Raw genomic sequence first — 57,671 nt, forward strand, 5'->3', positions numbered from 1 at the left:
TTATCAGTGTTGACACATAAAAAGAGGTTCAGACACATAAACAGGCTGTGGAGAAGACTTTCTCCACAGCCTGAAAAGAGAAGCCTTTTTAGGCTTCTCTTTTTATTTTGAAATGGATACAATGTCCAAATGGATCCTCGACTTGTAATATTCCATCTTTGTACGTAGCAATTTTGCCAATATTTTTTAAGCTTTCACATACTTGCTCTTTTTGTTTTTCATCCGCTAGTACAATTGTGAAATATTTCAAACCAACAGAACCTGGCATTTGCGGTGGTACCCCTTCACCTTGCCACGTATTTAAACCGATATGATGATGATAACCACCTGCTGATACGAACAACGCTCCATTACGAGCTGGGATCGTTATTTCAAAACCAAGACCATCAACATAGAAACGTTTCGCTTCCTCTAAATCAGCTACATGGAAATGAATATGCCCCATCACAGTACCAGCTGGAAATCCATTCCATGTACTTCCTTGCTGTAATAATTCTTCACCAGCTAACGGGTTACTAACAAATGGGAGTTCTCCATTCTCATCACGCCAAACTTCTTTTTGTCGATCATGATAAATTTCAATCCCGTTTCCATCTGGATCAGCTAAATAAAGAGCTTCACTAAAGTAATGATCGGCTCCACCATGTAGTGGATATACCATCTCTACAAGATGACGAAGAACATTCGCTAAATCCTGCCTACTTGGTAATAAAATTGCGTAATGATATAACCCTGTTCTTGCTCTTTGCTTCGGAAAAGCTTCTTTCTTTTCTTCAATGATAAGAAGTGGTTCATCATTTTCATTCCCAAATGTAACGACTGCTTCTTCTTCTTTTAGCACCTTCATACTTAGTACTTCCGTATAAAACTCTAGTGATTTCTTTACATTAGATACGTATAAATGAACAACATCAAGTGTTGTATCGGGATGAAGTTGAAAACTCATCTTGTTAGCCCCCCCATTTAAATTAGTTCTTCTTTGACATTTTTTCTTTTAAGAAATTATCTACAAAACCATCAGCTTTTGCAACAAATAAGTATGCACCCATTGCTAATAATGCAAGTTCTAATTCGAAACCAGGATTTTTTCCATCTCCCAATAAACCAGCTGACCATTTCACTTTTACGATTGCCCCAACCATAACAAGTGCAAATAATAATCCAATATATCTTACACCTAAACCTAGAATTAATAATAGGCCTCCAACTAATTCAAATGTTGCTACACCGTATGCCAGTCCTCCTGGTAAACCAATGCTTGTAAACCATCCTGCAATATTGTCAATTCCTGATTGGAATTTTGTTAAACCGTGCATAAAGAACGTTACCCCTAACACGATACGAATAATTAAGTTACCAATATGTTGATTCATTTCTTTCTCTCCTTTATAGTTTTCTTATACAAAACTTTTATTCACATTACAAAACATACACTAATTTTTTTTATTCGTCAATTCATTTTCATTGGGAAAAAATATATTTTTTTTGCTATGATACAAATAGTTGTTTACAAAAAGGAGCTTGATTTTATGAATATTGGTTCTGCAATACGTGAAATTCGTCAACGTAGAGGCATAACAATTGCACAAATTTGTGAAGGAACAGGTCTTTCTAAAGGCTTTATGAGTCAGGTTGAAAATAATAAAACATCACCATCTATCTCAACGTTAGAAACGATCTCAAATTTTTTAAACGTTCCCCTTCCCTATTTATTGTTAGAACAAAAAGATCGATTGAAAATTGTTAAAAAAGAAGAACGAAAATACAGTGTATACGGCAAAGATGAGCAAAGAATTGAACATGTTGCGGAGCAAGGTGGCCTTCGCCTGAATCTCGTAGAAATTCCTGCCGGGTTTCCGAAAGAAAACTCACCAAATGCCCATGAAGGTGAAGAGTGTCATCTTGTATTACGCGGAAAGCTAGAAGTTCAACATGGTGAAGATATTGCAATTGTAGAAGAAGGTGATTCTTTCTCTTGGAATGCATGCGTTCCACATATTGTTCGTAATGTAGGAAAAGAATCCGCACTATTACTTATCTCTAGTCATGCGGAGAATCGAAAACGCGTTTACTAATCAATAAAAAAGAAGCCTGCTTCAAACAGGCTTCTTTTTTATTCTCGTATAATCCCGTAACTTGTCCCAACTAGCACCGTCTTTTCATGTTGATTGCGATAAACTGATTCGATTGAAACTTTTTTATACCCTTCCATTTGCTCTATATTTGTTAAAGTTAATTCACAAGTAATCGTATCCCCTGTAAAAACTGGTCTAATAAACTCACTTACTAATTCTCTTGCTATGTAATGTAACTCTTCGCCTACTTTCGTTCCAATGCTAGCAGTCAATAAACCATGAACCATTAATCGGCCATTCTCATCATATTCCATATGATGTCTCCCTTTATCACCTGTAATATTTGCAAATTCGAAAACTTCTTCCTCAGTAAATCTTCTTTCATATTTAAATACTTCCCCAACTTTTATACTCATTTTTATCCCCCTAATAATAAACTGAATTTTCTTTCATTTTATCACGAAATGAGTCTTAATTCATTTTCTATTACAAAAAATAATTAGAAATACTTATAACTGTATTTCTTTACTTTTCACCCATTTACCGATGACCATCTCTTTTTGCGATTTGGTATCCATAATACGCACATGTACCATTTCTGGATAACTCTCTAACTTCAAATCCACAACTTCTATAAAAATCAAAATTGTTCGCAGATGTATGTGCAAACCAATCACCATGGGGAAGCTTTTGTAAACAAAGAGCTACAAGTTTCTTACCCAATCCTTTCCCCCTATACTCACACTTCACAACCAAATTTACTATGTTAGCAACCATCATTTGATCAGAAATCACTCTAACCATCGCAACCATTTCTTCTTCATCCCAAATTGTGAAAGCCCATGTTGAATTTTCAAATGCAAGCGTAAATTTTTCAATTTGCCAAGAAGGGATATTATCATTACTCCAACCCGCATCTTCAAATAAAGTTTTAATTGCATATGCTGGTACTCCATTCGTTCCTTCACGGATAATAAGCCCATTATGGTAAATATACATGTAATCCCCCCTTTATTTTTATATACCATTCTTCAAAAGATGCAATTTACCTTTTTTCATCCAACTCGCTTAATCGAATAAACAAGAACATCCATCCCCTGAAATGAAGTTGTTTTCTCATAACTAAGCCCTGTTTTTCTAGCAACAAATATTGAGGCGGGATGGTTCGGATTAATAAGAGAAATTAATTTATTCATTTGTAATGCTTGGAAACCGTAGTCTCGAAATGCCGCAGCTGCTTCTTTCGCATACCCTTTTCCCCAATACTGAGGAAGTAACCAATAACCAATTTCAATTTCCTCTTTTCCATCTATCTTCTGCTTTACTAGTCCCGCATGACCAATTCGTATTCCCGTTTCCCTTTCAATCATTACAAATAAACCGAGACCATTTTTATAATTAGGAATTACCCACTCCTCCAAGCTTTTTTTGCATTGCATATATGTTTTTAACGTCCCATTTCCAATATAGCGCATTACCTTCTCGTTTCCCCATAGTGAAGCGTAGAACTGTAAATCATCCATTGTATATTTGCGAACTTGTAAACGATCTGTATGAAACATTTCTGCACTCCTTCCCACTAATGTGTTCTTTATTTCACGACCATATTTTACATTTATAATAAGTATTACTACCTATTATAAATGAACGAAACAAAAAATGCAGAATGTTCATTCTTTTACCCGATAAAAAAAGCAGTAGACAAATATTGTCTACTGCATCCATATCATAACTAGCACAAAGAAAACTACAATTGAGGGGGGTGTAGGATTTTCAAATATACTAGATACTTATCCCGTTCTAACGGGCGGTAAACTTTTCAATTATTTGAAAGTGAAAAGTTTACCGCACATAAGAACTTTTGCGGTCATTAAGAGAGCACTGTTAAGTAATCAAACACACGCTGTGCTTTTTCTCCACCCATTCGCGCATGTTGAAGAAGGGAAATACCATGTGGGCCAGATGCACGTAATGCTTCTGGTTGTGCTACTAAAATAGCTTGTACAACTTCTAACTCTCCAAGCATAGCTGCAGCAAAAATATCCATGCGAGCACCCTTTTCCAGTAAATAAAGAGCAATATCTTTACGACCTACATGTGCCGATGCTCCTAAGGCACTTTCCCAATCTGATCCGCCCCAATTGTAAGAGGCATGAAGTAAGCTGGGCGATTCAACCAACAGTTCCTGTACTTTTTCTAAATTTCCGTGAGCTGCCATAACAAATTCTCTTACTAACTCAGTGGTAATACGCTCTTCTGTATGCATCGCTCTTCTCCTTTTTTAGAAATTCGTTTCGGTGTAAAAAATGGTTTGTCACTTCCTTGAAAAATATCCACTTCTATACCAAATACATATTGAAACATTTCATGACATAATACTTCTTCTGGTACACCGTCATACTGAATCTCCCCTCGCTTTAATACGAGTAAACGATCACTATATTGAGTAGCTTGGTTAATGTCATGTAAAACCATTACAATTGTCATACCAAACTCCTCATTTAATCGTTTCACAAGTTCCATTACTTCCAACTGATGAACGATATCTAAAAAAGTTGTTGGCTCATCTAATAATAAAACATTCGTGCGTTGTGCTAGCGTCATTGCAATCCAAGCACGCTGCCTTTCTCCTCCTGATAAAGATTGTAAAAGACGATATTCATACCCTTCAAGATTTGTAACAGACAATGCCCAATTAACAATTTCTTCATCTTCTTTATTTAAGCGAACACTCCATGATTTATGGGGGCCTCTTCCAAATTCAATTAATTCTTTCACTGTTAAATCTAATTGATGATCATGCATTTGTGGTAACATCGCTAATTGCTTCGCTACATCGGCACTCTTCATCGTATGAATATTTTTCCCATCTAAAATGATTTCCCCTTCGCTTTGTTTAAGTAGCCTTGCCATTAAACGAAGCAAAGTAGATTTCCCCGATCCATTCGGTCCAATTAAACTAACAACTTCTCCAGCTTTAATATGTACATTCATATTTTGCATTTGAAATCTTTCAGAATGTGCGTAAAACACTTTTTCAACGGAAATCACGTTGTTTTCCTCCTCTATGAATTAAATATAAGAAGAACGGACCACCTAAGAAGGATAATAAAATACCAACAGGCAATTCGATTGGATCGAACCAACTTCGAGCTATCGCATCCGCAAAAACAAGTAATACCCCGCCGCCAAGACATGATAGAGGCAGCAAATATTTATAATCATTTCCAACTAATAAACGTAGCATATGCGGTACAACAAGACCGACAAACCCAATAAGTCCAGAAACACTAACTGCTATTCCAGCTAATAATGTACTTACTACGATTAAATAAAAACGACTTTTTTCCACGTTATGTCCTAATAACTTTGCCATTTCATCTCCAAGCATTAATACTCGAATATGCTTAATACCAAAGAAGGCTAATATAATAGCAAATATCGCATAATAAATAATCATATTTAAATGTGCCCAGCTTACACCACCAATGCCACCAGCTAACCACGGTAAAACAGATTGTACTTTGTCACTATGTAATAACATTAATGCTGACGTTGCTGCACCAATCAATGCATTAATCGACACACCTACTAAGACAATTCTTGAAGGTGGTGCCCCTTTTTGCCATGATAAAGCATAGATGACCATTGCTGTGATGAAAGCTCCTAAAAACGCCCCTAGCGGTAAAAAAGCCATGTGCTGAGGAAATAAAATCATAATTATAATTGCTACAAGACCCGCTCCAGATGAAACCCCGATAATACCAGGGTCTGCAAGAGGGTTTCTCATAACCCCTTGCAATAATGCACCTGATGCCGCTAAACACGTTCCTACTATAAATCCAACGAGCACCCTTGGTATACGAAGATCCCATACAATTCGATGAACTATCGAACCTTCATCTTGCATCCCTGTTAGGATGTCTCGTAAAGAAAAGGATAAACTTCCCGCGAAAAGACCGTAAAAAAGACCTAGAATCGTTAATACGACTAAAATAACTGCTATTCCCCATCTTTTTTTCGCAAAAGGATGTTCCTTTTCTCTTACTACTTCATTACTCTCCATACTTATCATTTCCTTACATCTTGTATACTTTTATACATAAAGTCCATAGCTTCTGTTACTTTTGTTCCAGGATTTGATCCAAATAAGTCTGGTGGTAAAATAACTACACGATTTTGTTTTACTGCATCTAAATTTTTCCACGCTTCATTTTTCATCATTTCGCCTTCAAATGCTTTTTTCACGCTATTCGGGTCTCCGTGTGTAATTAAATAAATTACATCTGGATTCGCCTCAATAATACGTTCTACACTTAGCTGTGCATATTGCGGATATTCTTTCATTTCTGGAAAACCAGCTGCAATATTTTTTCCGCCCGTTTTCTCTAAAATGTCACCTGACAGAGATGTTGGTAATGCTGCTAAATAAGTTCCTGGTGCTCCATACACTAGCAATGCTTTCACATCACTCTTTTTCTCATATTTCTTCATTTGATCATTCATTTTTTGATTCAGTTCTTTTGCTTTATCTTCTTTCTTCATTACTGCTCCGTATATTTCAATATTCTTTTGAATATCTTGTACAGAATTTGCAGTAGAAATGACTACTTTCGTCCCTTGACCTTCAACCGTTGGAACATTCTTTTGGAATCCATTGTTAGCAACAAGTACATCTGGCTTTAAGCTAGCAATTTGCTCAAAATTCGGCTGATGTGCATTCCCAATTACTTGCGCTTTCTTTAACTCCTCCGGAAGAGTTAATTTCGTATCTGGACGACCTATAATCTTTCCGCCTAAAGCATGAATAATATCCATATCACCCATACTTAATGTTGCAAAGCTCTCTGGTGTTTTATCGAATGTTACCCTTCTTCCCGATAGGTCGGTAATTTCGATTTTTTCTTTTCCTTTTTCTGTTTTGGTTGCAGATGCTTTGTCGTTTCCCTTTGCATTGCAACCTATTAATAAGAAAAAAACAGATAAAATCGCTGTAAATAGCGTAATAGACTTTTTCATTCTTCCACCTCTAATTGATAATGATAATCATTAACTACTATTCTACTTTAATTGACAAAGATTATCATTGTCAACAAAAACGCATACATTTTCTTCAAAAAAAAACAAAAAGCGCTACAAAAAGATCCTTTCTTTTTGTAGCGCTCTATTTAATACTATTACTCACATTCATTTTCCTCCAACTGGTCACGCATCACTTTTACACGCTGAAAGAAAAAGAACGATAAACTTAAAAATATAACGATGCTCCCCATCATAACAAAAAATTGTATCGTTTCTTTTGCTCCATTCGGAATCAATAAGCCAACCATTAACAATGTGCTTACAGCGAGAAGGATCTGTCCGAACCGAGTATAATCTTCTATTTTCCCTTGTAATTCTTTCATCATATTCTCACTCCTCCATCTCACTGTATCATATTCTATGAAACTGAAAGACAAGTAAATGCAGCCATTCGGGGAGATGTTTTCCAAAAGAAAAAGAGCCGCTTAATTGCGACTCTTTCCTATCTATTCCACACCTTTATATGCTTCCATATAAATTTCTTTCAACTCTGAAATGAGCGGTAATTTCGGATTAGCTGTTGTACATTGGTCTTCAAAAGCCCGTTCTGCTAATACTCCAACAACCTCTTCAAATTTCTCTTTATCGACTCCTTGCCCCATAATACTCATATTAATATTCAAGCTTTTTCCAAGCTCAATAATTGCTTGGACAAGTGATTCCACCCCTTCTGCTGCCGAACTTGCTGGAAGCCCGAGCATTCTCGCTATATGTGCATATCTTTCATCTGCCACAAAGTACTCATATTTTGGGAACAATGCGTGTTTTCTTGGCTTAATAGCATTATAGCGGACTACGTGCGGCATTAGAATGGCATTTGCGCGTCCGTGCGGAATATGGAATTCTGGTCCAATCTTATGTGCTAAGCTGTGATTAATACCGAGGAAAGCATTTGCAAATGCCATCCCTGCAATTGCAGAAGCGTTATGCATTTTTTCTCTTGCTTCTTCATCATTTCCATCTTTATATGCTCTCGGTAAATATTTGAATACGAGATCAATAGCTTTTAATGCTAATCCATCTGTATAGTCATTTGCCATAACAGACACATACGCCTCAATTGCATGTGTTAAAACATCCATACCAGTATCTGCTGTTACATGTGGTGGTACTGTCATTACAAATTGCGGATCAACAATCGCTACATCTGGTGTTAATTCATAATCTGCGAGCGGATACTTTATATTATTTTTCTTATCTGTAATAACCGCAAATGGTGTCACTTCTGACCCTGTTCCTGATGTTGTTGGAATGGCAACAAACTGCGCTTTATTTCCTAATTCCGGATATTTACATGTACGTTTTCTTATATCTAAAAATTTCTGTTTAATGCCATAGAATGATGTTTCTGGATGCTCATAGAATAACCACATCCCTTTTGCCGCATCCATAGCTGAACCGCCACCAAGTGCAATAATTACATCAGGCTTAAAGCTTCTCATCATTTCCGCACCTTTAAAAACAGTTTCATCTGACGGATCTGGCTCGACCTCAAAGAACACTTCAACTTTCACATCATTTGCATGCTTACGTAAATAGTGCGTAACTGTGTCTACATAGCCGTGCTCAACCATTCCTGGATCCGTTACAATAAATGCGCGTGAAATGTTAGGCATATTTGCTAAATACGCCGTAGCATGTTTTTCAAAATAAATTTTTGGTGGCAACTTGAACCACTGCATATTCTTTTTTCTATTTGCCAGCCTTTTTATATTTAATAAATGAGTCGCTGTTACGTTTTGAGAAACTGAGTTTTTCCCATATGAACCACAACCAAGTGTAAGCGATGGAATAAACCCATTATATATGTCACCTATTCCGCCTTGTGATGAAGGTGCATTTACAATAAGACGGCAAGCTTTCATACGTAAACCAAATTGTTTTTGTACTTCTTTATTTGTAGAATGAATGACTGCTGAATGCCCTAAACCTCCAAGATTCAACATTTCTTCGCAATATGTAAATCCTTCTTCTAATGAATTCGCTTTTACACAAGCTAATACTGGGCTCAGTTTCTCACGAGATAGTGGATACGCTGCCCCAATTCCTTTAATTTCAGCTACAAGTATTTTTGTATGTTCAGGCACAGTAATCCCAACTAATTCGGCAATATACTGTGCAGATTTCCCTACAATATCACTATTTACTGCACATGTATTTTCATTTATAACGAGCTTTTCTAATTTCTTTCTCTCCTCCTCTGTTACAAAGTAACAATTATTTGCAATCATTTCTGTTTTGACATCATCATAAATTTCTTTATCGATAATGATTGCCTGTTCCGATGCACAAATCATACCGTTATCAAATGTTTTCGATAAAATTAAATCATTAGCAGCTCGTTTTACATGTGCTGATTTCTCTATATAACACGGTACATTACCAGGACCTACACCTAGTGCTGGTTTACCAGTAGAATAAGCCGATTTCACCATACCAGCGCCTCCAGTTGCTAGAACGAGTGCGACACCATCATGGTTCATTAATTGTTTCGTTGCTTCGACAGATGGTCTTTCAATCCATTGAATACAATGCTTTGGCGCACCCGCCTTCACCGCTGCATCATATACTGTTTTGGCCGCTGCAACGGAACAATTTTGTGCAGAAGGATGAAATGCGAAAATAATTGGATTTCTCGTTTTTATCGCGATTAATGCTTTAAACATTGTTGTTGACGTTGGATTCGTTACTGGCGTTACTCCAGCTACTACACCGACTGGTTCCGCAATTTCTATTATTTCTTCATGAGGATCTTCATGAATAACTCCTACCGTTTTATCTTTCTTTATGCTATGCCAAATATATTCAGTGGCAAAAATATTTTTTATGCATTTGTCTTCATAGACACCACGGCCTGTTTCTTCAACAGCCAATTTTGCAAGCGACATATGTTGATCAACACCTGCTAGTGCCATTTCATGAACAATGTTGTCAATCTGTTCTTGTGTAAAACTTTCTAATGCTTGTAAAGCTTCTTGACCGTTATTTACTAACGTATCAATCATCTCTTTTACCTCTTGCATTTCATTTACAACTTTCTCTTTGACTACCATGTAAATTTCCTCCTATTCTGTTATCACGGTCTTTATAAGTCCCTATAGGTCATAAGAAGTCCCGATTAGCGAAAAAAAAATAGAATTACCGTCCTACATGAATCCCATCGTTTGTGAAATATTTCACAAGTTTATTCGTGAATAACATTTCATGAATTCAATATACATGAAATCATTTCATTTGTGTATGTCTAATTTGTGAAATATTTCACAAATAAACATAATAAAAATGCACTGCTCCACATTAGCAGTGCATTTTTATTATGCTAGCGCTTGTGCTAAATCTTCAATTAAATCTTCACCATCTTCAATTCCGACAGAGATACGAATTAATGTATCTGTAATTCCTAATTCTTTACGACGATCTGCTGGGATTGATGCATGTGTCATTTGAGATGGGATAGAAATTAAACTTTCGACTGCTCCTAGGCTTTCAGCAAGTGTAAAGTATTGCAGTTTCTCAAGTACTTTATTTAATGTTTCCTCACTATCTACATCAAATGAGATGATAGCACCAAATCCGTTTGCTTGTTCTGTTGCTAATTCATGGTTTTGATGTGATTCAAGGCCTGGATAATATACTTTATTTACTTTTGGATGATTATTTAAGAATTCAGCAATTGCGCGTGAATTCGTTTCATGTTCTTCCATACGAATTCCTAACGTTTTTAAACCGCGAAGTAGTAAGAAGCTATCTTGTGGTCCAAGAATACCTCCCGTTGAGTTTTGTACAAAGTGAAGGTCTTCTGCTAGTTGTGGGCTATTTACCACTACTAGACCTGCAACTACGTCACTATGACCTCCTAAATATTTCGTTGCACTATGAAGTACAATGTCTGCTCCTAAAGAAATCGGCGACTGCCAATATGGCGTCATGAATGTATTATCAATAATTGTTAATAAATCTTTCTCTTTAGCAAGAGTAGATATTTTCTTAATATCAGTAATTTTTAGTAGTGGATTCGTTGGTGTTTCCACATAGATCGCTTTCGTATTTGGACGAATTGCTTCTACAACTTCCTCTAAGTTTGTTGTATCTACAAATGTATGCTCAATACCGAAGCGGTTTAATACTTTCGTAATAACACGATACGTTCCACCATACACATCATCTGTTAAAATAACGTGATCACCTTTTGAGAACAACATAATTGTTGCTGTAATAGCAGCCATTCCCGAACCAAATGCAAATCCAGCATGACCGTTTTCTAATACGGCAATCATTTCTTCTAAAGCTGCTCGTGTTGGGTTGCCTGTACGTGAATATTCATATCCTTGATGCTTACCAACTGCTTCTTGTTTATACGTACTTGTTTGATAAATCGGTACGTTTACAGATCCAGTTGAAGGTTCTCCTATGCGAATACCATGAATTAATTTTGTCTTTGCTCTCATTTTTTATTCCCATCCTTTGTATATGTCTTTACTTAAATAGCGCTCACTACTATCAGGAAAAATCGTTACAATATTTGTACCTGGTGTTGCTTTCTCTGCCTCCAGTAAACTTGCATGAAATGCTGCTCCTGAAGAGCTCCCAACTAAAAGTCCTTCTTTTTGCGCTAATTCTTTTACTCGTAAAAATGCATTTCGATCAGAAATCGTATGAATTTCATCAAAATAAGATGTTTTCAAAAATGGTGGAATAAATTCAAGACCAATTCCTTCTGTTTCATGTGAACCAGCTTTACCACCATTTAAAATAGATCCTTCTGGTTCTACAATAACTGTTTTAATATCTATATTTTTTTCTTTCAAATAAGATGCAGTTCCCATGAATGTACCGCCGGTTCCTGCTCCAGCAACAAATATGTTAATCTCTCCATTCAATGCATTCCAAAGTTCAGGACCTAATGTTTTGAAATAAGCACGTGGGTTTGCTTCATTCGCAAACTGACTTGGAGAGTATGAATTCGGTATTTCATTTACTAACTCTTTTGCTTTTGCAATTGCTCCGGTCATTCCTTGCTCAGTCGGTGTATGCACGACTGTTGCGCCTAGCGCTTTCATTAATTCTTGTTTCTCAATACTAAATTTCTCTGGTACACAAACAATAACGCGTAAATCATGTTCTAACGCTGCAAGTGCCAGTCCAATACCAGTATTTCCAGCAGTCGGTTCAATAATTGTTCCACCCTGCGTGACAAGCCCTTTTTCTAGCGCGTCTTCGATTAATTCTCTTCCTAAACGATCCTTAACGCTTCCGCCTGGGTTATAAAATTCAAGCTTCGCAAATAAACGGACCCCTTCTGGAAGTGAAAACCGAGTAATTTCTACAATTGGTGTATGACCAATTAACTCATGAACTCCACGATATACATTCATCGTGTTCTCCCCCTTATTTGCCAATAAAGAAAAGGCAACTGTATGTATTTTCTTTATATGAGACAGTTGCCTTTTTGTTACATTACTTTAACTCTTCTAGTACTTTTACGATAAAGTTTGTAGAATGAAGGGCTGCTTGATCTAAAAATTGATCAAATGAAACATTTGATTCTTTACCAGCAATATCGGAAAGTGCGCGGATGATAACAAACGGAACTTCGTATTGGTGGCACACTTGTGCAACAGCTGCCGCTTCCATTTCTACTGCATAAAGATTTTCAAATTTATCACGAATTGCTGCAACGCGGTTCGGATCACTCATAAATGAATCCCCTGTTGCAATCATACCTTTTACAACTTGAATATTCTCTTCAGCTTGCATACATTTCTCAGCTAATGCAACTAATGCCTCATCAGCTTTAAATCCAGGTGGCATTCCTGGTACTTGACCATATTCATAGTTAAATGCTGTTACATCTACGTCATGGTGACGAACTTCTGTTGAAATAACTACATCTCCAACATTTAGAGAATGATGGAATCCACCAGCTGAACCAGTATTAATTACTTTTTCAGGCTTATATTTTTCTAATAAAATTGTCGTTGACATCGCTGCATTTACTTTACCAATACCAGACTTTAACAAGATTACTTCATGCCCTGCTAATAGTCCTTTCGTAAATTCACAACCCGCAACCGTTTCTGTTTTTGCTTGTTCTAATTTGTCACGTAAAATACGTACTTCTTCTTCCATTGCTCCAATTACAGCAATTCTCAATCTAATCCCTCTTTCTATTGCTTAGTTGCCTCCATTACCCAAACGAAATGATTTAATCTCGTAAACGTTACATGGAAGCCATTGTTTTCAAATATAGTTTGCATGATCGGAATACGTGTATAGTATTCCGTTTGCAAATCGTTTGCTAACTGGTGAAAACCTCTTTGTTTTGCTGTTTCAACAGTTTTATCATATGCATCTTGATCTGCAAATATCGTATCAGCAAACACTATTTTACCACCTTTGTTTAGCAATTGACTATACTTCGCAACAGCTACATTTTTTTCATCATCTGTTAAATGATGAAATGCATAGGTGCTTACAATGGTATCAACTGAATTCGGAACTTCAAACGAAAGAAAATCACCTTCTGTAATAGAAAATTCCTTTGGCAATTTCTCTTTTGCAATCATGCGCATTTCACGCGACGGTTCTATACCGTAAACTGTACGACCGGCAAGTAATAATTTATTTGTTAAATTGCCAGTACCAACACCAAATTCTAATACGTTACCAAATGACTTGTTAACTACATCCTCTAAAATGTCCTCATAATGGGCGAAAACTTCTTTATATTGTATATCTTCGCCTTGTACGAATGAGTCGTACGTATGAGCCCACTCATCAAATAAACCATTAAATTCTGTGCCCATAAAAATTCCCCTTTTTCTTATCGGTTTTATCAGTATAATATTCCCTCTTTCTAAAAATGTCAATTGAAATGCACATGGTATTTCCTTCTTTTCTTTGTTACACTGTAGTTGATTACATAGGAGAGGGGGCATCTTCATGTCATTTACCTTTGAAATGTTAGAAGATAAAATAGAATTTTTTGAAGCGGGAGACTTAGCTTCCTTAGAAAGAAAAATTAGTGAACAAATTGATAATAATAAAGCACTTATGCTTGAAGTTCATCACATCTCGCATCAAATGGTTATGGATCCCGAAAGCAAAAGACCGTATTACAGCGCGGTTGTTCATTTTAAATTAAAGAAATTACGCTAACTAAAAAAGAGCAGCTCCTAGGAGCTTCTCTTTTTTAGTTTAGAGTTTGAACAAGCACTGGTTTCCAGCCCTCATTTTCTACCCAATCAATATTTACATAATATTTTTTACCTGATTGCTTATCTTGTACGTTGCCGTAAGCTTTATTCTTACCGTTATTTCCGATTCTATGAATAACTAATTGCTCTACCGGAACGTCGATTGCAGCGGAAATCGCTTGATTCATCTCATTCCAATCTGCTGTACCTTTGTTAAACGTCATCGCAGGTGTTGCACCTTGCTCTGTACCTACTGGCTTCCAAGAAGGTTTCGTATAAGCATCTGTTGCCTTTGGCTGTGTTTTTTCAGCTGCCACTTTCTCATTAGCTTTCGCTTCTTCTTCAGCTTTTTGCTTTTCTTCTTCAGCCTTTTGCTTCTCTTCTTCTTCCTTCTTCTTAGCCTCTGCCTTCTCTTGTTCGTCCTTCTTCGTCTCTTCTTTACCTTTAGCTTTCTCAGCTTTATTTTCTTTTGTTGTTTGCTGAGCTACCTTTTTATCATTAGAAGACGCTTGCTCTTTTGTGTCAGGAACGAACAATTGATATGCTACAATAGCTACTGCCACTAATACAATAGCGATTGCAATATTTAAAACACCGTTTTGACGACGTTTTTGTTGTTTCTGTTGGAATCTAGATCCTCCTGCCATTCTTCAAACCTCCATGCAGTTTTTCATACTTGCTATTGTAACATTAAATCTAGAAAGGTTGAACATTTACAATAATATTTTCATGAAATGAAAACATTTCACTATGAATTGCAAGATTACTTTTCATTCTCTAATCGATGGATTTCTTCTACGATATCTTTGAAAATGGATGTGACTTTATTTACACTGCTGTCCGTTTCTATATCAACGACAACTAAAGCATATCTTGGATTTTCATATGGAAAATAACCTGCAAACCAGCGATTGACCTTCATCCCTTTTCCTGTTTGTGCTGTCCCAGATTTTCCAGCGACACTTAGTGGCAACGACCTGAATGCTGCTCCTGTTCCTTTCTCTGTTGTTACAACGCCTCTTAATAACTCTTGTAATGTTTTTACTGTTTCATAAGAAAGCTGTTTTCCATTTAATTTATGGTTTTCAAATGTAAAAAAGTCACTTCCATTTTTATACACTATTTTTTTAACAGCTTTCACTTCCATTTTTTCTCCATTCCTAGCAATCGTCGCCATCATATTAGCGATTGCTAGAGGTGATATACGTACATCTTTCTGTCCAATTGCTGTTTGCGCTACCGCTTTTTTACTAGTCTTATTTTCCTCACTCCCCCAGATAATGGCACTCTTCTCCTCTGGCATTTGCTCGAAACGCGATGTATGAAATACCGAACCGTTCCAACCAACCTTTCCAACTGCTCCTAAAGCCGCTACGTACGTTTCTAACACCATCTTATCCTTTTGTATTAGCTCGTTACCTAACTGTGAGAATGCCCTGTTACAGCTTCTAGCAAAGCTCCCTTTAAAACTAAGTGTTCCCATCAAAACTTGTGGGTCGTTTTCACCATATAAATCTTTATTACAATTAAATGTGCGATTCAATACATTTATATTTTGATCAATCGCTGCCGTTGCAACTACTGTTTTAAAAACAGAACCAGGAAAATGCGGTGTTAACATTTGATTTTCAAGTGTAGCTTTATATAATCTTTCGTTTTTAACCTGTAAAGATGGTTTGCTAACCATCGCTAGTATTTCATTTGTTTTTACATCAAGTAATACTAATCCCCCCTTCTTTATTTCACTTTTTTCAATTGTCTCTTCAGCTTTTTGCTGCAACTCTTTATGTAAAGTAGTTTGAATTGTAACTGGATAAAATGGATTTCCTGGCGAAGTGTATTTCGCCTGTTTTCCAAAAATCGGTTCTCCTTGCCGGTCCACTTGATACAATACTTTTGCCTCTCCATCAGTTAATAAAAATTCATCAAAAGATTGCTGTAATCCCGAAATACCAATTGGCGTTTGTTTTGAAATTTTTTCTACTTCTCCATATCGCTTTTGGAATTCTCGTTCATTCTCCCCCACTTCACCCACTAAATGATTTGTCCCTCCAGTTTGTTTTAATCGAACTTCAGCCGCTACAATGCCCAATACATTTAATTGATTAATCTTCTCCATCTGCTCTCGTACTAAAGGAAATGGCTCATTTCCTCTTTGGAGTATAAATGCATTTTTTTTATCTTTCATTTGTATTTTGATCTCTTGTCTCGACACACCAATGATATGCGCAATTTTCTTTAACATGTCATTTTTTATTTGTAAAAAAGGAAAAATAATTAAAACTGGGTATTTCTCTTCACCAATTTCTTTATCATTCCGATCTGTAAAATGTCCTCTTCCATTATCTACTGTAAGTGATTGTGTTCGTTGCGTAACGCTTCTTTCGATTAAATTAATATTTCGATCAGTAAAAGATTCAGTATCTATAATCTGTATTTGGAGTAAACGACAAAGTAATAAAAACATCACACATATAAAACAAATTAAAACAACTGTAATTCTCCGTCTTATTTTCATAAAAAAACACCTCGTCTATTATAGTTTGGACGAGGTGTTTAACCTTTTATACAAATAAAAAAACCACTCGTTTTTACACGAGTGATTTTTATTATTTAACAGAGATAATCTCTACTTGCATTTCTCCGCCTGGCGTTTGAATTGCTACCTTCTCACCAATTTGCTTACCTAATAAGCTCTTTGCGATTGGAGAATCGTTAGAAATTCTTCCTTCGAATGGGTCAGCTTCCGCGCTACCTACGATTGTGTAAGCTTCTTCATCTCCATTTGGTAATTCTTTAAATGTTACTGTTTTACCTAATGTAACGACAGTAGATTCTTCGCCATTATCTTCGATGATAACTGCGTTACGAATCATGTTTTCTAATTGTGTAATACGTCCTTCTACGAACGCTTGCTCATCTTTCGCTGCATCGTACTCAGAGTTCTCAGAAAGATCGCCGAAGCTACGCGCGATTTTAATACGCTCTACTACTTCTTTACGTCTTACTGTTTTTAATTGCTCAACTTCGTTCTCTAATTTTTGCTTACCCTCTTGCGTCATAGGGTATGTTTTTTCTGTTGACATATTTTCCACTCCTTTTATATACCAATCCCCCGAAAAAAGAGGAGTTCCATATGAAAACTCCTCCGCTTCCATTGTTAGCGGAGGTTTCTAGTACCCTTGCACTAGCGGAGTTGTCACATACAACCCCGTATTTCCAATTCTTCTTTTAAAGAAGATATGTATGGAAAGTTGATATAAATATGCCCTCACCTATATATAGATGAGGTTGCATGCTTCATTGTATTCGATAGGAAGGGAAAAAATCCCTTCCTATCGTATATCTTTTACTATGCTATTACAAATTTACTTTTTGTTCAAGAATTGTTGCAATTTTTGTCACCATAATATCAATTGCAACATGGTTTTGTCCACCTTCAGGGATAATAATATCCGCAAATTTCTTAGAAGGCTCAATAAATTGATTGTGCATTGGACGCACAACAGTTACGTATTGATCAATAACTGAATCCATCGTACGACCGCGCTCTTTAATATCACGCTGCATGCGGCGCAGGATACGAAGATCTGCATCTGTATCAACGAATAACTTAATGTCCATCAACTCACAAAGACGTGGGTCTTCTAAAATAAGAATTCCTTCTAAAATGATTACATCTTTCGGCTCAACTGGAATAATTTCTTCTGAACGCGTATGCAATGTATAGTCATATACAGGCTTATCAATTTGCTCATATGCAAGCAACTGCTGCAAATGTTCAATTAACAGATCATTATCAAACGCAAGCGGATGATCATAATTTGTTTTTAAACGCTCTTCCATCGGTAAATGGCTTTGATCTTTGTAATAATAATCTTGCTCCAAGATTAAAATGGAATGACCTTTAAAATGGTCAAAAATCGCTTTCGTTACACTTGTTTTTCCTGATCCTGAACCACCAGCGATTCCAATTACAACAGGCTTATTCGTCCCCATTCGACTACCACTCTTTCTTATTGAAGTATGTTTTTGCGCATCATATTATTCACATACACTGGTTGATCCACTTTGAATTTCACGATTTGCAACGGATGTCTCGCTGCATCTAATTCGTTTCCATCCTCATCCCAAATTTTCTCCACCGTCTGCGTAAAGTTTTCTATTTCTGGTCCAAAGAACTCCACTTCATGTCCTGGTTTGAAGTGATTACGTTGCTCAAGCGTTACGATGCCCGTTTCTTCATTATAATCTAACACTAAACCAGCAAAATCATACGTTGTTTTCTTACTATGATTTCCAAACATTTGCTCTTGATGTCCTGGAACCCCTTCAAAGAATGCAGGAGCTGTATCACGATTTGCACATTTATCAAGCTCATCTAACCATTCTTGTTTAAACTCAAAGTTATCCGGATCCGCACAATACGCATCAATTACTTTGCGATATACAGTTGCTACAGTCGCTACGTAATGGATAGATTTCATACGTCCTTCAACTTTTAAGCTATCAATTCCAATTTCAATCATTTTCGGAATTGACAAGATTAAATTTAAATCTTTTGGACTCATCGCAAAGTGAGCATCTTCTTCTTGGAATAAAGGAAGCTCTTTTGCATCTTTATGTTGTGATACCGTTTGAACTAAGTCATAGTCCCAGCGACAAGATTGACAACAACCACCACGGTTAGAGTCACGCGCTGTCATATGGTTACTTAATGTACATCTTCCTGAATATGCGATACACATTGCACCATGGACGAATGCTTCAATTTCAATGTCCACTTTGTCTTTAATTTCTTTCATTTCTTCATAGCTTGCTTCACGAGCTAATACAAGACGATGTAAACCTTCTTCTTTCCAATACTGTGCTGCTTTCCAGTTGGATAGCGATTGTTGTGTACTTAAATGCACCTCAACAGAAGGCGCTACACGTTTACACGTCTCAATAATAAGCGGATCTGCAACGATAATTCCCGTTACACCAGCTTTTTCAATCCCTTTTAAATATTCCTCTAGCCCGTCCATATTTTCATTATGTGCGAAAATATTTGTTGTTACGTATATTTTCGCTCCATATTTCTTTGCAAATTCAACGCCTTCTGCCATATCTTCTAGCGTAAAGTTACCTGCATTAGAACGAAGACCAAATTCTTGTCCACCTAAATATACAGCATCTGCCCCATAATGGATAGCTACTTTTAATTTTTCTAAGTTACCCGCAGGGATTAACAGTTCAGGTTTCTTCACAATAACGCGCTTGCCATCGATCACTCGTGAAATTTCTTGTACAGTCATTTCCTACACCCTCCTCGTTTAGTAAACCGTTTCTTTAAAGAAGAATCCTGTATCTAATGGACGATTTACTGGTTGCATTTCTTCTATTTCTTTATATAGATCATCTTTCACGTCATAATACGCATCACGATCTTCCACACACAAATCAATCGCTTGACGATATTTCTTCGTTACTTCAATAATGTATTCAGAGCTTTTTAGTACACCATCGATTTTTAAGCTATCAACTTCAGCCTCAATTAGTTCCTCTAATTCATCGATGAAACAAATATCATTCGGACTCATAATGTGAGTACCATTTTCATCTTCATAAATTGGATATTTATTGTTACGCTCTGGGTCATACAAGAACATATTCTCTTCATATTTTTTCTTTTCAATGTCAAGATTACGTCCTTGATACTCAAAGTAGTTTCCTACTAACGAACGCTTCGATTGGAACATACAAGTCATACCGTGAATTTGCACTTCAAGTTCCACTTCAGCATTTTCTTTTAAATCAACAATTTCATCTAAGCTAAGCTCACGAGCTAATACAGCACGCTTCGCCCCTCTTTGACCCCAGTAGTTACAAGTGAACCAATTTGTTGCTGTCGTTTCTGTATTCCAGTGCAGTTGCATATTTGGTGCTACTTCACGAACAGCCATTAATACCGCTGGATCTCCGAAGACAATTGCATCTACATGTACTTCGTTTAAAAATGCAACGTAATCTGTTAATTCTTCTACTTTATCATTATGGAACATAGCATTCATTGCTACGTATACTTTCACACCATTTTCATGTGCAATTTTAACAGATTTTTTTACATCTTCACGTGAAAATTCCCCTGCTAAACGTAAACCAAACTTTTGTTCACCGATCATTACTGCATCTGCTCCTGCTTTCGCAAGAGGTTCGATATCCGCCACCGCTCTTGGCGTTACTAACAATTCAGGTTTCTTCATACCTTGGTCATCCTCTCTTTTTACTAACAGCTACTCCATCTCCAATTGGGAAAATCGTTGTATCATATCCTTCATGGTTCATAAGCCATTCATTGTACGTCTTAATACGACGGATTAAACCACGTGTACGTCTATTTTCAATTTTCTCTTTTGTCGTTACAAGACCATGGTACATAACATTATCTGAAATAATTACGCCACCAGGGTTTAATAACGGTTCATATAAGTCAAAAAAGCGACGATATTGTCCTTTTGCTGCATCAATAAAAATAACGTCAAATGTTCCGTGTTCTTTTACTTGTTCACCCGTCTCTAACGCATCACCGTATATAACTGAAATACGTTCTTTTACTGGGGAACGTTCTATATATTCAAGTGCTTTTTCATATCGTTCACGATTGCGCTCAACTGTCACAATGCGTGAATTTGGAATAGCTTGCATCATACGAATACTAGAATAGCCAATTGCTGTACCAAGCTCTAAAATGCTTTTCGGTCCAATTAAACGTAAAAATTGCAGCATAAATTCCATTCCAAGTCGATCCATAATCGGCACATGATTTTCTGTTGCATATTCTTCCATTTCAAGAATTAATTTATCTTTTGGATCAATAAATGATAATAGGTACTCGTTAACTGCATCCTCCATAAATGGTCCTCCTTATTTACATGGAGAAGTGCCTCTATGACGTCTTTTCACACATAGAATGCAATAAAAATACAAGCCAGCTTTACCCTTAGCTTGTACGTCCCGTTTTGATATTAAAAACGATTCTTCTGCCAGTTTTTAACCCGATATATTTTACCACAAAAAAGAGGGATGTGCGACCTTTTTCGCTATCCCTCCCCATTTCACTGTTTTTTCGTAATATATTTTTGCTTTAATGCATTATGCTCTTCTAATGTTTTCGCATAGTACACTTCACCACTTGGTGCAGCTAAGAAATAATAATAATCTGTTTGCGCAGGTTCTAACGCAGCTTCCACTGAATGTTTACCAGAGTTCGCAATCGGTCCAACTGGTAATCCTTTTACAACATACGTATTATACGGTGAATTCACCTTTAAATCCTCGTATAATACACGTTGCTTATGCTTTCCAAGCGCGTATAATACCGTTGGATCTGTTTGAAGGGGCATACCTTTTGCTAAGCGATTATAAAAAACACTAGAAATCTTTTGGCGATCTGTAAAACCAGTCGCCTCTTCTTCAATCAGTGAAGACAATGTTAAAAGCTGATGAACATCCCAGTTCTTCGCTTTCATTTTCGCCTCGTTTTGAACAATGATTGCATTTGTTTTCTCAAGCATTGGAATTACGATTTCTTCTAACGTTGTATCTTTCTTATAGAACGAATACGTCGCAGGATATAAATACCCTTCTAATGGATATTTAATATTACTATCAAAGATTTTATCCGTTAATAACTTCGGATACTTTTGCTGCATTTTTTGAATAAATGCTTTATCGTTTAATTGACGCGTAACATCATCTTTATTCCACTTTAATTCACTCGCAACCGTTTCTGCAATTTCAGTTACTTGCGCTCCTTCTTTTATCGTCACTTTATACAGAGCTGGACGATGTACATTACCAGATGACATTTGTTCAATGACATCTGAGGCACTCATTGAAGGATTTAATAAATATGTACCAGCTTGTAAGTTTTTTGATTTAGCCTTTGTATAAAAGCTAAAAACTGTACCGTTTTTCACAGCACCCTTTTCTTCTAAAATTTCACCAATTTTACTAGTAGATGATCCTTTCGGAATTTCTACTTCAATCTCTTTTTTATTCCCGCTATCAACTGGTCCTAATGCCGATGAAATATACGCATAGACTGAACCACAAACTAAAAGCAGTGCAATAATCGAAAATAAAAAAATGCGTCTACGCTTCTTTTTCACTTGATTCTCTATCAAAACTCTTCCTCCTTATTCAATTGTAGGCCATATGTACGTCTTTCTATACAACACGATGAAAAATCACAATAAACTTACCTATCATTTTTTGACAGATATTTTATTTTTCTACAATCCGTCTCATTATACTACAAAGGATTACACAGTTTCGACAAAAAATCTTTCATTTTACATATAAAAAAAGATGGACTATATATCGTCCATCTTCTCAGTACTTATTATTCAGCTTCTTGCTCATCAGCTAGAGTGTTGAACATTTCTTGTACCATTTCCCACTCTTCTTCAGATTCGATTGGAAGTAAAGTTCCGCCCTCTTCTTCATTTTGCTCATAAGCCATTGCATCATAAATTTGGTCTCCATCTTCGTCTACTTCACCGATTGGAGAGAAGACTACATATGATTTTTTGCCAAATTTTTCAGCATCAAAAGTGAAAACAATCTCACATAAATGTTCGTTACCTTTTTCGTCTACAATTGTAATTTGATTTTCTTCCATTTTGGTCACCTCTTATTTACTATCTAAAAATCCTTGTAAGATTACGACTGCAGCCATCTTATCGATTACTTGCTTTCGCTTCTTACGACTTACATCAGCTGAAATGAGTAGACGCTCCGCCGCCATCGTCGACAAACGCTCGTCCCACATTACAACGTCTAATTGTAACAGCTCTCGTAGGTTTTCTGCAAATTGCTGGCACGCTTCACCACGTGGGCCAATTGTACCATTCATATTTTTAGGTAAACCTACTACTATTTTGTCCACATTGTACTGCTTTACTAACTCAGAAATACGGTCAAAACCAAAGTGACCTCGTTCTTCGTTAATCTTGATTGTTTCCAATCCTTGTGCTGTCCAGCCCATTTCGTCGCTCATTGCAACTCCGACTGTTTTTGTACCTACATCTAAACCTAATATCCGCATAAACTACTCCTCACGATGATGTTTCAAGTAAGACTTCACAAGCTCTTCAATTATCTCATCACGTTCAAGTTTGCGAACGATGCTTCGTGCATCTTTATGGCGAGGTATGTATGCTGGATCTCCACTTAATAAATAACCGACGATTTGGTTAATCGGATTATAGCCTTTTTCTTGAAGTGCATCATACACAGTTAAAAGTACATCATTTACATGGACACTCTGTTTTTCATCTTGAATGCTAAACTTCATTGTTTTATCAAAACCGTCCATTTCAAGCACCTCACTTATATAGTAAGTATAGGGAGAAGAACTTCTCCTCTCCCTACCATTGTACACTACTATCTCTTTATTTTGAAACAGATTTAACGTACTCTTGTACAAATGCTAAAGCTTCTTCAACTTGTGCTGGGTTTTTACCGCCCGCTTGAGCCATATCAGGACGGCCACCACCGCCACCGCCACAACGAGAAGCTACTTCTTTCACAAGTTTACCAGCATGGTAACCTTGGCTAATTAAATCTTTCGTTACGCCAGCTAAAATGTTTACTTTATCGTCATTTACAGACACTAATACAACAACTGCAGACTCTAATTTATTTTTAAGGTCATCCATCATCGTACGTAAGTTGTTCATATCTGCAACATTTACTTTCGCTGCTAATACGTTTACGCCATCAACTGTCATTACTGAATCAGTTAAGTTTCCAGCTTCGATATTGCTTAATTTTGCAGCAAGAGATTCATTTTCTTTTTGAAGTTGTTTCACTTCAGCAAATAAGCCATCAACTCTCGTTAAAATATCTTTCGGATTTGTTTTCATTTTTCCTGCTGCTTCTTTTAATAAACCTACTTGATCGTTCATTAATTCGTATGCAGACTTACCAGTTACCGCCTCAATACGACGAGTTCCTGCACCGATACCAGACTCAGCAACGATTTTGAAAATACCGATAGAAGCTGTGTTATCAACGTGACAACCACCGCAAAGCTCTAAGCTGTAATCGCCTACTTGTACAACGCGTACAACATCACCGTATTTTTCACCGAATAATGCCATTGCACCCATTTCTTTCGCTTCTTCGATTGATTTTTGAGAAATCTCAACGTTAATACTTTCCCAAATTTTCTCGTTTACGATACGCTCAATTTTTTCTAATTCGTCAGCTTGTACTTGACCGAAGTGAGAGAAGTCAAAGCGTAAACGTTCAGAAGTTACAAGAGAACCTGCTTGGTTAACATGCGTTCCAAGTACATCTTTTAACGCTTGGTGTAGTAAGTGAGTTGCTGTATGGTTTTTCACAACGCTACTACGGTTTTTCGTATCGATAACAGCTTTTACAGCCGCACCTTTCGTTAATGTACCTTCTTCCACAACTACTTTGTGTAAGTTTTGACCATTTGGTGCTTTTTGTACATCTTTTACAACAACTTTCACGCCATCAGCAAGAAGGTAACCACGGTCTGCAATTTGTCCGCCGCTCTCAGCATAGAATGGTGTTACATCAAGCATTAACTGTCCTTCTTCACCTGCTTGTAAGCTATCTGTATACTCACCGTTTTTCACAAGTGCAACAATGTTACTTTCTGTTGCAACTGTACCGTAACCAACGAATTCGCTCGCTACTTTAACTTCACCAAGTACACCGCCTTGAACTTGCATAGAATCAACGTCTTGACGAGCAGCACGTGCACGCTCACGTTGTTTTTCCATTTCAGCTTCAAAACCTTTATGGTCAACTGTCATACCAGCTTCTTCTGCATATTCTTCTGTTAATTCAATTGGGAAACCGTACGTGTCGTATAAACGGAACGCATCTACGCCAGAAATAACAGTTGTTTTTTCTTCTTTCGCTTTTGCAATAACTTCAGCTAAAATAGCTTCACCATCATGAAGTGTTTCGTGGAAGCGTTCTTCTTCATTTTTCACAACTTTTGCGATGAAATCTTTCTTTTCCAGTACTTCTGGATAGAAGTCTTTCATTACTTCTCCAACAACCGGTACTAATTCAAACATGAATGGACGGTTGATGTTTAATTTCTTAGAATAACGAACAGCACGGCGTAATAAACGACGTAATACATAACCACGGCCTTCGTTAGATGGAAGAGCACCGTCACCAACAGCGAATGTTACTGTACGAATATGGTCAGCAATGACTTTAAACGCCATATCTTTTTCTAAGTCTCCATTACGATACTTCTCACCAGAAATTGATTCTGTTGCACCAATCATTGGCATGAATAGATCCGTATCAAAGTTCGTAGGTACATCTTGAACGATAGATGTCATACGCTCTAGACCCATCCCTGTATCAATGTTCTTCTTAGGAAGTGGTGTATATGAACCGTCTGGATTATGGTTAAATTGAGAGAATACAAGGTTCCATACTTCTAAGTAACGCTCGTTTTCTCCGCCCGGATATAATTCTGGGTCACTAAAGTCATTACCGTAAGCTTCCCCGCGATCATAGAAAATCTCTGTATTCGGTCCACTTGGTCCTTCACCGATATCCCAGAAGTTTTCTTCTAAGCGGATGATGCGCTCTTTTGGAACACCCATTTTCTCATTCCAAATTGTAAATGCTTCTTCATCTTCCGGATGGATTGTAACTGATAGTAATTCTTTATCGAATCCAATCCACTTGTCGCTCGTTAAAAATTCCCAAGCCCAAGTAATTGCTTCGTCTTTGAAGTAATCACCGATCGAGAAGTTCCCTAACATTTCAAAGAATGTATGGTGACGAGCTGTTTTCCCTACGTTTTCAATATCGTTTGTACGAATTGATTTTTGAGCATTTGTAATACGTGGATTTTGCGGGATTACGCGTCCATCAAAATATTTTTTTAATGTTGCTACACCACTGTTAATCCATAGAAGAGATGGATCTTCATGTGGAACTAGTGATGCACTAGGTTCTACTGCATGTCCTTTTTCTTGGAAAAAGTCTAAAAACATTTGACGAATTTGTGCGCCTGTTAGTTGTTTCATTGTATTTTCCTCCTTAAATATAAAAAACTCCCGCCCCTATAAAAGGGACGAGAGTTAACTCGCGATACCACCCTAATTATGAATTGATTATTATAACAATCAATTCATCACCTCATGGTGCCGTAACGTGGCAAGACGGCAGTGATTAGCTGCTCTCAGGATTAGCTTTCTGTTACCCTTCATTTAAAGCTCCTTTCAGCCAGTGGAAGCTTCTCTCTACAAATGGACTGTAACGTACTTGTTCCGTCATTGATTTAATGTATTATATGACTAAATATAATAGAATTCTCTTAAGTTTGTCAATGTAGATAATCATTTATATTGTATCAATTGTTTATTACTCATAGTTATTCTACTATTCATTCTTAACAGCCTTTCAATATATTATGCATTTATTACTAAATAGGAATCTCCTCACAAAAAATACTTTATACAAATTTCTAAATATTACATTATTTGTTATAATTAAATTATTAACAATAAAGGAGCGATTACAATGACAACTTTATTGAATCAAGCTAGAGAAATGTTAACAACTGATGAAAAAATTCTTTTTTATGCAGCATGTTCATTAGACATATTTATTTATCGTTCCGTCGCAAGGCCAGGCCTATTGATTTTAACGGACAAAAGGCTATTCTTTTATGGACCAGATGTAAGTAAGAATCCAATATTTGAAGAGTACGCTTTCGCAAAAATTTCTAATCTAAAAGAACAAAAGCGCCTTTTCAGCAATCAAATTGTATTTATGTATGATACGGAATGGAAAAGAATAAAACATATTCAAACAACTGATGTGAGCTCTTTTGTTCAAAAAATAAAAAATCAGCTCCCTAAATAATCATATGATTAGCCCTCTATTTTTTAAATAGAGGGCTTCATTTTAAACATCTTCTCTTTTCCAAAGAGGCCTCACATGAACAATCACTGTACGAATAACTGCTAAAATCGGAACCGATATTAGCAATCCTACAATCCCGGCTATCTCTCCTCCAACTAGTAAGGCAAGCATAATAATAACGGGGTGCATACGAAGCGACTTACCAACGATGTAAGGCGATAAAATGTTACTTTCCAAAAATTGCAAAATAGCAATTGTAATCCCCGCCTTAATGAGTAAACTCGTTGATACCGTTGCCGCAATCATCAACGTGGGAATCGCCCCTAAAATAGGACCAAAGTATGGAATTATATCCGTTACCCCAATAATAATGCCGAGCAGCAATGGATACTTCATACCGATAAACCAAAAAGAAAGAACAGATACTCCCCCTAATACTAAGCAAACAAATAACTGTCCTCGAATATAACTTCCGAGTGATTTATCAATTTCTTTCGCAAGCATTTGACCCGTACTACGCCACTTACTCGGAACTAGTTTCCAAAAGATATGATAAAACTCACCGTAATCTTTTAATATGTAAAATACAATGAACGGAATCAAGAAAATAATGAGCAATGAATCCAGTACACCACGGGCTGTGTTCATAACTTTATTTAAAAGCGTTTGTATCTTCATTTCTACACCAACGAAAATTTGCTTTACCTTTTCATGAATAAATGATGGGAAATTCGCTGTTTGTTCTGTAACGCCATCCATCCAAGAATCATACATTTTTGTGAACTGCGGAAATTGTTCATTAATTTCTTGTAACTGTTTAATAACAACTGGTGTTCCTTTATAAATCCCATAGCCAATCCCGCCAAAGAACAGGATGTAAATGAGCAAAATAGCGAGTGTGCGCGGCATTCCTTCCTTATGAATTTTTTCAATTAAAGGGTGCAATAAATACGCAATAAAACAAGCGATAAGAAACGGTGTAATCGCCACTTTACATACAAAAATAATCGGCGCCCATAGTGGCTTGATCTTTAAGAAGACAAGCAAACAAAGAAATACAAGTAACAATAATCCTAAACGGTATATCCAAATGATTTTAAGATTCTTCACACGAAAAACCTCCTCCACCTTTATTTTGAAAATAAATAGGGTAGGTTATGTGCAAAACTTTTAAAATCTTTTCATACAGACCATACTGTTTTGTAAAGACGTACATATACATAACATAACAAGGACAACCATCCCTGAGAATGCAGCATGAAACAATATAATCAGGAGGACTCATAATGGTTTTATTTATGCTCGTATTATCAGCACTTTTTATGATTCTCGAATGGGTTTGTATCGGATTTGGTATTTGGAAAGGTTTCTTTATTCGTTCCTCACGAAAAGAGAGGGCGAAGCAATTATTTCATTACGGAATGCTTGGTGTTGGGTGTTACGGTCTATCTTATCTCTTCTCTGAAATTGGACTTTTATATTTGCATACGAGCGCATAAAAAAACTCCCTTATCATGAAGGGAGTTTTTTACGTTTATAAATAAGATTTAATCATCTTACGTGCTTTTTTCATATTGCGTTTTGAAAATACATCTTGCTTGCGAGCATATTGATATGCTGCAGCTCCAACACCTAATGCGATTAATGAATTGCGTAGATTCAAAGTAAATCCCCCTTTTCGTTATCCGATCGTTCTTTCGTTCTCATCAAATAAATCATCAAGAGAGCTTAATGAACCATCTTCCTCTACTTGATGCGTATGGATTTTCCCCTTTGAAACCGATAATTCGATATAACAATTCCAGCAATAAAATTGGTTGACACCTATTTTTCCGATGTCTTTCCCTTTGCAATTTGGACAAATAAACATATGGCTTTCATCTCCTTACAGTCTCCCAGATTCTATTCGCCATTATGTCCAAACCGCATTCATTTATACATTGCTGGAGCCTTTCAACGTTATACGTTTGAAAGTTTCACTATATAATTTCACCTCGTTACATGAAATCATACGGTGAAATGTTTTCCACGTCCATTTCCTCGCCATTAACCGTTACCATCTGCACCTCTCCTTGTGATTCTTGCAAACGACTAGCTAAAGTCGTTTGACGCATTGCATCGTCAAGGCGATTTACACCGGATTGAAAAGCCGCTTCCTCCCCACAAATAATAAGGAATTTCTTACTTCTTGTAATGCCCGTGTAAATTAAATTACGACGTAACATACGGTAGTAGCTCTTTACAATCGGCATAATAACTATTGGAAATTCACTACCTTGTGATTTATGAATCGAGCAGCAATATGCATGGGTAATTTGATTTAAATCCGGCTTTGTATACGTTACTTCGATTCCATCAAATGAAACGATAATCATGTCCTGTTGCTCAACATTTTCTTTTGCATAAAACACCGAAACAATTTCTCCAATATCACCATTAAATACTTGGCTTTCCGGCTGATTGACTAATTGAAGTACTTTATCACCTCTTCGATACACAACGTCACCGTAGGCAATTTCTTTACTTTTTTCTTTTTTCGGATTAAACACTTCTTGAAGAGCTTCATTTAACACATTAATACCTGCTGGTCCGCGGTACATAGGTGCCAACACTTGGACATCTCTTGCGCTAAACCCTTTCGTCTTCGCGTTTTCACATACTTTTTTTACAACTTCAACAATTTGAGCCCCTGCACAGCTGATAAATGAACGATCTTTTTTATTTTGCGCTAAATCCGGTGGAAGTGTTCCGTCTTTTATCGCATGGGCAAGCTGAATAACAGACGAACCTTCCGCCTGACGATAAATTTCTGTAAGTTTTACCGTTGGAATGGCTCCTGCATTTAATAAATCTTTTAACACTTGTCCAGGTCCTACAGATGGCAACTGATCTTCATCACCTACAACGATAACTTGAATATTTGTCGGAAGTGACTTGAATAGCTGATTTGCAAGCCAAATATCTACCATCGAAAACTCATCAATAATGAGTAACTTCCCTTGAACTGGATCGGTTTCATTACGCTGGAAAGACCCTTCTGGCGTCCAACCAAGCAGACGATGAATTGTACAAGCAGGGAGCCCGGTAGATTCACTCATTCGCTTCGCTGCTCTTCCTGTTGGAGCCGTTAATAATATTGGAAATGGATTATCATCACTGTATTCATTCGGATTTAATGATACCCCATGCAAGGACGCGTACATTTCAACAATTCCTTTAATAACTGTTGTTTTCCCCGTTCCTGGTCCACCTGTCAATAACATCATCGGCTTATGAAGTGCCGTTTGAATTGCTTCTTGCTGAAACGGTGCATACTGCACCTTCAGCTGTTCTTCAATTTCACCTAATGTTTTTAACATTTCTGCTTCAGGAAATGAAGGGGTTTCCTCTTGATTCATAAGCCTACGAATAGACTTTACAACACCTTTTTCAGAGTAAAATAACGATGCTAAGTACACTCGTTCTTCTTCAATGATGACTTTCCCTTCACTTTGCATCATTTCAACACAGCCTATAATGTCTTCCTCAGTCACTCTACCTTCTTGATTATTTAAAAGTGACATCGTTTCTCTTACAAGTTGATCTTTCCCCATATAAACGTGGCCGAGCTGCAGTGAAACATTCTCTAACGTATAAAAACATCCCGCACGTACACGGTCATCATGATTACCCGATATACCTAACGCACGTCCTATATCATCTGCTCGTCCAAAACCAATCCCGTCCACTTCTTCAATAAGTTGATATGGATTATTACGAATCACTTCTAATGTCATTTCTTTATATTGCTGATAAATTTTAATAGAAAGCTTCGTTCCAAAACCGTAACCATTTAAAAAGCTCATTACTTTCTCTAACCCTTGATGCTCCACAATTGTCTCATATATTTCCTGTGCTTTTTGTTTGTTAACAACACCATTTAACGCATCAGGATCATCCATAATTTTAGAAATGGCATGCTCACCAAGGTGATCTACGATTTTTTCAGCCGTACGCTTTCCAATCCCTTTAAATAAATCGCTCGCTAAATATTGCACCATACCTGCTTTTGTTTGCGGCAATTCTTTCTTAAACGTTTCAACTAAATATTGTTTCCCATACTTCGGGTGGTCTTTAAAATGACCTGTTAATGTAAACACTTCATCTTCATGCATACGGGGAAAATGACCGTTTATCATTACTTTTTTTTCGTCGTATGTTTCATTCGTTTCAATGATTTTCATACTGACAACGGAATAGAGGTTTTCTTCGTTGTGGAAAATGGTATGAAGAACTTGCGCTTTTATAAATTTTTTCTCTTCCTCAAACAAATCCATGGCATGTTGATTTCCCATCTTTCCTCTCCTTCCCGAGTTCTTTTCACCTTAATGAGCAGTACATCCCCCACCTCTTTCACAATCTTTAGATGAGGGGTAACTGCGCATTAAACTATCATTTCACTTTATTCAGCTTCTTGCTCTAATAAACGAATACCATTACCAGCTAAAAAGTGGTCTGGCTGAATTTCAGTTGCTTTCTTAAATAAAGTAAGAGCTTTCTCGTTATTTTCTTCAAATACGTACGCAACACCTAAATTATAATACGCATCTGCATGCTCTTCATCCATTTCTAATACCTTTTCAAAATAAGGTTTTGCCTCTTGAATATGTTCTAGTCGCGCGAAGCAAAGTCCGCATTGGAAAACAGCTTCTACATCGTCTTCATCTAATTCCGTCGCCCTTTGTAAAAACGGTAATGCAAGACGATCATTTCCAAGTTGCACATGTGTAATACCTAACATAAATGTTACATCAGCTGACTGTAAGCCCGATTGCATTGCTTGTTCAAATACAGATTTTGCCTCTGCAAATTGCTCTTGACCGTAATATACGTTTCCTAAGCCATAATAAGCAGCCGCAGATTTATCATCTAACTCTAATGCACGCTTATAAAATAAAATTGCTCGTTCACTATCACCTAATACATCTAATAAATTCGCAAAGTTAATATATCCAAGCGCATCTTTCGGATTTTCTTCGATTGCTTCTGTAAAATTTTTAGCTGCTTCTTCCCAGTTTCCTTCTTGCATATATTGAATACCTGTTTCAAGTTTGTTTGACATGTCCTTCACCTCTACAACAAATTATAACAAAGAATGTATTTTCCAAGCGAACGAAAATTCGCTTTATGTAAAAGAAACCTCTAACCGCTAATCGGCAGAGGCTTCTCGTTTTATCCTAAATAATCTAATTTCTTACCACTATGATATACTTCATCAATTGTAGCGCCGCCTAAGCACTCATCTCCATCATAGAAAACAACTGCTTGGCCTGGCGTAATCGCACGAATTGGCTCATCACAAAGAATACGAACTGTATTTTCATCAACAATTTGAACCGTTACTTTATTATCTGCTTGACGATAGCGGAATTTCGCTGTGCATTTAAATTCTGTTTCTTTTGCTTTGTTACTTACCCATCCTACATTCGTAGCGATAACTTCATCACCATATAGAAGTTCATTATGGAATCCTTGATCAACATATAAAATGTTGTCTTTTAAGTTTTTCCCAACAGCGAACCATGGATCACCGTTACCACCAATACCAAGGCCATGACGTTGTCCAATTGTATAGTACATTAAACCGTCATGTTTTCCTTTCACTTCACCAGATAACGTTTGCATCACACCTGGTTGCGCTGGTAAATAGTTACTTAAGAAATCTTTAAAGTTACGCTCGCCAATGAAGCAAATACCAGTACTATCTTTTTTCGCCGCTGTCGCTAAACCAGCTTCTGTCGCCATTTCGCGAATTTGCGGTTTCTTTAATTCACCTAATGGGAACATTGTTTTTGATAATTGCTCTTGGCTTAATTGATTCAAGAAATACGTTTGGTCTTTATTGTCATCAACGCCGCGAAGCATTTTATATTCGCCGTCCATATAAGCAACACGTGCATAATGGCCTGTCGCTACATAATCAGCACCAAGCGCAATTGCATGCTCTAAAAATGCTTTAAATTTAATTTCTTTGTTACACATTACATCTGGGTTTGGTGTACGACCAGCTCGGTACTCATCTAAGAAGTACGTAAATACTTTGTCCCAGTATTGTTTTTCAAAGTTTACTGCATAATACGGAATACCGATTTGGTTACACACTTCAATTACATCATTGTAATCTTCTGTTGCTGTGCAGACACCATTCTCATCTGTATCATCCCAGTTTTTCATAAAAATTCCGATCACATCATAACCTTGCTCTTTTAATAAAAGAGCTGCTACAGATGAATCGACGCCACCGGACATCCCGATGACAACGCGTGTTTCGTGAGGTAGTTTGTTCATCATGTCACCTCCCATGCTAATTTTGTGTTAATCGCTTCACGATTTTCACTGTTTCGTACGCCGCTTTTTCAATTTGCTCTTTCGTATTTCCAAGACCGAAACTAAAGCGTACGGATGAACGTATTTGATCGGAGTCTTTTCCGAACATCGCCACTAATACATGTGATGGATCAATCGAACCAGCTGTACAAGCAGAACCACTTGATACTGCAATGCCAGCTAAGTCTAAGTTCACAAGAAATGGTTCAATGTTCATTCCTGTAAAACTGATATTCAACACATGTGGTAAGCGATATTCCAAGTTTCCGTTTACCTCGAAAGTAATGCCTTCATTTTTGAAGACAGATACCATTATATCTTTAAACTCTTCATATTGGGCATTTTTTTGCTCACGAGTTTTTTCAGCTAAAAGAATTGCATGTTGAAGTCCGACAATACTAGGTACATTTTCAGTACCAGCACGGCGTTTTCTTTCTTGCTCTCCGCCTATTAATAACGGTTCAAATTTCAAATTTGCACTAGCGTATAAGAACCCTACGCCTTTTGGCCCGTTAATTTTGTGCGCTGAAATTGATAATAAATCAATCCCAAACTCTTTCACATTTATTTCTACTAAACCGTAAGCTTGTACCGCATCTGTATGAAAATAAGCTTGATGCTCTTTTAGCAGTTTTCCTATTTCCGCAATCGATTGCATCGTCCCTACTTCATTATTCCCAAACATAATAGATACAAGAATTGTCTCTTCTGTTAATGCCTTTTGTATGTCAGAAAGTTGAACACGCCCCGTTTCATCGACAGGTAAATATGTCACTTCAAACCCTTCACGCTCAAGCAATTCACACGTATGCAAAATCGCATGATGTTCAATTTCCGTCGTTATAATGTGGTTACCTTTATGACGGTTTGCGCGTGCTACACCTATAAGCGCTAAATTATCAGCTTCTGTACCACCGCTCGTGAATATAATTTCATTCGGGTTCGCATGGATGCTTTTTGCACACACGCGTCTCGCCTCATCTACTGCATGGCGCGCTTGACGTCCATAAAAGTGAATACTAGACGGGTTTCCGAATGTTTCTGTCATATATGGAATCATCTTTTCGACCACTTCTGGGTGAGTCGGAGATGTCGCAGCATGATCTAAGTAAATGCGTTCCATTAAATCTCCTTCTTTCCAAATCGTTTCACAAGGAATTAAATGTAAAACATATAGCCCCCGTGATTTTCTTCCTCATAACGCACTAAATCTTCTAAAGTTGTACTATCTAACACTTCTTGCACCGCATCTCGAACACGCATCCATAATTGGCGCTGTGCTGGTTCTTCTTCTTCTATCATTTCTACAACACTAATTGGACCCTCTAGTACACGGATTACATCCCCAGCTGTAATGTTAGCCGGTTGATCAGATAATACATATCCGCCATATGCACCACGCGTACTCTTTACAAGACGAGCGTTACGAAGTGGTGAAATTAATTGTTCTAAGTAATGTTCCGATAAGTCATGTGCCTGTGCGATTGATTTTAATGAAATCGGACCTTCACCAAACTTTTTTGCAAGATCGATCATAATTGTTAAGCCGTAGCGGCCTTTTGTTGAAATCTTCATCTATTTTGCACCTCTTTTCAAATTTTCACTTCTATTGGTTATATCTTATTTATCCCGCTATTTGCGGGCAGTAAAACTCCCACCTCAAAATTCGGCTGGAGCAAAGAAGTTAGGTAGGGGATAAACAAAACCCCCACTGATTAAAGTTTCACTTTATAAAAGAACACAATTTAAAATCCTATGAAATTATAGCATAATATAGTATTATAAGAAATTTCAACTTGTGTATCAAAATGATAACATAAAATCGTATTGAAAAACTCGGAAATTATTAAAATTGAAAGAAAAATGAAAATATTCATATTCATCTTTCCCATAAAACAGCATCCTATTTCAAATTCCACTAAAAAAAATGATACGATAGAATGAGATTATATAGTAAGGGAGACGGTAAAAATGAAACAACCACTCGCACATCGAATGCGCCCTACAAATATTCAAGAAATTATTGGACAACAGCATTTAGTTGGTGAAGGAAAGATTTTATGGCGAATGGTCCAAGCAAATCATTTTCAATCTATGATTTTATACGGTCCTCCAGGTACAGGAAAAACATCAATAGCTAGCGCAATTGCGGGAAGTACTGGAACACCGTTTCGCCTATTAAATGCTGTTACTCACAATAAAAAAGATATGGAAGTTGTCGTACAAGAAGCGAAGATGCATCGACACCTCGTTTTAATTTTAGATGAAGTTCACAGGTTAGATAAGGCGAAACAAGACTTTCTATTACCTCATTTAGAAAGTGGACTCCTTACTTTAATCGGTGCAACGACGAGTAATCCATTCCATGCGATAAACTCTGCTATCCGAAGCAGATGTCAAATCTTCGAGTTACACGCACTAACAGAAGATGATATTTTAATTGGTTTAAAACGAGCTCTTGAAGATAAAGAAAAAGGGCTTGGGGAATATGATGTAACTGTTACGGATGGAGCATTACATCACTTTGCAAATGCATCAGGCGGAGATATGCGTTCAGCTTATAATGCACTTGAATTAGCTGTTTTATCTAGCTTTACAACTGACGACAAAGCTGCGGAAATCACGCTAGAAATCGCAGAAGAATGCTTACAAAAAAAGAGTTTCGTTCATGACAAAGGTGGAGATGCTCATTATGACGTATTATCGGCATTTCAAAAATCAGTGCGCGGAAGTGATGTAAATGCAGCACTTCATTATTTAGCACGCCTTATTGAAGCAGGTGATTTACAAAGTATCGGTAGACGCCTTCTTATTATGGCATATGAAGATATCGGACTTGCTAGCCCGCAAGCTGGACCGCGCACACTTGCAGCGATCGAGTCAGCTGAACGAGTTGGATTCCCAGAGGCACGCATACCACTTGCAAATGCCGTTATCGAGCTATGCCTATCACCAAAATCAAATTCAGCTTATAAAGCACTTGATGCTGCATTGCACGATTTACGTAACGGTCAAACAGGTGACATTCCAGGTCATTTAAAAGACAGTCACTATAAAGGCGCTGAATCGTTAGGTCGAGGCATTGGATACTTATATCCACATGACCATCCAAATGGCTGGGTACACCAACAATACTTACCTGATAAAATAAAAAACAAGCAATATTATAAACCGAAAACAACAGGGAAATTTGAGCAAGCACTTTCTACTGTTTATGAAAGATTACAAAGTTCGAATAAAACGAAAAATAAAGGGTAACATAAACGAAAACGTCACCATTACGGAGGCTTCGCTTATGAAAACACGTCAAGATGCATGGACAAGAGAAGACGATCTCCTTTTAGCAGAAACTGTTTTACGACATATTCGTAGCGGCAGTACACAAATCAAAGCATTCGATGAAGTTGGCGATGCTTTGAACCGCACTTCAGCAGCTTGCGGTTTTAGATGGAATGCTGAAGTACGAGCGAATTACGAAGATGCGGTACAGATTGCAAAAAAACAACGTAAAGAATTAAAACGTTCTGAAGCTAAAATAGAAAAAGAGCAGTTTACACAAACTCAGCAGCTCGTAATCGATGCCGAGTTTTCAGAAAATATCACGCCAAGTCAACAGGAACTTACAATGCAAAATGTCATCTCATTTTTGCAAAACATGGAACATAATAACCCTTCAACCGCAAAGTTGCAAACTGAAAATGAGGTATTACAAGATCAGCTTAATTCCTTGCAAAAAACGAATCATGAACTTGAAGCAAAATTAGCGGTACTCACAAAAAAACAACAAGCAATCGAAGAAGATTATGCAATGCTTGTTAGAATTATGGATCGTGCTCGAAAACTTGTTTCAGTTGAAGAACAAGAAGAACAGATTGCTCCCATTTTCAAAACCGATCAAAACGGGAATTTAGATATTATTTATTCTGCAGAGAATTAAAAACAAGGATGTCACTTTTTTGATTAAGTGACATCCTTGTTTGTTTTCGGTGAACCGTATATAGATATATCGGTAAATGAAATTATATCAACGATTTTTCGAATATATCTATCGTAACTTGCAATATATCAACGATTTTTCAAATATATCTATCACAACTTGCAATATATCAACGATTCGAAAAAGAATATCGATTTAACGACAAAAATTGACAATAATATTTCTCCCTGTCATACAAGGAAACTCCCAAAATATATTAGATAATTTTTACTGTAATGTCATTATAACTCTTGGCCTTCTCGTCCTGACTTTAGCTCTCTTCACCATTAACAGTCTAAAAAAGACATCCGCCTATAAATCAGATAAATATGATCATTACTTACTAACCTTACTTACATTTGAACTAGTAGTGATGCAAATATCAATAATTCTTTAAAACATAGAAAAAGCATATATCCGAAATGGATATATGCTTTCCTTTTATTCTTGCCCTACACGCTTCACTTCTACATTTTTAATACGCTCACGTACAACGTGACTTGCCATAATTAAGCCTGCCACAGATGGTACGAATGCATTTGAAGAAGGTGGTAATTTCGCCTTACGAATTTTTGCATTTTCGTCTGGTACGATTTCTTTACGTACTTCTTCACGAATTACGATTGGGTTTTCGTCAGAGAAGACAACTTTTACACCTTTTTTAATACCCTCTTTACGAAGCTTCGTACGAATTACTTTCGCAATCGGATCCGTATGTGTTTTAGAAATGTCCGCAATACGGAAACGAGTTGGGTCCATTTTATTTGCTGCACCCATACATGAGATAATTTTAATTTTACGACGTAAACATTGTTTAATTAAATGGATTTTGAACGTAATCGTATCAGATGCATCCACTACGAAATCTAAACCGTGTTTAAAGAACTCTTCATATGTTTCATCTGTATAAAACATTTCTAATCCAATTACTTCACATTCCGGATTAATGTCTGCAATACGCTCTTTCATTAATTCTACTTTTGAACGTCCTACAGTAGATACTAATGCGTGAATTTGACGGTTTACGTTTGTAATATCTACAACGTCTTTATCAACTAATACGAGACGTCCTACGCCAGAACGTGCTAACGCTTCAGCTGAAAATGATCCTACGCCGCCAATTCCTAAAATACCGACTGTACTATTTTTTAATATTTCAAGTCCTTCTTTACCGAAGGCTAATTCATTACGTGAAAATTGATGTAACATTCAGCTCTACACTCCTATTACAAAAATGGTCTACCATGTATTCTAGCGTTTTTCCGACTATTTGTATAGAAAAAGTTATAGAATTCCTAAAAATACATATTTCAAACAAAAACATAATATAAACCGGACTTTTATTTCTTCCTACATACACGTTTTAAAAGGAGGATTCAGAGGGCCGAGCAGATCGAGGCGCTGATGCTAGGAGGAGCGCAGTGTAGCTTTACTACTCGAGCACCGGACTGGCGAAGCAACGACGAAATGCGACAGTTATTTAAACCGGACTTTTTAAACTTCCTCTCAAAAAAAGTCTAGACGGCTATAGTATAACCATCTAGACCCTATTCTTACTTCTCTTCTTTCAAGCTTAATTTTAAGTTCAGTTCTTCAAGCTGAGCTTCTGCAACTGGGCTTGGAGCTTCTGTTAATAAGCAGCTTGCGCTTGCTGTTTTCGGGAATGCAATTGTATCACGAAGGTTCGTACGACCTGCAAGTAACATAACAAGACGGTCTAAACCTAATGCAATTCCGCCGTGTGGTGGTGTACCGTATTCGAATGCTTCTAATAAGAATCCGAATTGTTCTTGCGCTTCTTCTTGTGAGAATCCAAGTGCTTTAAACATTTTTTCTTGTACGTCACGCTCGTAAATACGAAGTGATCCGCCACCAAGCTCATAACCGTTTAATACAAGGTCATATGCTTGTGCACGTGCTTTTTCTGGTGCTGTTTCTAATAGCTCAACGTCTTCACGGAATGGCATTGTGAATGGGTGGTGAGCTGCGAAGTAACGATCTGCATCTTCATCGTACTCAAGAAGTGGCCAATCAGTTACCCATAGGAAGTTAAATTTACTTTCATCTATTAACTCAAGCTCTTTACCTAAACGTAAACGAAGTGCACCTAAGCTATCTGCAACAACGCTTTTCTTATCTGCTACGAATAGTAATAAATCGCCAGCAGTAGCTTCTAATGTACTCATTAACGCTTTTGCATCTTCTTCGCCGAAGAATTTCGCAATCGGTCCTTTTAAGCCGTCTTCTTCCACTTTAAGCCAAGCTAGACCTTTTGCACCGTATACTTTTACGAATTCAGTTAATGCATCAATGTCTTTACGAGAGTATTTGCTTGCGGCACCTTTTGCATTAATTGCTTTTACTTGTCCGCCGCTTTCTACAGCACTTGTAAATACTTTAAATCCACAATCTGCTGCAAATTCAGATAGGTCTGTTAGTTCCATTTCAAAGCGTGTATCTGGCTTATCAGAACCGTAGCGAGCCATTGCATCAGCATATTTCATACGAGGGAATGGTGCACTAACTTCTACACCTTTTGCATCCTTCATGACTTTCGTCATCATACGCTCCATCATATCTAAAATTTCATCTTGCGTTAAGAATGAAGCTTCGATATCGATTTGCGTGAATTCTGGTTGACGATCCGCACGTAAATCTTCGTCACGGAAACAACGTGCTACTTGATAGTAACGCTCAAATCCGCCGACCATAAGAAGTTGTTTAAATAATTGTGGTGACTGTGGTAATGCATAGAATTCACCGTCGTGTACACGGCTTGGTACTAAATAGTCACGAGCTCCTTCTGGTGTGCTCTTCGTTAAAATTGGAGTTTCAACTTCTAAGAAGTCTTCTGTATCTAGGAAGTTACGAATTGTTTTCGTTACGTCGTGACGCATTTTGAATGTGTTAAACATTACAGGACGACGTAAATCTAAGTAACGATATTTTAAACGCACATCTTCTGATGCATCTGTATCATCAGCGATAATGATTGGTGTTGTTTTCGCTGCGTTTAATACGTTTACTCTCGTTGCTTGTACTTCAATACGACCAGTTGCCATATTGTCATTAATTGCGCCTTCACCACGTTCAACAACTGTACCTTCTACGTGCAATACGTATTCACTACGAATCGTTTCTGCTACTTCTAGTGCTTCTTTTGATGTTTCTGGGTTAAATACGACTTGCACGATACCTGTACGGTCACGTAAATCGATGAAGATTAATCCACCTAAGTCACGACGTTTTTGTACCCAACCTTTTAATTGAACTGTTTGTCCAACAGCTTCTACTGTTACTTTTCCACATGCATGTGTTCTTTCAGCCACTGTAAGTTCCCCCTATATTAATTTCTCTGCTACGTATGAAGCAAATACATCTAATGCTACTTCTTCTTGTCCGCCTGTTGCCATATCTTTTAAGTTAATGATACCTTTATCTAGCTCATCTTCCCCTAATACAGCTACAAATTTCGCATTTAAACGATCTGCTGATTTAAATTGTGCTTTCATTTTGCGATCTAAATAATCTTTTTCGACTGATAATCCAGCTTTACGAAGATCAAACGCAACTTTCGCAGCATGGTCTTTCGCTTTTTCACCAAGAGCTACAACGTAACAATCAATACTATGTTCAATTGGTAACTCAATGTTCTCAGCTTTTAGCGCCATAATTAGACGTTCAATACTCATTGCAAAACCGATACCTGGCATTTCTGGTCCACCGATTTCTTGTACAAGTCCATTATAACGGCCACCACCGCTTAATGTAGTGATAGCACCGAAACCTTCTGCCTCACTCATAATTTCAAAAACAGTGTGTTGATAGTAGTCTAAACCACGCACTAAGTTTGGATCTTTTTCAAATGGAACATCCATCATCGTTAATAGTTCTTGAACTTTATCGTAGTATACTGCTGAATCTTCGTTTAAGTATTCTGTAATAGATGGTGCTGTACCCATTAATTCATGGTTACGGTCCTTCTTACAGTCTAAAATACGAAGTGGATTCTTTTCTAAGCGAGATTGGCAATCAGAGCAGAACTCGCCGATGCGTGGCTCAAAATGAGCGATTAATGCATCGCGGTGTGCTTGACGGCTCGCTGCATCACCTAAGCTGTTTAATACAACTTTAATATTTTTTAAGCCCATGCCGCGGTAAAACTCTACAGCAAGTGCAATTACTTCTGCATCAATTGCAGGGTCGTTACTACCGATTGCTTCAATACCGAATTGTACGAATTGACGATAGCGACCTGCTTGTGGTCTTTCGTAACGGAACATTTGACCGATATAGTATAACTTTGTTGGTTGCGTTGCGTCACCGAACATTTTGTTTTCAACGTAAGAACGTACAACAGGTGCAGTACCTTCTGGACGTAATGTTAAACTGCGCTCACCACGATCTTGGAATGAATACATTTCTTTTTGTACGATATCTGTCGTATCACCAACACCACGTAAAAATAACTCAGTGTGTTCAAAAATTGGTGTGCGAATTTCTTTATAATTGTAACGACGGCAAATTTCGCGTGCTTGCCCTTCGATATACTGCCATAACTCAACAGTGCCTGGAAGAATATCTTGCGTTCCGCGTGGGATTTGAATAGACATATTCAGTTCCTCCTCAAATTGTTTTAATCTTAATAAAAATAAAAAAACTCCCGCCTCTACTGTTTGAACAGTAGGGACGAGAGTATTATACCCGTGGTGCCACCCTAATTGAAGCACGTATGCTTCCACTTTTTTAATAACGCTTAAATGTGCGTTCATCCCTACTAAGCATATATGCCGTTCAAGTTGAAACCTCTAGAGTGTCATTCAATCAGTCATCATGTAGAAATGTTTTCAGCCTAAGACATCTCTTCTCTTTCCATGTGTATCTCATTTACTCTTCTCTATCAACGGTTATATTCATATGTAAATATAAAATTACTATACGTTTGTTGAGTACGATTGTCAAGTGTTCTAAGAGCGTTCAATCTGCTTCTTAAGACGCTTTACATCTTGAAGAGAAATTCCAAACTCAGAAGCAAGCTCCATCGAAGTATTGTTTTGTTCTTTTGAAATAAAATCATGAAAATTCACGTTAAACAGTTGATTTGCACCGTTTGTAACAGAATGCCCTTTTTCATTCATACGCATACGTATATCCCTCACATTCAATATGGATGTTTTACTTTTTATTGTTCCATATTGATCAGGTAGTTATACGTATAAACGAATAACGTTATTCCATACCACTTTTATATAAATAATCCGCTCTTTGAATCATAAAGGTTGTTACAACCATTGCTGCTATTACAAATACTGCCCAAGTACTGTAACTTAGCACTGCGAAAGTAACTCCTAATGCATGTAAAAAAATAGCTAAGCTAAATCGCAATGAAAATTTCAAATCTTTAAAGATTGACCAATTCATGTACTATCTCCCCTTTTCACACATACATCCGAATGTTTTTACCATTTTTTACATTATACTATATAATGGATAACCCAAGCTATTGATTCCAAATCAACATCAGCATTCGATTTATAACAATAATAGTTACCAATCCACTCGCCAGCATAGGATGCTTCAAATGATACAACGCTGCAACATCCGCTTCAAACATGATAATCTCTAACAATACATGCAATATACCTTGTACTTCTCATTCTGCATGCGGAGCTCCAAATAGCTCCCAAATGACTGCAACAACAATCGAAAAAATAATAGCAAGTGTAATTTTTATAGCCGTTATTGTTCCTACCCGAAATCCCCAGTATCCAACAATCCCAAGAACACATAACTCTAGCATAAAACGTAAAGTTATATTGAATTCTTGAAGCATGCTACACCTTCTTTTCCTTTTATTCCCCTTCGAATTAATCCTATGATAAAGTGAAACTTTAATCAGTGGGGGTTTTGTTCATCCCCCACTGATTATCAGCCCTCACCAATCGGGCTTTTACGGGCAGCCCGACCCCCACCTAACTTCTTTGCTTCCGCTGAATTTTGAGGTGGGGTTCTTACTGCCCACAAATAGCGGGATAAATGAACAAAACATACAACAAAGTATAAAAAAGAGAGGATTATATAATCCTCTCTTCTTGGGCCATACTATTTACTTTCCACAATTAAGGTCACCGGACCATCATTGATTAAAGAAACGTCCATCATTGCACCGAACTTCCCTGTTTCTACATGCAATCCTTGTTTACGAACTTCTTCATTAAAGAAATCGTATAAATGCTCTGCATAGTCAGGTTTCGCAGCATCCATAAAGTTTGGACGTCTTCCCTTGCGGCAATCGCCATATAATGTGAATTGCGAAATTGATAGAACTTGTCCTTCTACATCGAGTACAGAATGGTTCATCTTTCCGCTCTCATCTTCAAAGATGCGTAAGTTCGCGATTTTTTCTGCAATGTACGTTGCATCTTTTTCAGTATCTTCATGCGTAATGCCAACTAGTAATGTTAAACCGAATGGAATTTGTCCTACAATCTCACCATCTACTGTGACAGACGCCTCTTTTGATCGTTGTAAAACAACTCTCATCTTTTCTACACTCCCTATTAATGCATCATGCGTCGTACTGCATAAATTTCAGGAACACGTTTAATGCGTTCTACTACTTTTTTCAAGTGTTGTAAGTTACGAATCGAGATCGACATATTAATCGTTGCCATCTTATTACGATCACTTCTACCAGAAACAGCTGAAATGTATGTTTTCGTCTCTGTAACAGCTTGCAATACTTCATTTAATAAACCACGGCGATCATAGCCTGAAATTTCGATATCAACGTTGTATTCAATTTCTTTTTCAGGGCTACCTTCCCACTCTACTTCTAATAAGCGCTCTACAGCTTCTTCTGTATGAATATTTACACAATCACGACGGTGAATCGATACGCCCCGACCTTTCGTAATATACCCAACGATATCATCACCTGGAACTGGGTTACAGCATTTTGACAAACGAATTAATAAATTGTCAGCACCACTTACCTTTACACCAGAATCCCATTTTCGAATTTTCATCGGTTTACGAACTTCTTTAACTTCAACAATTTCTTCTTCTTCACGCTGCTTACGGAACTTGTCCGTTAGTCGCGTAACAATTTGCGACGCTGTAATTCCGCTATATCCAACTGCTGCAAACATATCTTCTTCATTTGCAAAATTAAACTTCTCAGCAACACGTTTTAAATTGTCAGGAGCTAACACTTCTTTCATCTCATACTCTAGACCACGTACTTCTTTTTCAACAAGTTCACGGCCTTTTTCAATATTTTCGTCTCTACGCTGTTTCTTAAAGAATTGACGTATTTTATTTTTCGCATGAGATGTTTGAGCAAGTTTCACCCAATCTTGGCTTGGGCCATACGAATGTTTCGATGTTAAAATTTCAATGATGTCACCCGTTTTTAATTTATAATCAAGGGTCACCATTTTCCCATTTACTTTTGCACCAATTGTTTTATTCCCGATTTCTGAATGGACACGATAAGAAAAGTCAATTGGAACAGATCCAAGTGGTAATTCCATTACATCGCCTTTCGGTGTGAAGACGAATACCATGTCAGAGAATAAATCAATTTTTAATGACTCCATAAACTCTTCTGCATTAGAAGCTTCATTTTGCCATTCTAATATTTGACGGAACCAAGTTAGTTTCTTCTCTAATGTACCTGTTGTTTCTGCGGTCTTTCCTTCTTTATACGCCCAATGTGCCGCGATACCGAATTCTGCAATTTCGTGCATTTCTTTCGTACGAATTTGCACTTCTAGCGGATCACCTTTCGGTCCAATTACCGTCGTATGAAGAGATTGATATAGATTTGCTTTCGGCATTGCAATATAATCTTTGAAACGACCTGGCATTGGCTTCCAGCAAGTATGAATAATTCCAAGCACCGCGTAACAATCTTTAATACTATTTACAACGACACGTACAGCTAGTAAATCGTAAATTTCATTAAACTGTTTATTTTGCAATGCCATTTTACGATAAATACTGTAAATATGTTTTGGTCTTCCAGAAATCTCAGGTTGAATGGAAACTTCTTTTAATTTCTCACGAATACCAGTCATTACTTCATCTAAATATTCTTCACGCTCTGCACGTTTACGCTTCATTAAATTTACAATACGATAATATTGTTGCGGATTTAAGTAGCGAAGTGACGTATCCTCTAACTCCCATTTAATAGTACTAATTCCGAGTCTATGTGCTAAAGGTGCAAAGATTTCTAACGTTTCATTCGCAATGCGACGCTGCTTCTCTTGAGGCAAATGTTTCAATGTACGCATGTTATGAAGACGATCAGCTAGTTTAATTAAAATAACTCGAATATCTTGAGCCATTGCGATAAACATTTTGCGATGGTTTTCTGCTTGTTGCTGCTCATGAGATTTATATTTAATCTTTCCAAGCTTTGTAACACCATCGACAAGCATAGCGATTTCTTTATTAAATTCTCGTTCAATATCTTCTAATGTAATCTCTGTATCTTCCACTACATCATGCAAGAAACCTGCCGATACTGTAGCTGGATCCATGTGTAAATCAACTAAAATACCTGCAACTTGAATTGGGTGAATAATATATGGTTCACCCGATTTTCTATATTGTTCGCTATGTGCATCGCGTGCATATTCATAAGCACGTGCCACTAGCTCAATATCTTCATCCGCTAAATATTGACTTGCTTTCTCGAGTACCTGTTCAGCTGTTAGTACTTGCTCATTTGCCATCGAATCACCTTTTATTGAAAATTGACTTTGTATTTATTAAATAGAATAAATTATATTCTATCATTATAACCCAATGATTGTGAATTGTGAAAAGGAAAAGATTTTACTGACATTTCACCTTATTTTTTTGTTCAATTATACAAAAGTACCCGCTCCTCTCCAAGAGATTCACGGGTACTTTTTATCACCGTAGTTTTACCTATATAGTGATTAGTATTTTTCTAATACTAATACATCGTAACCATCTAACATTTTACGACCATCTAAGTAAGTAAGCTCTACTAAGAATGCAATCCCTGCTACAACTCCGCCAAGTTCTTCAACTAGCTTAATTGTTGCTTCAATTGTTCCACCTGTAGCTAATAGATCATCAGTAATTAATACGCGTTGACCTGGTTTAATTGCATCTTTATGGATTGTTAAAACATCTGTACCATATTCTTTGCCGTAGTCAACTGTAATTACTTCACGTGGTAATTTTCCTAATTTACGAACTGGCGCAAATCCTACTTCTAATGCATAAGAAACTGGGCAACCGATAATAAAACCACGAGCTTCTGGTCCTACTACAACATCGATATCTCTTTCTTTTGCATACTCAACGATTGCATCTGTTGCTGCTTTGTATGCTTTACCGTCGTTCATTAAAGGTGTAATGTCTTTAAACACAATACCTTCTTTCGGATAATCCGGTACAATTGCGATATGTTGCTTGAAATCCATATTTCTGAATCCTCCTCAGATATAAAAGGTTTGTAAATACAAATCCTTTACCCTAACTGTTCTACTTATTTATGATTACGAATCGTTTCAAACCATGTATATAGTTGCTGATATGTGCTATAAACCAATTCTTTTTCTAATTGTAAGTGGTTCATTTTCTCACGATATGTGTTCGATTCAATTAAATCACGCTTTTGTTTTTGTTCGGCCATAAAAATGACACCGTCTTTTATTGTAACAAATTCTAACTCAAAAAACACCTGTGTCATGAAATTTACTGTATCTTTTGACCAACCTTTATGGCGACATAGTTGTTCCCCATATTGTCTTAAAGAAAATGGTGATTTTTGGTTTAAGAAAGAATAGTACCATTTAAAATGTTCCCTCGTTGGGACTGTACTAAATAGATGATTGTTCTCTTGATAAAATAACGTATAGATTCTAGATGGGAATCCTACTTTAAATAAATCACGCAATTCATCTGTTCCTTTTGGCAAATCGAGTAACACGATGTATTGATCATCTAAATGAGTTACCTCTGATGCATGCACAAGATGTTCTTTATAGTCTTCTAAAGAAAACTTATTCAATACCTCTTCAGAAAAATACACCATTGTTATTTTTTCTTTCGGAAGTTCTGCTAAATTTGCTTCCACATTACGCATACTACGCCAATCAAATAATTGCCATGCCTCTACAGCAATATCTTGTACCATTAATTGTGGCTTCTTAAAATTATTCCATTCATTAATGGATGCCTCTCCTATTACAGATACCTTAGCAACTGGAGAAATTTCTTTTGCATACGCACCAAATCCGAATCCAATTGTATCCAGTGTTGCCTGTCCGTCACGAAGTGCCATTTTCAAATGTGAACCATCTGATCCGATTGCACGAATACTTTCTAATTCAGCATTTTTCACTGCAAGACGTGGTTTCGGATTTCCAACACCAAATGGCGCTAACTTTTGCATATCCTCAATTGCTGCAAGCGTTACATCTTCCACTTTACAAAATGTATCAACTGCTGTGATTGGAATAAAATCTGCTTCTGTTAAAATTGCATCCGCTTGCGCATTTAAGCGGCGACGTAACTCATCTACATCATTCATATGTAGCGTCATTCCTGCGGCCATCGGATGCCCTCCGAAGTGCGGTAATAACTCTCTACAATCCGACAAGTTTGCAAACAAATCAAATCCCGCGATACTACGTGCTGAACCCTTTGCTGTTTCTTTGACAGGATCAATGCTTAATACAATTGTTGGACGATAAAAACGTTCAACTAATTTAGAAGCGACAATTCCAATTACACCTGGATTCCAGCCTTCTTTTGCAAGCACTAACACTTTATTTTCTTCTGGCGGGAATTTATTTTCCACTTCAGCGATAGCCTCTTCTGTAATTTGCTTTACAATATCTTTTCGAAGTTTGTTCAGCTCATCAATTTCTTCAGCCAGTTCTTTCGCTTCCTCTGGGTCATCTGATAATAATAGGTGTACAGCCGGCGTAGCATCTTCTAAACGCCCAACTGCATTAATACGCGGTGCGATTGAGAATCCAATGCTTTCTTCTGTAATTTCACTTTGCGAAACGTTAGCAACTTTAAACAATGCCTTCAAACCAATATTTTTCGTCATTCGCATATGTTTTAAACCGCGCTTCACTAGCAATCTATTTTCGCCATGAAGTGATACTAAATCGGCTACCGTACCGATTACTGCAATTTCTAATAAATGTTCTGGTACACGACCTAATAGTGCATGTGCAACTTTAAACGCAACACCTACACCGGCTAAATAATGAAACGGATACACACCGCCATCTAGTTTTGGATGAATAATCGCGAGTGCTTCTGGTAATTCTGGCGGTGGCTCATGGTGATCCGTAATAATAAGATCTATTCCAAGTTCCTTCGCTACCTTCGCTTCATGTACCGCTGCGATACCAGTATCGACAGTAATAATAAGTGAGAACCCTGCACTATGCGCCCAACGAAACGCTTCTTCGTTCGGTCCATAACCTTCTGTAAAACGGTTTGGAATATAAAATTCTACCTCTGCACCTAATTCTTGCAGAGCAAGATATAAAACCGTTGTACTACTTACTCCGTCCGCATCATAATCACCAAATATTAATATTTGCTCTCCATTTTGAATCGCCTTATTTACACGTTCTACCGTTCTATCCATTCCTTCTAATAAAAACGGATCGTGAAATTCTTGATTTTCTGTATTTAAAAAATCTAAAATCTTATCTTCTGTATCTAATCCTCTACCGAGGAATAACGAAATGACAAGTGGTGATAGTTGTAACTTTTTTGCTAATTCACTCACTCGCTCTTCATTATATTCTTTTTCTTTCCAACGCGTCTTCGGTTGTAACACGAAATCACCCCTTAACCTGTTTATTATACAAGACAGATTAAGGGGTGACAATATAATGCAAACTACGATGCAATATCTATATACTAAAATGTTAATGATATTTAATTTGGAGAATACGGATTTATATGTACAAACACATTTTGTACATTATCTTGTTTCATAAGCATTTCTTTCACATGTTTTCCAATGCGGTGTCCTTCTTCTACAGTAATGTATGGATCTACAGAAACTTTAATATCGACAATAACATAGTGACCATGTTCTCTCGCATATAAAGAACCGATTTTTTTCACACCATTTACTTGCAGGACAGCTTCTCTAAGCGGAATAACATCTTCCTCATGAAGTACATGATCAAGCGTTGCATGAATCGCTTCCGCCCCAATACTCCACGCCATCTTTGCAACAAGGAGTGAAACAAATAACCCCGCAACCGGATCCGCATATACAAGCCAATCTAAACCTAGCTTACCACCGATAATAGCTGCACAAATACCGATTAAAGCTGCAATTGAAGAAAATACATCCGAACGGTGCTCATATGCATTTGCAATAATTGCATCACTATTTACCCTCTTCCCTAATCGGAATTTATATTGAAACATTCCTTCTTTCACGACAATCGAAAGAATAACAGCAAAAATCGTAATTCCTTTCGGTGGTTCTAGTTCTTGCGAAAAAGCTTTTATAGACGAAATCGCTATCTCGATGCCCACAATAAATAATAATACTGCAACAATAATCGCTGAAATCGATTCCGCTTTACCATGACCGTACGGGTGATCTTCATCTGGTGGTTGCTTTGCTGCTCGCAATCCAAAAAGTACAGCTAGCGAACCAATTACATCTGATGCAGAATGCACAGCATCCGCTAATAGTGCTTTACTGTTCCCGATATAACCAATTACCGCCTTTACAATCGCTAATATAATATTACCAACAATTCCGACAATAGCACCAAACTCGGCCTGTTTAAAACGTTCATCTTTTTCCATAATTAAAATCCCTTCTTTTCTTAACCTATCTTGTTATCCCGATTTATTGTATCAAAAACAACGATAACATCACCACTTTCTTCCATCTTTCTTCTGTAAAAAGTTGCTATCTTATTGTATCCACAAACGAAAAAAGAGATGCCTCCTAATGAGGCATCACCTTTTTATACTTGTGGTTCCGATACTTCTTTCTCAACCTTCTTCTTGTTTTTGCCCTTTTTCAAACGACGGTTTTCAAGCATTAACCAAATTTGAGAAGCAACGAAAATAGAAGAGTACGTACCTACAACTAATCCAATTAATAATGCAAGTGAGAAGTTACGCAGTGATTCACTACCGAAAATAAGTAGTGCAATTACTGGGAACAACACTGTTAAAACAGTATTAATTGAACGACCAATTGTTTGACGAATACTTGAGTTTACGATTTCTTCTAAATCTTTTAAATCACGAACTCGTTTTTTCTGTTTGTATAATTCACGGTTTCTATCAAACGTAACGATTGAGTCATTGATAGAGTAACCAATAATGGTTAATACCGCAGCGATAAACGTTAAGTCTACCTCTATTCGGAAAAGACTAAATACAACAATCATAACGAAGGCATCATGTAATAATGCGATTACTGCAGATACTGCGTACGTAAGACGGAAACGAATACTTACGTATAAAACGATTACTGCAGAAGCAATCAATACTGCGATAAATGCATTTCGTGCAATCTCTTTACCGATTGTCGGTGAAACTGTACTTACATTCGGATCTGTACCGTATTTATCGTGGAAGAATGTTTTCGTTTTCGCAATTTCATCTTTTGATAGAACACCTAATGTACGAACTGCGAAACCTTTATTGTCATCTCCAGTCGGTACAATATTTTCTTCCTTCACATCGATTTTCAATTCTTTAAAATCTTTATGAACATCAGCAACAGTAACTGCTTGTTTTGATTGCAAGTCGATACGTGTACCACTTGCAAAGTCAATACCAAGATTCATTTTGAAAATCGGTAATATAATTGCCCCAGCAATTACGACTACAATTGAGAATAAGAAGAATTTATGACCGATATTTACGAAGTTAATACGATCAAATCTCGTTGGCGGATGTACTACACCTTTTGTTAATGGAATAATATCCTTTTCCTTAACACCAAAATAAGATGGTTTTTTATCGAAGTAACGGCTCTTTACAAGTAAACCTAGTAAGAAACGAGTACCGAATACGTTCGTAATGAAACCGACTAAAATACTAACAATTAAACTTGTTGCGAAACCTTTTACAGAACTATTACCGTAAGCAAATAATACACCGGCTGCTGCAATTGTTGTAATGTTCGCATCTAAAATTGTCGCTAATGAACGATGGTTACCAGCACGAAATGCTGACATCATTGACTTACCAATTTTCAGCTCTTCCTTTAACCTCTCGTACGTAATGATATTCGCATCAACTGCGATACCTACCCCGAGCACTAATGCCGCAATACCTGGCAACGTAAGAACCGCATGCATCCAGTTAAAGACAAGTAATGTAACGAAAATGTATAAACCTAACATAATAACCGCTACAAGCCCTGGTAAACGGTAGAATACAAGCATAAATAAGAAGATAATAGCAATACCGATTGCACTAGCGAAAATCGTTTGCTCTAATGCTTGTTGACCAAATTTCGCTCCAACAGATGTTGAATACATTTCTTTTAAATCAACAGGAAGTGCACCTGCATTTAATAAAGATGAAAGTTCTTTCGCACTTTCAACTGTAAAGTTTCCACCTACGATAGATACTTCAGCTTGGTTAAACACTTGGCTTACTGTTGCTGCTGATAAAAACTTCGGATTCGGTTTTGCAGATTCTGCTTTATACGAATCTTTTCCTTCTTCAAAATCAAGCCATATTACCATTAAATTCGTTGGTGGTGGCATCTTTGAAATTTTTTCAGTTACTGCACGGAATTTTTCAGCGCTTTTTAATGTAAGACCTACGCTCGCACGGCCTTGCTCATCAAATGTTTGCTTCGCTCCGCCGCCTTTTAAATCCGTACCATCCATAAGAAGATTGTCATCCACATCACGGAATGTTAATTTCGCTTGTGTTGATAACATTTCACGTGCTTTTTGCTGATCTTGTACACCAGCAAGCTGTACACGAATTCGATTTTCTCCTTCAATTTGGATGTTCGGCTCACTTACACCGAGAACATTGACACGATTTTCAAGAGCACCTACTGTACTTACAAGTGCCTCTCGGTCAATTTTATCGCCTTTTTTGGCTGGTTTTACTTCATACAGAACTTCAAAACCACCGCGAAGGTCTAGTCCTAGACTAATTCCTTTTGCTATGTCTTTTCCTGCCGCACCAATTACGCCACCGATTAATAAAACGATGAGGAAAAAGGCGGCAATTCTCGTACCACGCTTTGCCATATGTACCCTCTTTCTGCTACTAACACTTTCAATAAATCTCTTACGATTCACTGCTATACGTGTGCATACACCTAGTTAGTAGACTTCCTTTCTATAAAATACATTTGTTTTTTGCTAGTTCATCACTAGCTGTGTCGGTAAACCTTACGCAATACCTACACTTTCATTATTTATTTTTCTTCTTCACTACCTCCTTTACATATAATCTTAGACATCGTTATTTCCTCTTTATCAATACCTATCATTATACTGCAAAAGGAAGAACAAACCAATTGCAGTCAGTTATTTATTTTCATACTCATCAAATGACCAAAGTGGTGCTTGGTATGCTTCAACAGTTAAATATGTCATATATTCATTAGGTGTTATTCTTAATACATCGTTCACTAATTCATACAACCTAACATTACTGTCTATCTTTTTCCACTTTTTCACTTTAAGGAACTTCCAAATGTCATCATCTGTCACTCGGTCATAACCGAACATTTGAAACTCCTCTACTTTACTAACTAAAACGACTTGTAACTGTCCGCGGTATGATTCTACCAAATCTTCTTTTTCTAACATACGTAACATCTCCTTATAATTTCAGCACGAAAAGTCGCTTTTATTCCCGCTCTAATGGACAGCAATAACTACTTTCAAGAGCACTATCATACTTCACTCTCTTAAATGCTTGTCATTCTTGTCTCGTACGTGCATATAAATTATTGTAAATCATTCCACTGATTTTGAGAAGGTAGGAGAAGACCATGACGAGACAAAGCTTTTTAAAAGGCGCATTTATTTTAATGATTGCCGGCTTTATTACCAAAATTCTTGGATTTATTAACCGGATTGTAATGGCACGTATACTAGGAGAAGAAGGCGTTGGCCTTTATATGATGGCCGTTCCTACATTCATTTTAGCAATTACATTAACACAAATCGGTCTTCCTGTCGCAATCGCAAAATTTGTAGCAGAAGCGGAAGCGGTGAACGATAAACAAAAAATAAAAAAAATATTAACCGTATCACTAGCTGTCACTTCCTTTATTAGCATCATTTTAACAATTGGCATTATGCTCCTCACACCTATTTTAGCGAAAACATTATTAACCGATGAAAGAACGTACTATCCATTAATGGCCATTTTACCTGTCGTTCCTGTTATTGCTGTTTCTTCTGTTTTACGCGGTTATTTCCAAGGGAAACAAAATATGAAACCTAGCGCTTATGCTCAAGTGATCGAACAAGTTGTCCGCATTACAATTATCGCTGTATGTATTCGAATATTTTTACCTTATGGCGTAGAATATGCTGCAGCCGGCGCTATGTTATCAGCCGTTCTCGGCGAAGTTGCATCCTTATTATTCTTACTCACTTTATTCCAACGTGAAAAACACTTATCTATACGCTCTAGATTTTTCACTACCGTAAAGGAGAGCAAAGGTACATTTTATTCTCTTATGGATATCGCCCTTCCAACTACAGGAAGTCGTTTAATCGGTTCTGTTTCTTATTTTTTTGAACCTATCGTCGTTATGCAAAGTTTAGCGATTGCCGGAGTTGCCGCTTCTGTCGCAACCCAGCAATACGGTATATTAAACGGTTATGCATTCCCGCTCCTATCACTACCCGCCTTCATTACATACGCTCTTTCTACAGCGCTCGTTCCTTCAATTAGTGAAGCAATGGCAAAAAGGCAACATAAATTAGTGGAGCACCGTTTACAACAAGCACTTCGAATTTCATTAATTACTGGTGGGTGGTCTGTCGTTATATTATACGTATTCGCTTCCCCTGTTTTAACTCTTATGTACGGATCAGACAGCGCAACAGCATTCATTCAGCTACTTGCACCTTGCTTTTTATTTCATTATTTTCAAAGTCCACTTACATCTGTATTGCAAGCTTTAAATTTAGCACGCGCTGCTATGATGAACACATTTATTGGCGCCATCGTGAAATTAATCGTTATTTTTGTACTAGCTTCAAAGCCAGAATTTCAAATGATGGGGGTTGCTCTCGCTATTGCAGCAAATATAGTAACAGTAACATTCCTTCACTACGCTACCGTTTTAAAAAAGATTACATTTACCATTTACGCAAAAGACTATATTTTCGGCGGACTTGCCATCGGTATTGCAGGTGCCTTCGGTTTTTACCTTCATAAGTATATTATTTTCTCTCATTCTCTTGGTATACAAACATTATGGGAAATCACTTTAACAACAATGGTTTATGTCGTTCTCCTCTTCATCTTTAAACTAATTCGAAAAGAGGAGTTAAGTCGCCTCCCTATCATTCGTAAACTTTCATTTTTGAAATAAAGTAAAACTTTCATTAGCGAGACTTTTCGGGGCTTACTATTTAAAATGGTAAGCTTTTAGTTTTCTTTCAAATCAACAAAAAATTGTCCATTTTGAAAACTACAGTATAAAATTTGTGTTATATCGTTATAACCTAAGTTTTTTAGTTTTTCAATGAGCCATTCGTCTGTATGTTCAATCATTTGCAAATGATTAGATTGAATTTCTCCATCAATAATTAATGGCAGAGTAAAAATAGGCGTATCATTTTTACTCTTTTTACTTTTTTGTTTTTGAAAAACGGATAACTTCCCTGATGGTTCCAAAATAGCGTATTCCACATCCCGCACGTCTCCGACCCCTTGCTCCCTTAATTGCATCATTAAATCATCTATGTTATAGCGCTGTTTTCTCATCTTTTTTTCATCAATTTTTCCCGCATTTATAAGAATAGCAGGCTCCCCTTCTATTAAATGCCGAAATCGTTGAAACTTCAAAGAAATAACCGACAAAATGATTTGTATGCACATAAGGAAAGTCATCGGAACTAATTGATGCCAAAGTGATTTATCTGTATTTTCAATCGCTACTACAGCCATTTCACCAAGCATAATGAATACGACTAAATCTAATACACTTAGCTCTCCAATTTCACGTTTACCCATAAGACGGAAAATAATTAAGATAATGATATACAAAAGCATCGTCCGGCCAATTATCGATACCCATTCCATTTCTACATCTCCTTTTTTACTTATAGATTCCCCTATAGAAAAGAAAATAGTCTAACTTAAGCAAAAGAGAAATATGCTTGTATTAAAAAGGGGGAATGCATAAATGGATGGAACTAAAAAATTATCAACTGCAATTGGTTTCGGTATTATTACCCTACTAATTCTCGCATCTATTACTAGCATGGTTATGGCTCTATTATTAAAGTTTACGAACATGAATGAAAGTACATTAACCGTCACTATTTTGATACTAGCTCTTTTATCTATGCTTATGTCTGGGTTTATTGCTGGTAAAAAAGCACAAGGGAAAGGTTGGCTAGTAGGTTTTACAACAGGACTCACATTCGCCATACTCGTTTTTCTAGTTAACTATTTAGGCTTCTCTCAAACTTTATCGAACTCACAGTTACTTTACCAATTGGCATTAATGGGCGCGAGTACACTCGGTGGTATTTTCGGTGTAAATATGTCAAAGCAAAATAATTAAAAAAAGGCCCTGCACATTTCATGCAGGGCCTTCCTCATTAGTTTTTCACAACTTCACGAATCGCATTGCGATCGAAAGTTAAGTGTGCACCACCAGATTTAACAACGATTTTCGTTTCATCTACTGATTCGATTGTACCGTGTAAGCCACCAATTGTTATGATAGCATCACCTTTTGCTAATTCGTTTTGCATTTGAGCAACTGCTTTTTGACGCTTTTGTTGCGGGCGAATTAATAAGAAATAGAAAATCGCAAACATCGCAACGATCATAACGATATTCATCATACCTGCATTCATCTTTTGTTCCTCCTTTTAAATTATGTATTAGAAGTTTTTAGCATTCGGTTTATTAAAGCCATACTGTTCAAAGAACTCTTCGCGGAAATCACCAAGACGGTCTTCACGAATAGCTTGTCTCACCTGCTCCATTAAGTTTAACAGAAAATGAAGGTTGTGATAAGACGTTAAACGAATTCCGAACGTTTCATCACATTTCATTAAGTGACGAATGTACGCACGAGAGTAATTTTTACATGTGTAGCAATCACAATTAGGATCAAGCGGACCGAAGTCTCTTGCGAATTTCGCATTTTTTACAACTAGACGGCCTTCACTTGTCATACATGTACCATTTCGAGCGATACGAGTTGGAAGTACGCAGTCAAACATATCAACGCCGCGAATTGCCCCATCAATTAACGAGTCAGGAGAACCTACTCCCATTAAGTAACGTGGCTTATCATCTGGAAGAAGTGGTGTTGTAAACTCAAGCACACGATTCATAATATCCTTCGGTTCACCAACAGATAAACCACCTATAGCATAACCAGGGAAGTCCATTGAAACAAGGTCTTTTGCACTTTGGCGACGAAGCTCTTCAAACTCTCCGCCCTGTACGATACCGAATAAACCTTGATCTTGTGGACGTTCATGCGCTTTTAAGCAACGTTCTGCCCAGCGGCTTGTACGTTCTACAGATTTCTTCATATATTCAAAAGTAGCTGGGAACGGTGGACACTCATCAAATGCCATCATAATATCTGAACCTAATGCATTTTGGATTTCCATCGCTTTTTCTGGTGATAAGAATAATTTATCTCCATTTAAGTGGTTACGGAAGTGAACGCCTTCCTCTTCAATACGGCGGAAGTCACTTAAACTGAATACTTGGAAACCACCAGAATCCGTTAAGATCGCACGGTCCCAGTTCATAAATTTATGCAAACCACCTGCTTCACGAACAATTTCGTGACCTGGACGTAGC

The 57,671-nt window shown here is 37.1% G+C and carries 58 protein-coding genes, 1 pseudogene and 2 other annotated features (1 of these 61 running past the window's edge); of the genes and pseudogenes, 8 read left to right on the forward strand and 51 right to left on the reverse strand.

Features of this window, described 5'->3' with window-relative positions; translation table 11 throughout:
- Positions 1–88 precede the first annotated feature (88 nt).
- Both JDS98_RS27365 and JDS98_RS27370 read right to left on the reverse strand, forming a co-directional pair.
- The gene (locus JDS98_RS27365) at positions 89–946 is read right to left on the reverse strand and encodes a VOC family protein (RefSeq protein WP_000009832.1); all 858 of its coding nucleotides are present in this window, start codon (positions 944–946) and stop codon (positions 89–91) included.
- A gap of 22 nt (positions 947–968) precedes the next feature.
- Positions 969–1,373, reverse strand: a complete 405-nt coding sequence (locus tag JDS98_RS27370; protein ID WP_001071553.1) for a DoxX family protein — start codon at positions 1,371–1,373, stop codon at positions 969–971.
- A 156-nt stretch (positions 1,374–1,529) separates the two neighbouring features.
- On the opposite strand from JDS98_RS27370, the gene JDS98_RS27375 reads away from it, so the two are divergent.
- Positions 1,530–2,075, forward strand: coding sequence for a helix-turn-helix domain-containing protein (locus JDS98_RS27375; protein ID WP_001020691.1), 546 nt, complete (start codon positions 1,530–1,532; stop codon positions 2,073–2,075).
- A gap of 38 nt (positions 2,076–2,113) precedes the next feature.
- Here JDS98_RS27375 and JDS98_RS27380 read toward each other — a convergent pair whose 3' ends face one another.
- From JDS98_RS27380 to JDS98_RS27440, 13 genes are all read right to left on the reverse strand, one after another.
- Positions 2,114–2,491, reverse strand: coding sequence for a hotdog family protein (locus JDS98_RS27380; protein ID WP_000025016.1), 378 nt, complete (start codon positions 2,489–2,491; stop codon positions 2,114–2,116).
- Positions 2,492–2,615: 124 nt separating this feature from the next.
- Positions 2,616–3,074 (reverse strand): GNAT family N-acetyltransferase, encoded by a 459-nt coding sequence (locus JDS98_RS27385; RefSeq protein ID WP_000276121.1) that lies wholly within the window; start codon positions 3,072–3,074, stop codon positions 2,616–2,618.
- 56 nt (positions 3,075–3,130) lie between these two features.
- Positions 3,131–3,637, reverse strand: a complete 507-nt coding sequence (locus tag JDS98_RS27390) for a GNAT family N-acetyltransferase (RefSeq protein ID WP_000469138.1) — start codon at positions 3,635–3,637, stop codon at positions 3,131–3,133.
- Between the two features lie 308 nt (positions 3,638–3,945).
- The gene (locus JDS98_RS27395; RefSeq protein WP_000556701.1) at positions 3,946–4,341 is read right to left on the reverse strand and encodes an ankyrin repeat domain-containing protein; all 396 of its coding nucleotides are present in this window, start codon (positions 4,339–4,341) and stop codon (positions 3,946–3,948) included.
- Positions 4,308–5,126, reverse strand: a complete 819-nt coding sequence (locus tag JDS98_RS27400) for an ABC transporter ATP-binding protein (RefSeq protein ID WP_000626361.1) — start codon at positions 5,124–5,126, stop codon at positions 4,308–4,310. The genes JDS98_RS27395 and JDS98_RS27400 overlap by 34 nt, the downstream gene beginning before the upstream one ends.
- Positions 5,113–6,141, reverse strand: a complete 1,029-nt coding sequence (locus tag JDS98_RS27405; RefSeq protein ID WP_000445394.1) for a FecCD family ABC transporter permease — start codon at positions 6,139–6,141, stop codon at positions 5,113–5,115. Before JDS98_RS27405 ends, JDS98_RS27400 begins: the two co-directional genes overlap by 14 nt.
- Before the next feature lie 5 nt (positions 6,142–6,146).
- Positions 6,147–7,094, reverse strand: a complete 948-nt coding sequence (locus JDS98_RS27410) for an ABC transporter substrate-binding protein (protein WP_199634532.1) — start codon at positions 7,092–7,094, stop codon at positions 6,147–6,149.
- 158 nt (positions 7,095–7,252) lie between these two features.
- Positions 7,253–7,480 (reverse strand): YrhC family protein, encoded by a 228-nt coding sequence (locus JDS98_RS27415; RefSeq protein ID WP_033657341.1) that lies wholly within the window; start codon positions 7,478–7,480, stop codon positions 7,253–7,255.
- Between the two features lie 123 nt (positions 7,481–7,603).
- Positions 7,604–10,210, reverse strand: a complete 2,607-nt coding sequence (adhE, locus tag JDS98_RS27420; protein ID WP_098977021.1) for a bifunctional acetaldehyde-CoA/alcohol dehydrogenase — start codon at positions 10,208–10,210, stop codon at positions 7,604–7,606.
- A gap of 261 nt (positions 10,211–10,471) precedes the next feature.
- Positions 10,472–11,605, reverse strand: coding sequence for a bifunctional cystathionine gamma-lyase/homocysteine desulfhydrase (locus tag JDS98_RS27425; RefSeq protein WP_001201921.1), 1,134 nt, complete (start codon positions 11,603–11,605; stop codon positions 10,472–10,474).
- Between the two features lie 3 nt (positions 11,606–11,608).
- On the reverse strand, positions 11,609–12,532 hold the full coding sequence (locus JDS98_RS27430) for an O-acetylserine dependent cystathionine beta-synthase (protein WP_001103866.1): 924 nt from the start codon (positions 12,530–12,532) through the stop codon (positions 11,609–11,611).
- A gap of 82 nt (positions 12,533–12,614) precedes the next feature.
- The gene (gene mtnN, locus JDS98_RS27435; RefSeq protein ID WP_001217044.1) at positions 12,615–13,310 is read right to left on the reverse strand and encodes a 5'-methylthioadenosine/S-adenosylhomocysteine nucleosidase; all 696 of its coding nucleotides are present in this window, start codon (positions 13,308–13,310) and stop codon (positions 12,615–12,617) included.
- A gap of 14 nt (positions 13,311–13,324) precedes the next feature.
- The gene (locus JDS98_RS27440) at positions 13,325–13,963 is read right to left on the reverse strand and encodes a class I SAM-dependent DNA methyltransferase (RefSeq protein ID WP_000536326.1); all 639 of its coding nucleotides are present in this window, start codon (positions 13,961–13,963) and stop codon (positions 13,325–13,327) included.
- 136 nt (positions 13,964–14,099) lie between these two features.
- On the opposite strand from JDS98_RS27440, the gene JDS98_RS27445 reads away from it, so the two are divergent.
- Entirely contained in the window at positions 14,100–14,315 is a 216-nt protein-coding gene (locus tag JDS98_RS27445) for a YrzA family protein (protein WP_000010979.1), read from the forward strand.
- A 34-nt stretch (positions 14,316–14,349) separates the two neighbouring features.
- Here JDS98_RS27445 and JDS98_RS27450 read toward each other — a convergent pair whose 3' ends face one another.
- The 12 genes from JDS98_RS27450 to alaS form a co-directional block, all read right to left on the reverse strand.
- Positions 14,350–15,000 (reverse strand): YrrS family protein, encoded by a 651-nt coding sequence (locus JDS98_RS27450; protein WP_000897105.1) that lies wholly within the window; start codon positions 14,998–15,000, stop codon positions 14,350–14,352.
- 116 nt (positions 15,001–15,116) lie between these two features.
- Positions 15,117–16,871, reverse strand: coding sequence for a peptidoglycan D,D-transpeptidase FtsI family protein (locus JDS98_RS27455; RefSeq protein ID WP_000702462.1), 1,755 nt, complete (start codon positions 16,869–16,871; stop codon positions 15,117–15,119).
- Between the two features lie 91 nt (positions 16,872–16,962).
- Positions 16,963–17,439 (reverse strand): transcription elongation factor GreA, encoded by a 477-nt coding sequence (gene greA, locus JDS98_RS27460; protein ID WP_000102593.1) that lies wholly within the window; start codon positions 17,437–17,439, stop codon positions 16,963–16,965.
- Between the two features lie 274 nt (positions 17,440–17,713).
- Positions 17,714–18,352, reverse strand: a complete 639-nt coding sequence (gene udk / locus JDS98_RS27465) for a uridine kinase (protein WP_000537080.1) — start codon at positions 18,350–18,352, stop codon at positions 17,714–17,716.
- Between the two features lie 17 nt (positions 18,353–18,369).
- Positions 18,370–19,650 carry a peptidase U32 family protein gene (locus tag JDS98_RS27470; RefSeq protein ID WP_000217960.1) on the reverse strand — a complete coding sequence of 427 codons (1,281 nt, stop codon included), beginning with the start codon at positions 19,648–19,650 and terminating at the stop codon, positions 18,370–18,372.
- An 18-nt stretch (positions 19,651–19,668) separates the two neighbouring features.
- Complete coding sequence (locus tag JDS98_RS27475) at positions 19,669–20,598, reverse strand: peptidase U32 family protein (RefSeq protein ID WP_000742797.1); 930 nt, start codon at positions 20,596–20,598, stop codon at positions 19,669–19,671.
- Positions 20,599–20,605: 7 nt separating this feature from the next.
- Positions 20,606–21,247: an O-methyltransferase gene (locus JDS98_RS27480; RefSeq protein WP_000389100.1), complete on the reverse strand. Its 642-nt coding sequence runs from the start codon at positions 21,245–21,247 to the stop codon at positions 20,606–20,608.
- A 203-nt stretch (positions 21,248–21,450) separates the two neighbouring features.
- Positions 21,451–22,521, reverse strand: a complete 1,071-nt coding sequence (gene mltG, locus JDS98_RS27485; RefSeq protein WP_000572128.1) for an endolytic transglycosylase MltG — start codon at positions 22,519–22,521, stop codon at positions 21,451–21,453.
- A gap of 218 nt (positions 22,522–22,739) precedes the next feature.
- On the reverse strand, positions 22,740–23,018 hold the full coding sequence (locus JDS98_RS27490; RefSeq protein WP_000392249.1) for a DUF1292 domain-containing protein: 279 nt from the start codon (positions 23,016–23,018) through the stop codon (positions 22,740–22,742).
- 12 nt (positions 23,019–23,030) lie between these two features.
- Entirely contained in the window at positions 23,031–23,444 is a 414-nt protein-coding gene (ruvX, locus tag JDS98_RS27495) for a Holliday junction resolvase RuvX (RefSeq protein ID WP_001221202.1), read from the reverse strand.
- 3 nt (positions 23,445–23,447) lie between these two features.
- On the reverse strand, positions 23,448–23,714 hold the full coding sequence (locus JDS98_RS27500; protein ID WP_000348591.1) for an IreB family regulatory phosphoprotein: 267 nt from the start codon (positions 23,712–23,714) through the stop codon (positions 23,448–23,450).
- A 76-nt stretch (positions 23,715–23,790) separates the two neighbouring features.
- Positions 23,791–26,433, reverse strand: a complete 2,643-nt coding sequence (gene alaS, locus JDS98_RS27505; RefSeq protein ID WP_199634533.1) for an alanine--tRNA ligase — start codon at positions 26,431–26,433, stop codon at positions 23,791–23,793.
- A 40-nt stretch (positions 26,434–26,473) separates the two neighbouring features.
- Positions 26,474–26,692 (reverse strand) — a binding site (T-box leader).
- A 237-nt stretch (positions 26,693–26,929) separates the two neighbouring features.
- On the opposite strand from alaS, the gene JDS98_RS27510 reads away from it, so the two are divergent.
- Positions 26,930–27,274: a PH domain-containing protein gene (locus tag JDS98_RS27510; RefSeq protein ID WP_016109123.1), complete on the forward strand. Its 345-nt coding sequence runs from the start codon at positions 26,930–26,932 to the stop codon at positions 27,272–27,274.
- A gap of 42 nt (positions 27,275–27,316) precedes the next feature.
- On the opposite strand, the gene JDS98_RS27515 is transcribed toward JDS98_RS27510, so the two are convergent.
- Positions 27,317–28,384, reverse strand: a complete 1,068-nt coding sequence (locus JDS98_RS27515; protein ID WP_199634534.1) for an AI-2E family transporter — start codon at positions 28,382–28,384, stop codon at positions 27,317–27,319.
- A gap of 176 nt (positions 28,385–28,560) precedes the next feature.
- Between JDS98_RS27515 and JDS98_RS27520 the strand changes: the two genes are divergently transcribed.
- A complete protein-coding gene (locus tag JDS98_RS27520) occupies positions 28,561–28,773 on the forward strand; it encodes a hypothetical protein (protein WP_000242555.1) in 213 nt (70 codons plus the stop codon).
- 35 nt (positions 28,774–28,808) lie between these two features.
- Here JDS98_RS27520 and JDS98_RS27525 read toward each other — a convergent pair whose 3' ends face one another.
- The 7 genes from JDS98_RS27525 to cymR all read right to left on the reverse strand — a co-directional run bounded on the left by JDS98_RS27525 (position 28,809) and on the right by cymR (position 35,215).
- Entirely contained in the window at positions 28,809–28,937 is a 129-nt protein-coding gene (locus JDS98_RS27525) for a YrzQ family protein (RefSeq protein ID WP_001053553.1), read from the reverse strand.
- An 18-nt stretch (positions 28,938–28,955) separates the two neighbouring features.
- Complete coding sequence (locus tag JDS98_RS27530) at positions 28,956–29,144, reverse strand: hypothetical protein (RefSeq protein WP_000469281.1); 189 nt, start codon at positions 29,142–29,144, stop codon at positions 28,956–28,958.
- A 127-nt stretch (positions 29,145–29,271) separates the two neighbouring features.
- Positions 29,272–31,608, reverse strand: coding sequence for an SF1B family DNA helicase RecD2 (gene recD2, locus JDS98_RS27535; protein ID WP_000528059.1), 2,337 nt, complete (start codon positions 31,606–31,608; stop codon positions 29,272–29,274).
- Positions 31,609–31,715: 107 nt separating this feature from the next.
- A complete protein-coding gene (locus tag JDS98_RS27540; protein ID WP_000066402.1) occupies positions 31,716–32,375 on the reverse strand; it encodes a tetratricopeptide repeat protein in 660 nt (219 codons plus the stop codon).
- A gap of 110 nt (positions 32,376–32,485) precedes the next feature.
- Positions 32,486–33,601, reverse strand: coding sequence for a tRNA 2-thiouridine(34) synthase MnmA (mnmA, locus tag JDS98_RS27545; RefSeq protein ID WP_001038014.1), 1,116 nt, complete (start codon positions 33,599–33,601; stop codon positions 32,486–32,488).
- 16 nt (positions 33,602–33,617) lie between these two features.
- Positions 33,618–34,763 carry a cysteine desulfurase family protein gene (locus tag JDS98_RS27550; protein WP_000439899.1) on the reverse strand — a complete coding sequence of 382 codons (1,146 nt, stop codon included), beginning with the start codon at positions 34,761–34,763 and terminating at the stop codon, positions 33,618–33,620.
- Between the two features lie 35 nt (positions 34,764–34,798).
- Positions 34,799–35,215 carry a cysteine metabolism transcriptional regulator CymR gene (gene cymR / locus JDS98_RS27555; RefSeq protein WP_000704116.1) on the reverse strand — a complete coding sequence of 139 codons (417 nt, stop codon included), beginning with the start codon at positions 35,213–35,215 and terminating at the stop codon, positions 34,799–34,801.
- Between the two features lie 396 nt (positions 35,216–35,611).
- Between cymR and JDS98_RS27560 the strand changes: the two genes are divergently transcribed.
- Both JDS98_RS27560 and JDS98_RS27565 read left to right on the forward strand, forming a co-directional pair.
- Positions 35,612–36,898, forward strand: a complete 1,287-nt coding sequence (locus JDS98_RS27560; RefSeq protein ID WP_000812925.1) for a replication-associated recombination protein A — start codon at positions 35,612–35,614, stop codon at positions 36,896–36,898.
- Positions 36,899–36,935: 37 nt separating this feature from the next.
- A complete protein-coding gene (locus JDS98_RS27565; protein ID WP_199631822.1) occupies positions 36,936–37,577 on the forward strand; it encodes an RsfA family transcriptional regulator in 642 nt (213 codons plus the stop codon).
- A gap of 480 nt (positions 37,578–38,057) precedes the next feature.
- On the opposite strand, the gene JDS98_RS27570 is transcribed toward JDS98_RS27565, so the two are convergent.
- From JDS98_RS27570 to JDS98_RS27630, 13 genes and pseudogenes are all read right to left on the reverse strand, one after another.
- Complete coding sequence (locus tag JDS98_RS27570; RefSeq protein WP_000903182.1) at positions 38,058–38,825, reverse strand: tRNA threonylcarbamoyladenosine dehydratase; 768 nt, start codon at positions 38,823–38,825, stop codon at positions 38,058–38,060.
- A 344-nt stretch (positions 38,826–39,169) separates the two neighbouring features.
- The gene (gene aspS, locus JDS98_RS27575) at positions 39,170–40,945 is read right to left on the reverse strand and encodes an aspartate--tRNA ligase (RefSeq protein WP_000840918.1); all 1,776 of its coding nucleotides are present in this window, start codon (positions 40,943–40,945) and stop codon (positions 39,170–39,172) included.
- Between the two features lie 12 nt (positions 40,946–40,957).
- Complete coding sequence (gene hisS, locus JDS98_RS27580) at positions 40,958–42,229, reverse strand: histidine--tRNA ligase (RefSeq protein ID WP_033657340.1); 1,272 nt, start codon at positions 42,227–42,229, stop codon at positions 40,958–40,960.
- 69 nt (positions 42,230–42,298) lie between these two features.
- Positions 42,299–42,529: a binding site (T-box leader), on the reverse strand.
- Positions 42,530–42,583: 54 nt separating this feature from the next.
- Positions 42,584–42,760 (reverse strand): hypothetical protein, encoded by a 177-nt coding sequence (locus tag JDS98_RS27585; protein WP_001242605.1) that lies wholly within the window; start codon positions 42,758–42,760, stop codon positions 42,584–42,586.
- An 85-nt stretch (positions 42,761–42,845) separates the two neighbouring features.
- Positions 42,846–43,037: a hypothetical protein gene (locus JDS98_RS27590; RefSeq protein WP_001104578.1), complete on the reverse strand. Its 192-nt coding sequence runs from the start codon at positions 43,035–43,037 to the stop codon at positions 42,846–42,848.
- Between the two features lie 79 nt (positions 43,038–43,116).
- Positions 43,117–43,449: pseudogene (locus JDS98_RS27595) on the reverse strand (YrdB family protein).
- A gap of 269 nt (positions 43,450–43,718) precedes the next feature.
- Positions 43,719–44,159 (reverse strand): D-tyrosyl-tRNA(Tyr) deacylase, encoded by a 441-nt coding sequence (locus tag JDS98_RS27600; RefSeq protein WP_001266954.1) that lies wholly within the window; start codon positions 44,157–44,159, stop codon positions 43,719–43,721.
- A gap of 17 nt (positions 44,160–44,176) precedes the next feature.
- Complete coding sequence (gene relA, locus JDS98_RS27605; RefSeq protein WP_001262799.1) at positions 44,177–46,360, reverse strand: GTP diphosphokinase; 2,184 nt, start codon at positions 46,358–46,360, stop codon at positions 44,177–44,179.
- A gap of 210 nt (positions 46,361–46,570) precedes the next feature.
- The gene (locus JDS98_RS27610; protein ID WP_000346217.1) at positions 46,571–47,083 is read right to left on the reverse strand and encodes an adenine phosphoribosyltransferase; all 513 of its coding nucleotides are present in this window, start codon (positions 47,081–47,083) and stop codon (positions 46,571–46,573) included.
- Positions 47,084–47,148: 65 nt separating this feature from the next.
- Positions 47,149–49,470, reverse strand: coding sequence for a single-stranded-DNA-specific exonuclease RecJ (recJ, locus tag JDS98_RS27615; RefSeq protein WP_000941246.1), 2,322 nt, complete (start codon positions 49,468–49,470; stop codon positions 47,149–47,151).
- A 101-nt stretch (positions 49,471–49,571) separates the two neighbouring features.
- The gene (locus tag JDS98_RS27620) at positions 49,572–50,465 is read right to left on the reverse strand and encodes a cation diffusion facilitator family transporter (RefSeq protein WP_000409731.1); all 894 of its coding nucleotides are present in this window, start codon (positions 50,463–50,465) and stop codon (positions 49,572–49,574) included.
- Between the two features lie 164 nt (positions 50,466–50,629).
- Positions 50,630–52,894 carry a protein translocase subunit SecDF gene (secDF, locus tag JDS98_RS27625; RefSeq protein WP_001119093.1) on the reverse strand — a complete coding sequence of 755 codons (2,265 nt, stop codon included), beginning with the start codon at positions 52,892–52,894 and terminating at the stop codon, positions 50,630–50,632.
- A 282-nt stretch (positions 52,895–53,176) separates the two neighbouring features.
- The gene (locus JDS98_RS27630) at positions 53,177–53,461 is read right to left on the reverse strand and encodes a post-transcriptional regulator (protein WP_000890217.1); all 285 of its coding nucleotides are present in this window, start codon (positions 53,459–53,461) and stop codon (positions 53,177–53,179) included.
- A 185-nt stretch (positions 53,462–53,646) separates the two neighbouring features.
- Here JDS98_RS27630 and spoVB point away from each other — a divergent pair, with 185 nt between their 5' ends.
- A complete protein-coding gene (gene spoVB, locus JDS98_RS27635; protein ID WP_087950719.1) occupies positions 53,647–55,206 on the forward strand; it encodes a stage V sporulation protein B in 1,560 nt (519 codons plus the stop codon).
- A 56-nt stretch (positions 55,207–55,262) separates the two neighbouring features.
- On the opposite strand, the gene JDS98_RS27640 is transcribed toward spoVB, so the two are convergent.
- On the reverse strand, positions 55,263–55,919 hold the full coding sequence (locus JDS98_RS27640; RefSeq protein ID WP_000455378.1) for a DUF421 domain-containing protein: 657 nt from the start codon (positions 55,917–55,919) through the stop codon (positions 55,263–55,265).
- A gap of 103 nt (positions 55,920–56,022) precedes the next feature.
- Between JDS98_RS27640 and JDS98_RS27645 the strand changes: the two genes are divergently transcribed.
- A complete protein-coding gene (locus JDS98_RS27645) occupies positions 56,023–56,406 on the forward strand; it encodes a TIGR04086 family membrane protein (protein ID WP_000349137.1) in 384 nt (127 codons plus the stop codon).
- A gap of 37 nt (positions 56,407–56,443) precedes the next feature.
- Here the strand turns inward: JDS98_RS27645 and yajC are convergent, their stop codons facing one another.
- Positions 56,444–56,704: a preprotein translocase subunit YajC gene (yajC, locus tag JDS98_RS27650; RefSeq protein ID WP_000991114.1), complete on the reverse strand. Its 261-nt coding sequence runs from the start codon at positions 56,702–56,704 to the stop codon at positions 56,444–56,446.
- 27 nt (positions 56,705–56,731) lie between these two features.
- A protein-coding gene (tgt, locus tag JDS98_RS27655) for a tRNA guanosine(34) transglycosylase Tgt (protein WP_000125368.1) crosses the window boundary here: on the reverse strand, positions 56,732–57,671 show its 3' portion. 200 nt of this gene lie beyond the right edge of the window; only the last 940 of its 1,140 coding nucleotides appear in the window; its start codon lies beyond the right edge, outside the window; its stop codon occupies positions 56,732–56,734.

It is taken from the genome of Bacillus cereus group sp. N11 (genome assembly GCF_016483605.1).
Lineage (GTDB): Bacteria > Bacillota > Bacilli > Bacillales > Bacillaceae_G > Bacillus_A > Bacillus_A toyonensis.

Bases quoted from the DNA above. Each gene is read 5' to 3' on its own strand.
- JDS98_RS27610 (WP_000346217.1), bottom strand. From the start codon at position 47,083: ATGGATTTCAAGCAACATATCGCAATTGTACCGGATTATCCGAAAGAA.
- JDS98_RS27570 (WP_000903182.1), bottom strand. From the start codon at position 38,825: ATGTTACATCAATTTTCACGTAATGAATTAGCCTTCGGTAAAGAAGGA.
- JDS98_RS27620 (WP_000409731.1), bottom strand. From the start codon at position 50,465: ATGGAAAAAGATGAACGTTTTAAACAGGCCGAGTTTGGTGCTATTGTC.
- JDS98_RS27405 (WP_000445394.1), bottom strand. From the start codon at position 6,141: ATGGAGAGTAATGAAGTAGTAAGAGAAAAGGAACATCCTTTTGCGAAA.
- JDS98_RS27455 (WP_000702462.1), bottom strand. From the start codon at position 16,871: ATGAAAATAAGACGGAGAATTACAGTTGTTTTAATTTGTTTTATATGT.
- JDS98_RS27645 (WP_000349137.1), top strand. From the start codon at position 56,023: ATGGATGGAACTAAAAAATTATCAACTGCAATTGGTTTCGGTATTATT.
- hisS (WP_033657340.1), bottom strand. From the start codon at position 42,229: ATGTCTATTCAAATCCCACGCGGAACGCAAGATATTCTTCCAGGCACT.
- JDS98_RS27440 (WP_000536326.1), bottom strand. From the start codon at position 13,963: ATGGGCACAGAATTTAATGGTTTATTTGATGAGTGGGCTCATACGTAC.
- JDS98_RS27470 (WP_000217960.1), bottom strand. From the start codon at position 19,650: ATGACTGTACAAGAAATTTCACGAGTGATCGATGGCAAGCGCGTTATT.
- secDF (WP_001119093.1), bottom strand. From the start codon at position 52,894: ATGGCAAAGCGTGGTACGAGAATTGCCGCCTTTTTCCTCATCGTTTTA.
- JDS98_RS27410 (WP_199634532.1), bottom strand. From the start codon at position 7,094: ATGAAAAAGTCTATTACGCTATTTACAGCGATTTTATCTGTTTTTTTC.
- JDS98_RS27425 (WP_001201921.1), bottom strand. From the start codon at position 11,605: ATGAGAGCAAAGACAAAATTAATTCATGGTATTCGCATAGGAGAACCT.
- alaS (WP_199634533.1), bottom strand. From the start codon at position 26,433: ATGAAACAACTAACAGGCGCACAAATTCGTCAAATGTTTTTAGACTTT.
- JDS98_RS27565 (WP_199631822.1), top strand. From the start codon at position 36,936: ATGAAAACACGTCAAGATGCATGGACAAGAGAAGACGATCTCCTTTTA.
- JDS98_RS27600 (WP_001266954.1), bottom strand. From the start codon at position 44,159: ATGAGAGTTGTTTTACAACGATCAAAAGAGGCGTCTGTCACAGTAGAT.
- JDS98_RS27370 (WP_001071553.1), bottom strand. From the start codon at position 1,373: ATGAATCAACATATTGGTAACTTAATTATTCGTATCGTGTTAGGGGTA.
- JDS98_RS27390 (WP_000469138.1), bottom strand. From the start codon at position 3,637: ATGTTTCATACAGATCGTTTACAAGTTCGCAAATATACAATGGATGAT.
- JDS98_RS27500 (WP_000348591.1), bottom strand. From the start codon at position 23,714: ATGGACGGTTTTGATAAAACAATGAAGTTTAGCATTCAAGATGAAAAA.
- JDS98_RS27560 (WP_000812925.1), top strand. From the start codon at position 35,612: ATGAAACAACCACTCGCACATCGAATGCGCCCTACAAATATTCAAGAA.
- JDS98_RS27520 (WP_000242555.1), top strand. From the start codon at position 28,561: ATGGTTTTATTTATGCTCGTATTATCAGCACTTTTTATGATTCTCGAA.
- JDS98_RS27385 (WP_000276121.1), bottom strand. From the start codon at position 3,074: ATGTATATTTACCATAATGGGCTTATTATCCGTGAAGGAACGAATGGA.
- JDS98_RS27430 (WP_001103866.1), bottom strand. From the start codon at position 12,532: ATGAATGTATATCGTGGAGTTCATGAGTTAATTGGTCATACACCAATT.
- ruvX (WP_001221202.1), bottom strand. From the start codon at position 23,444: ATGCGGATATTAGGTTTAGATGTAGGTACAAAAACAGTCGGAGTTGCA.
- JDS98_RS27540 (WP_000066402.1), bottom strand. From the start codon at position 32,375: ATGTCAAACAAACTTGAAACAGGTATTCAATATATGCAAGAAGGAAAC.
- JDS98_RS27375 (WP_001020691.1), top strand. From the start codon at position 1,530: ATGAATATTGGTTCTGCAATACGTGAAATTCGTCAACGTAGAGGCATA.
- spoVB (WP_087950719.1), top strand. From the start codon at position 53,647: ATGACGAGACAAAGCTTTTTAAAAGGCGCATTTATTTTAATGATTGCC.
- mnmA (WP_001038014.1), bottom strand. From the start codon at position 33,601: ATGAACAAACTACCTCACGAAACACGCGTTGTCATCGGGATGTCCGGT.
- yajC (WP_000991114.1), bottom strand. From the start codon at position 56,704: ATGAATGCAGGTATGATGAATATCGTTATGATCGTTGCGATGTTTGCG.
- JDS98_RS27415 (WP_033657341.1), bottom strand. From the start codon at position 7,480: ATGAAAGAATTACAAGGGAAAATAGAAGATTATACTCGGTTCGGACAG.
- JDS98_RS27550 (WP_000439899.1), bottom strand. From the start codon at position 34,763: ATGGAACGCATTTACTTAGATCATGCTGCGACATCTCCGACTCACCCA.
- JDS98_RS27510 (WP_016109123.1), top strand. From the start codon at position 26,930: ATGACAACTTTATTGAATCAAGCTAGAGAAATGTTAACAACTGATGAA.
- JDS98_RS27630 (WP_000890217.1), bottom strand. From the start codon at position 53,461: ATGTTAGAAAAAGAAGATTTGGTAGAATCATACCGCGGACAGTTACAA.
- JDS98_RS27450 (WP_000897105.1), bottom strand. From the start codon at position 15,000: ATGGCAGGAGGATCTAGATTCCAACAGAAACAACAAAAACGTCGTCAA.
- JDS98_RS27640 (WP_000455378.1), bottom strand. From the start codon at position 55,919: ATGGAATGGGTATCGATAATTGGCCGGACGATGCTTTTGTATATCATT.
- JDS98_RS27475 (WP_000742797.1), bottom strand. From the start codon at position 20,598: ATGAAGAAACCTGAATTGTTAGTAACGCCAAGAGCGGTGGCGGATATC.
- JDS98_RS27395 (WP_000556701.1), bottom strand. From the start codon at position 4,341: ATGCATACAGAAGAGCGTATTACCACTGAGTTAGTAAGAGAATTTGTT.
- relA (WP_001262799.1), bottom strand. From the start codon at position 46,360: ATGGCAAATGAGCAAGTACTAACAGCTGAACAGGTACTCGAGAAAGCA.
- JDS98_RS27365 (WP_000009832.1), bottom strand. From the start codon at position 946: ATGAGTTTTCAACTTCATCCCGATACAACACTTGATGTTGTTCATTTA.
- JDS98_RS27590 (WP_001104578.1), bottom strand. From the start codon at position 43,037: ATGAATTGGTCAATCTTTAAAGATTTGAAATTTTCATTGCGATTTAGC.
- JDS98_RS27380 (WP_000025016.1), bottom strand. From the start codon at position 2,491: ATGAGTATAAAAGTTGGGGAAGTATTTAAATATGAAAGAAGATTTACT.
- JDS98_RS27490 (WP_000392249.1), bottom strand. From the start codon at position 23,018: ATGGAAGAAAATCAAATTACAATTGTAGACGAAAAAGGTAACGAACAT.
- JDS98_RS27585 (WP_001242605.1), bottom strand. From the start codon at position 42,760: ATGCGTATGAATGAAAAAGGGCATTCTGTTACAAACGGTGCAAATCAA.
- udk (WP_000537080.1), bottom strand. From the start codon at position 18,352: ATGGGGACGAATAAGCCTGTTGTAATTGGAATCGCTGGTGGTTCAGGA.
- JDS98_RS27530 (WP_000469281.1), bottom strand. From the start codon at position 29,144: ATGTTTATTTGTCCAAATTGCAAAGGGAAAGACATCGGAAAAATAGGT.
- recD2 (WP_000528059.1), bottom strand. From the start codon at position 31,608: ATGGGAAATCAACATGCCATGGATTTGTTTGAGGAAGAGAAAAAATTT.
- adhE (WP_098977021.1), bottom strand. From the start codon at position 10,210: ATGGTAGTCAAAGAGAAAGTTGTAAATGAAATGCAAGAGGTAAAAGAG.
- JDS98_RS27480 (WP_000389100.1), bottom strand. From the start codon at position 21,247: ATGGAGGATGCAGTTAACGAGTACCTATTATCATTTATTGATCCAAAA.
- greA (WP_000102593.1), bottom strand. From the start codon at position 17,439: ATGTCAACAGAAAAAACATACCCTATGACGCAAGAGGGTAAGCAAAAA.
- JDS98_RS27445 (WP_000010979.1), top strand. From the start codon at position 14,100: ATGTCATTTACCTTTGAAATGTTAGAAGATAAAATAGAATTTTTTGAA.
- cymR (WP_000704116.1), bottom strand. From the start codon at position 35,215: ATGAAGATTTCAACAAAAGGCCGCTACGGCTTAACAATTATGATCGAT.